This is a genomic window from Amaricoccus tamworthensis (assembly GCF_049800875.1).
In the GTDB taxonomy this organism is placed as follows: Bacteria; Pseudomonadota; Alphaproteobacteria; order Rhodobacterales; family Rhodobacteraceae; genus Amaricoccus; species Amaricoccus tamworthensis.
The window spans coordinates 1-56634 of record NZ_JBNAFV010000004.1 but is presented as its reverse complement, the minus strand read 5'-3'; the positions used below and the strand labels follow the sequence as shown (position 1 = coordinate 56634).

The window sequence follows — 56634 nt, the reverse complement described above, 5'->3', positions numbered from 1 at the left end:
GGATCAGCCTGATCCGGCCGGGGGCGCGGTGCTGTGATATTGTGTCGGAAATCAACAGGTTCTTTGAGGAACGGAATCTGCTGCGCTACCGAACCTTTGGTTACGGGCATTCGTTTGGGGTTCTGTCCCACTATTACGGGCGCGAGGCGGGGCTGGAACTGCGCGAGGATATCGAGACGGTTCTGGAGCCTGGGATGGTGGTGTCGATGGAGCCGATGCTGACCCTGCCCGAAGGGGTGCCGGGGGCTGGTGGCTACCGGGAACACGACATTCTGGTGATCCATGAGGACCGGGTGGAGAACATCACCGGGTTTCCATATGGGCCGGAGCATAACATCGTGGGCGCGTGAAAAAATGGGCGATCAGCAGGGCGGAACGGTGGAGACACCGCCGCCCGTAGATTCAACCTGAAGTTGATTTTCGACTTCCAGCAGCCGGATGCATTCGGCGGCCTGGGCGACATCGAGCACCGCATTGTCACGGTTGCGGACGAGGCAGGCCACGATGCCCTTGGACATGTTGATCTGAAGCCGCGCACGTTCGAGCAGACCGGGGTCGCCCATGTTGTCGGCGGCCAGGTCCATGCAGCTGCGGGCCCTTGAAAGATGGGCCTCGGACACGGCTCTCTGGGTCTCGATTTGGGCAACCTGGTTGTTTCGGATGCCGGTCACGATCAGGGATGTGACCGCACCGGCGAGCGCGATGACGAGCAGTGCAACCGCACAGATCACCCCGGCAGAGGGCAGCTGCCGGTCACTTTTTATGGTGGTCTCCGTCTGCAACCATCCCCCTCCGCGGCCTGTGGCCCGATATCATGAAATCCGCGTCAATACAATTTCTGGTTGCGGGGCGTAGCGTACTTGCCGGTATCAATCACCTGAAAAATTCAGGTGCCGGCGAGATTTGGCCAGGAACGTGACGGTTTTGCGCCGTTTTTTTGTGGGGATGGTGGTGGAGAAATTCCCTGGCGGTTTTCCTGAAGTGTCGGCACGACACGCCATGCCCGACTTTCCGCCAGGGAGGGCATCCGCGACGTCGGCACCTGCTCAATGGTATTGGGGACTGTGGCGACACGCCAGGACCGGCCGGGTTGAAGCCCACCCAAAGCCGGTCATGGCGTGTCGCGCCTCGCGTTGGGAAAAGGCCCGATCAGGCCAGGCTCTCCTCAAACTCCCGCCATTCGCGGGCGCTCATGCCGCTGTCCTGTTGGGTGACGGTCTCGCCCCTGAGGCGGCGGCGGAGGACGTCCATGGCTTTGCCGGAGAACTGGACGGAGTTCAGGCGGTAGTCCTCGAACGCGCCATAGGCAGCAGGGACCCAGTCGCGGACCATGTCGCAGATGGCCTCGGCATAGACGCGGATCTCGTACTGGGCGTGGCTGTCGGCGCGCAGGCGCAGGAAGTGGAAGAGGTTGTGCAGGTCCACCTTCCAGTACCACTGGGTATAGACATTGGCGGGCAGGTTCATGCGGGCCAGTTCACGGGCCAGACCGGCCTGGTTTTCGGTGGCGAGCATGCCCTCATAATGGTCGTAGGCGCGGTTGGCGTCGGATTTGAGGATTTCGAGCACATTGGCGGCTTCCTCGCCCTCCAGCGTCGCACCCCTGCCCTGATTGTTGATGGAGCTTTGCGCGGCCAGGTGCTCCGGCGCGGGGATGTAAAACTCGCGGTCAAGGATGGAATAGCGGGCGGAGTATTCGTTCACGTTCGCGGTGCGGTGGCGGATCCACTGGCGGGCGACAAACACGGGCAGTTTCACGTGCAGTTTGATCTCGCACATCTCGAACGGCGTGGAGTGCCAGTGGCGCATGAGGTAGCGGATCAGGCCCTCGTCGTTCTGCACGGATTTGGTGCCGCGCCCGTAGGAGACACGGGCGGCCTGGGTGATGGCGGCGTCGTCGCCCATGTAGTCCACGACCCGGACAAAACCGTGATCGAGCACGGGAACGGCCCTGTAGAGGTGCTTTTCCATGCCCGGGGCCGTGGTGCGCAGGGTTTGGCTCGTCGTGCCGCGCTGTTCCTCGATTTCGGCCTTTTGTTCTGCGGTCAGCGACATATGTTACCTCTTGTACGGGCTGGTTCCGGGGGAATCGGTTTCTACCATATGTTGAAAGATACGGCGAGGAATACGCAATATGAAGGTAAAATATCTCCATACGATGGTGCGGGTTAAGGACCTTGAGGAAAACATCAAATTCTATGAGCTGCTGGGCCTGAAAGAGACCCGGCGGATCGAGAATGAGGGCGGCCGTTTCACTCTTATTTTCATGGCTCCGGAGGATCAGCCGGATTGTCCCGTGGAGCTGACATACAACTGGGACGGCGATGAGGGTCTGCCTTCGGACAGCCGTCATTTTGGTCATCTGGCCTACAGTGTTGGCAACATCTACGAGATGTGCGCGAAGCTTCAGGAGGCCGGTGTGGTCATCAACCGCCCGCCCCGCGACGGCCACATGGCGTTTGTGCGCAGCCCCGACAACGTGTCGATCGAACTGTTGCAGGAGGGTGACGCGCTGGAACCGGCTGAGCCATGGAAGAGCATGGAAAACACCGGACACTGGTAAAATTTCAGGCGGTTTTCGGGCCGAACCCCTTCCGTTTTTGGCCCGGATGCCCTATATCTGATCCGTTCCTTCGGGAACTATGGTGATAAACGCGCCCGTAATAAGCGGATCGGACCCGGGGGCGGTACCCGGCGGCTCCACCAAAATCCTTTGTTTGGGGATCATGGGGCCGAAACAGGATCGACGGACGTCTAAAGGGGTTTGCTTTCACCCGGTGAGATACCACCGTTATCGGTTCAAAAAGTATAGTTGCAAACAACAACTACGCTCCGGTACGCGTTGCTGCGTAAGCAGTAATTCTACCGAAATCTTAAGCCCTGGCGCCTTGCAGCGTCAGGCGGGGTTCGCAGGCACCTGGCAACAGAAGCCTGCACTTTCCCAATTTGTTATGACTGACGCACCGCGGACCGGTATTCGCCGGCCAAACGGGCTTGCCGTCCGGCTCAAAATCTGAAAACTCCCCGCATCTGAAAGCTGCCTCTTTCCATGACCGCGAAATGGGGTATGGTCGAACAAACGGGCCTAGGGACGGTAGAAAATGGCTGATGCAATCAATTACGGGCATCTGATGCAGCGCGCCCTGCGCCAGCTGATCATCGATGTGCTCCAGCAGGTCTCCGAGGAGGGACTGCCTGGGAACCACCATTTCTTCATAACCTTCGACACGACCCATCCGGATGTGGAGATCGCCCCGGCCCTGTTTGAGCGATATCCCGAGGACATGACGATTGTTCTGCAGGAATGGTTCGAGAACCTGGAGGTCACGCCCGAGAAGTTCACCGTGACGCTGAATTTCGGGGATCAGCCGGAGCCTCTGGTGATTCCGTTCGCCGCCGTGAAAACCTTTGTCGACCCGTCCGTGGAATTCGGTCTGCGCTTCGACGGCCATGAGAAGGCCGCCGAGGAGGAGGAACTGGAGGCCGAGGAGGAAGAGGTCGAAGAGGAAGAGCACGATGCCGAGATCGTCAGCCTCGACAAGTTCCGCAAACACTAAAGGCGCGCGCGTGGGCGCCGTCTAATCCGGCGCTAATGCGATCGCGGTCCGTTCAGGGTGTTCAGTATTCTCCGGTTTCCACGGTTTCGGTGCCATCGAAGAGGCGGTCGAGCGCATTGTCCCAGTGTTCCGCGATATGCGGGTGACTGAGCAGGTAATCGGCGGTTGAGCCGGCCTGACGTTCCACGGCGAGATTGATCGCCTCCTGCCATTCCTCGGGTTCCATGTCGCCGCGGCCAATCCAGAACAGGGCCACCAGTTCGGCCTGCTGATCCGGCTCAAGGTCCTCGATCAGGGAGATGACCTCCTCGGACGACATGTCGTGATCGTAGCCAATGGAGCGTTTCGGCCCCTCGTCATCGGCCAGATTGCCCTCGTCATCCGAGGTGTGGCCCGCATTCGCCATGATGGCCCGGGTTTTCAGGATCAGGCCACGCATGAAATCGGGGCTCAAAGAGAACTCTTCCATAAACACCTCCCTACGGTTGCCGTTGTCCTGTCCGGACTAGAGAGGTTTATCGACGGAAGGTCAATCGTTTCAGGTTTAACAGGCCTGAGATTGGCGTTTGCGGTCGGGAGCGGCGGCGGTCAGGCCGTCCGGCATGTTTGCATCGACAAGTGTGGCAAAAACCCGCCATTTGCCATTGGAGTTTGTCGCGGAGCGCCGGTATATGGGGGTAAATTTATTACAGGAGAGCCGGATGACCGCCACACGCACCGAAACCGACAGCTTTGGACCGCTGGACGTCCCTGCGGACCGTTACTGGGGCGCGCAGACCCAGAGGTCGATCCGGAATTTCCCGATTGGCTGGGAAAAGCAGCCGGTGGCCATTGTCCGGGCGCTTGGTGTGATCAAGAAGGCCTGTGCGGAGGTCAACGCCGCTGAGGGCAAGCTGGATGGCAAGCTGGCCGAGGCGATTTCACAGGCGGCTGGTGAGGTGATCCAGGGCAAGTGGGACGATCATTTCCCGCTGGTGGTCTGGCAGACCGGTTCGGGTACGCAGTCCAACATGAATGCCAATGAGGTGATCTCGAACCGCGCGATTGAGATCCTGGGTGGCGAGATCGGGTCGAAGGATCCGGTGCACCCGAACGATCACTGCAACATGAGCCAGTCGTCGAACGACACTTTCCCCACGGCGATGCATATCGCGGTGGCCATGACGGCGCGGGACGTGACCCTGCCGGGTCTTCAGAAGCTGCACGCGGCGCTGGTCGAGAAATCCGCGGAGTTCAACGACATCATCAAGATCGGTCGTACGCATACCCAGGACGCGACGCCCCTGACCCTGGGCCAGGAATTTGGCGGCTATGCCTATCAGGTGGAACAGGGCATCAAGCGGGTGACGGCGGCTCTGCACAACATCTATCCGCTGGCCCAGGGTGGCACGGCGGTTGGCACCGGGCTCAACACGAAAGTGGGCTTTGCGGAAGCCGTGGCGGCGAAGGTGGCCGACATTACCTCCCTGCCCTTCGTGACGGCGCCGAACAAGTTTGAGGCGCTGGCGGGGCATGACGCGCTGGTGGAAATGTCCGGGGCGCTGAAGACCGTGGCGGCGAGCCTTTTCAAAATCGCCAATGACATTCGTCTGCTGGGGTCCGGACCGCGCTGTGGTCTGGGTGAGCTGATGCTGCCGGAGAATGAGCCGGGATCGTCCATCATGCCGGGCAAGGTCAACCCGACCCAGGCCGAGGCGCTGACCATGGTCTGCGCCCATGTGATGGGAAATGACGCGGCCGTGGGATTTGCGGGCAGCCAGGGGCATTTTGAGCTGAACGTCTACAAGCCGATGATGTCCTACAACGTGCTGCAGTCGATGCAGTTGCTGGGCGATGCGGCGGTGGCGTTTACCGACAACTGCGTGGCGGGCATCCAGGCGGATGAGGAGCGGATTTCCAAACTGATGTGGGAAAGCCTGATGCTGGTGACGGCGCTGGCACCGGAAATTGGCTATGACAATGCGACGAAGGTTGCCAAGACCGCGCACAAGAACCGCACCACGCTCAAGGAAGAGGCCATCCGTCTGGGCTTCGTCGATGAGGCAACGTTTGACCGGGTGGTGCAGCCTAAGGACATGATCGGGCCGAAGGCCTGACCGGCACGTCGCTACCGATAATTTAAATTTATCGCCCCGGAACGTTCAGGCGGTCCGGGGCGTTTTTCGTTTTTGGGGATACCATTTTCAGGCGGAGACGTCAGAATATGCCTCAGCGGAACAACTCCAGCGGGAGAACGGCATGAAGTGGCGTGGGAAACGCACGAGTGGAAATATTCAGGACCGCAGGCGCGGCGGCGGTATGGGACGGGCCGGAGGCATTGGCGGGCTTGGCATGATCGTCGTGATCCTGGTGGGCCTGTTCTTCGGGGTGGACCTGACGCCGTTTCTTGGCGGCGGCGGTGTGGGTGGCAATCAGGTGACCACCTCACAATCGGCGGATTCCGGTCAGATCGACGACGAGGCGGAGGAGTTTGTGAGCGTGGTCCTGCGCCAGACGGAAGAGGTTTGGACGGATATTTTTGCGGCCTCCGGCTATCAGTATGAGGAACCGACGCTGGTTCTGTTTACCGGCGCGACCAGTTCGGCCTGCGGCGCGGCGCAGTCGGCCATGGGGCCGTTTTACTGCCCCGGCGACCGGCAGGTATATCTCGACATGGATTTCTTCCGGGTGATGGAGCAGGAACTGGGCTCGCAGGGGGATTTCGCCAAAGCCTATGTTGTGGCCCATGAGGTGGGACATCACGTGCAGAACCTCACTGGGCTTCTGGGCGAGGTGAATCAGATGCGCCGATCGGTCAGCCAGGCTGAATCGAATGCTCTGTCGGTGCGGGTCGAGTTGCAGGCGGACTGCTATTCCGGGGTCTGGGCCCGGCATGTGGTCGATGATTTTCAGCTGACGGAGGAGGATATCCGCAGCGCGCTCGATACGGCCGCACGGATTGGCGACGATGCACTGCAGCGCTCGATGAATGGCGTGGTGGTGCCTGACAGCTTCACCCACGGCACGAGCGAACAGCGTCAGCGCTGGTTCGACACGGGCTTTCGCACCGGCGACGAGGACCAGTGCGACACGTTCAGCACCAATCAGCTCTGAGCGGGAGCGGGTCCATGTCAAAAGTCGTCAACCTGCGCACGGTTCGCAAGCAGAAGGCCCGGGACAAAGCCCGGCGCGAGGGTGACGCCAACGCGGCCCTGTCGGGCGAAACCCTGGCGGAGCGGCGGGCGCGGCGCGATGCGGAGGAACGGCGCGGTCGGCATGTGGACGGACACAAACGGGAGACGGACCGCGACGACGGGCCGGACGGGGAATGACCGGCGGCCGCCCGGAGAAACACTCCCTGACGCTCAATGGCCACCGCACGTCGGTCTCGCTGGAGCCGGAGTTCTGGCGGCATTTCCGGCGAATCGCCCGCGAACGGGATCTGGGCATCAATGAGCTTGCGAGCCGAATAGACGTGGACCGCGGCCCGGACCGGGGCTTGGCCTCGGCCATACGGGTTTTTGTGCTGCGGGCGCTTGAAGAGCGGGCGGAAGAGAAACAGTGAATTCGAAGCCATAATTCAGGCCGGGAGAGACAATTAGAGCAAGCCATTTTTTTAAGCGGGAGATTTGATGTGACGTTTACCGGAAAGGATCTGATTGAGGCCGGGATTAAACCAGGCTCCTGGTTCCGGGCCATGCTGGAGGAAGCGAACGCTGTCGGGGCCATCGACCCCGAAGCACTGAAACGGTTTATTCCGCCACCAAAACTCGGGCTGACAAGCGGGCTGCCTTTTGCCCTGCTCGCGGAAGCGGAGACTGAGGACGAGGAGATCAACCTCGTCAACGTGCGGGAGACCATGGAGGTTCTGATGCGGACGCCGGTGTTGAAAGCCGGCGCGGCGCTGCCGGATTCCTGTCCTGCCGGGTCCGTGGGAACCATTCCGGTTGGCGGCGTGGCGGTGTCGGAGGCGATCCATCCGGGGATGCATTCCGATGACATCTGCTGTTCGGTTGCGCTGTCGACCTATCCGGACCGGTCGCCGGCGGATGTGCTTGACGCGGTCCACCAGGCGACCCATTTCGGTCCAGGTGGACGCGACGACATGCCGATGCCACGTGATATTGCGGCAAAATTCCCGGACAACCCGTTTACCGCCGACCTCGCTGAAATCGCCGACCATCACTTTGGCACGCAGGGTGACGGCAATCATTTTGCCTTTGTTGGCACGCTCGCCAGCAGTGGGGAAACGGCACTGGTGACCCATCACGGATCACGCGGTTTTGGCTCGAAGCTCTACAGGGCGGGTATGAAAACCGCTGACACCTGGCGGAAAAAACTCAGTCCCGAGACACTGAAATGCAACGCCTGGATCCCGGCGGACAGCCCGGATGGCGAGGCCTATTGGCGGGCATTGCAGATCCTGCGGGAATGGACACGGGCCAACCATTTCGCGATCCACGATGCTGCGGGCAAAGCCCAGGACCGGTTCTGGAATGAGCACAACTTCGTCTTTCGCAGGAGTGACGGGCTGTTTTATCACGGCAAGGGTGCAACGCCCGCATTCGACGGATGGGCCGAAGACGCCACCGATCTGACCCTGATCCCGCTGAACATGGCGGAGCCGGTATTGATCGCGCGGGGCAGGAACAACCCGAATGCGCTGGGCTTTTCGCCTCATGGTGCCGGGCGCAACCTGAGCCGCACGGAACACCGCCGCCGGGGACTTGGGGATCTTGAGGCTGAGACGCGTGGTCTGGACACGCGGTTTTACTGTGGCATTCCGGATTCGACCGAGTTGCCATCAGCCTATAAAAATGCGGCGGAGGTGCGGCGCCAGATCGCGAAGTTCGACCTTGCCGAGGTGGTGGACGAGGTGATCCCTTACGGCTGTATCATGGCTGGCGACTGGGACAGGGACATGCCGTGGCGCAAAAACCGTGCGTAGCGGGACAGGCACCTGTGGCTGGCGGGATCTCCGGCGGGTAAATTCGGGAAGCATGGCGGAAGTTGCTAAACCGCTCATGAAATCAGCTTGACGCCGCCCGCAACTCGACCTAATCAGACGCCGCAGTTGGCGAGTTGGCGGAGTGGTGACGCAGCGGATTGCAAATCCGTGTACACCGGTTCGATTCCGGTACTCGCCTCCATTTAAAAACAATCACTTACATCACTCCTTGCCGTGTTTGAGGCCCCGCGTTTACAGGGGCGTTTACATTTTTGTGTCTTGAGACAGTGATTTCGCTCGATTGAGCTTGCGCAGAACCGCATCGCTTTCGTCCGGGCTAACCTGCGCATAATGCTCGATAACTTGCGCCGCGTAGCGAACCGACCACCCCATCAGCACCGCAATCTGGCGCAAAGACAGATCGGCATTTAGCAATCTTGTCGCCGCCGTCCCGCGCGTATCAGACAGAGTCTTCTCCCTGCCGTCGATCCAAGGGGGGATCTGAGCTTCGCGCCGCCACTTGGTGATCTGGTTCGATGCCCAACGGGCCGTCAAAGGCCTGCCAAGTTCTGACACCAGCAACACCTCTTGGCCTTCCGGCGTCTCTGCGATCAATTTCTCAAGTGCCGATGTGGCAGGGATATATGCGATCTGGCCGCGCTTACTGGTCCTGAAACGAAGGCGCTTGCCGTGCGGCGTGTCTTCGAATTGGTCCATCTTGACCTGAACCAGATCAGCAGCTCGCAAACCGGTTTCGCATCCTGCGGTCAGGATCCTCTGCACCCATTTCGGCGCAAATTTGTTGAACTGGGCGATGTCGCCACTCGTCCAGATGATTTCTGTGCGGTTCGATTGGTAGAGCTTCTTGAGCTTGTGGCAGTGATGCTCTTTCAGCTTCCCCTCTTCCACGGCCCAATTGAGGACGCGCGTCGCATGGGTGCCCGCCATATCGTGCTGCTTGGGCGAATGAAGCCACTTCTTGCGCCAATTATTGACCTCGCCCCTTGAGGCGCGCTCTTCGAACATCGCGACAGGATCGGCACCGAACTCCTCGCGGAACAACTCCAGCCATTTACGGATATCCGCCTTTGAACGCTCAGCCTTGGGCAAGGACGCACTGGAAAGAAAATCATCGACCAAGTGAGTCGTTAGATATTCGGCCGGGCTCACGGGCGTACCGCACTGCGAAAACGCATGGAAGAATTCGGGTTCTTTGGGGTTTGGGTCCGTCCCTTCCCAAAATTTTGGGCCGCCCCGCCAAGCATAGAAATGGTAGCGAACACCGGACACAACCTTGCGCCGGACACGGTGGACACCCTTGGGAAGGTTACTTCTGGGCACGGCGCGCTCTCCGCTGTGCAACGAGGCTCGGTTGCGAAGTGGCGTCGCGTTCTGCCGCGCTGATGCCCTGAACAGCATCCAATCGCGCGCGAATGAGTTTCGGGTCATACCACCCGCGCCGCCCGGGCACCGGAGCGATACCCGTCCTGCGGCAGAAGTCATAGAAGGACGCGCTCGGCTCACTGTAGCCGAAGAGAAGCGCAAGCTCTGGGGTCGGAATCAGCTGAATATGGCTTGGGCTCATTTTTCAGCCCTCTCACCCACGGCTTCTTGCCGCGACATGGCTGCCCGCAAACATGACACCACCTGAGCGCCCTGTGAGCGTAAGTTCCGCACAGCCTCCTCTTCAAGCCAGGCTTTCACGTCCGCTGGAAGGTTAAGTTTGAACTGGGTTGTCTTCATATTTACACCTCAACAAAAGGACATAAAATGTCCATATCATTGAGGACAAATATTGTCCAACATGGAATCATGAAAGAAGAAGCCTTGGTCCAATTCAAACTCTTGCTTCCTGCCGCGCTCAAGAAGCGTCTGGAAACAAATGCCACACTAAACCGGCGCAGCCTGTCTCAGGAAATCGTCGTCGCCCTTGAGGAGAAGTATCCGGCAGCAGAACCGGATGCGACGTCGGATCCAGCGGCCCGGATGCTCTTCTGGCTTGCCAAACGCATCCGACGAAGGAACCCGAAGCCCGGAACTCCCAGAGACAAGCAAGCCGCCCTGTATGAGCGCATTGCGGGTGACATTGCTGAACGCATGAAAGACATCGGCGAATAGCTCTAGTAAGCCACCCACTCATATCCGTGGTTGCCTTCGTGATCCTCCCATTCGACACCGACCCCGCGCCTCCAATTTGTTGACGAACAGCGTCGCGTCGGCAAAACCCATTGTGGGGCGGCCGCAGGTGTCGTGCGTTGCCAGCCAAATTCGCCTTGTGTGCCGTAGGTCCCGAGGCGCATGATGTAGCTCTCAGAGCAATCATCGTCACGGCCACGTTCGCGATGACTGTAGAACCGAACATCCCAAACACGGATCGAGCGCACAAAATCGAATTCCAGACCACTGATGTCGATATCGGCACCACCTTCGACCACTTGTGCCAGAATAACCTGACCAAGTGTCCGACCTGATTGGTCGCTGGCCTCCCAGATTTTAGGGGCCGCGCTTTGCAACGGCGCGCGCTCAGAAATACCCATCGGGCAGCGCCAGATTTGCAACGGCGGCTCAATCGGCCAGGGCGTAATCCTGCGGACAAACACGGCGCGGGCATGGGTACATTCTGCTGACGCGGGCCACCCACCAGCCAGGCAAAGTAGAATGGCGCAGTCAACCTGATAGGCTTTAGCCGCTTGTGGAGCCACGGTTGAAAGCAAAGCCAAAGCAACTCCGGCAGTCCAATTCCTGATAAGTTTGCACCGCATTTCAATCAATACCTTTTGATTACATTACTGCATTATTGATACACTAGCTCCAACCTCAACCTTCACACCATATGCGAGCATAGGGTTTATGATGTTCGCGCGCGTTTTGTGGAATATATTCCGTAGAGCGGTTCTTGTGATCTGGCCGAATACAGGCCATGAAATTACGGGAACAAGTAGGGTTAAATATCCGGAATCTAAGAAATTCCAGAGGGTTGAGCCAAGAACAATTAGCATTAGCTGCCGACCTGGATCGTAGCTACATCAGCGAGATCGAACTCGCGAAATTCTCAGCATCGATCGATGTTCTGGAGCGGATTGCCCATGCTTTCGACATCGCTCCCAAGGAACTATTTAACGAGAGGGGCTAGTTTTGCCCGAACTTGAGAGTGTTCGCACGACGGCCGAAGCCATCGGTCGCATTACGTGTATCAAGACTGGCGAAGAAATCGGTCTGCTTTATCTGTGGGATAACGGCGAGACGCAGGCAGCGCTTTATGAGCCGTATAAGAAAAACCCAACTGGTACGCCAAACATGCCTGAGCAAGACACAAACCTTGATCCTGACTGCAGCTAACGTCAAGAACGGGACTGTCAGCTGTTTCGTCAGGCACGAATAGCCAGGAGCTGCAGAAGAGCTGCCGTTGGTCGAGATGTGGATACCCAGAAGAGGAAATTCAGGGTGGCAACGGCGTTGGAACTTAGGTGGAGGGGACGGGAACCACGTCTAACCTTCTCTGGGCCTACGAAGAACATCGGCCAAAGACAAGTGCAACTGGCACGCAGTTATTTCCTTTCAAAACCGTATCTTATTCCTTCACCACGAAGCTCAAGAACACGTGCGCCTTCGTCGGTCATAGGATTGGGAAGCATTTCTATTTTTGTCTGGGCTGGTTCTGCAACATGACTGACATATGCGATCTTGTATTGAACGCCACTACGCACACGAGCCGCCAATCGCGCTGCTCTTACTTCAGTTTCCCCTATTTCAAAAGATTGAGGGTCATCCACACTAGCTTTGACCTCAATCTGCCAGATCTGGTTCCTGTAAGAGACCTCAAAATCATAACCGAGCCCATCGTTCCCATCTCGATCAGTTATTAATGCTCCGTTCTCCGAAACCCATGCCGAGTCGATATCCTGTTTGTTGAGGATACGCTTCAGCCAATGGTAAACGACCATCTCGCCCAGACGACCGATCAGTTCAGCCTTCTCCTCAGGGACACGAGGTCGCCGCCCCTTCTTTTTTTCGCTGTTCCGGTCGCGTCCAGGCTTGGGCGTATGGTTACCGTGCTGAACCTTTTCCAAGTCAGCAGACGAGCTTAAGGCGCTGCCCAGAACCTCAGCTGAAAGCGACTGCTGCAGTTCATCGGACAGAGAAAAAAGATCGACCTCTATCGGATCAATCAGTTTCCCGTTGAATTCAACTAGGCGCGCCTCGCGCTTGCGCTCTTCTTTCGCTTCCCGAGCCTTCACGCTCTCGTCCTTAACGTCATCGTCGGAAAGCTCAAGCTCTTTGAGGTCAAGTGAATGGTGCATACCGACAGGCCAAAGATCCAGAATCTGAAGCCATTTCGCAGCCGAAGTGTCATCAAGCATGCGAAAATCCAACACACCAATACTATCCAGCCGTTTACGGAGATCCTCGACCCCGTCTTTCTCGATCAAAGTGTCAAGGCGCCTCTCTGGTTGGAATTTTGCGCACCAAGCGCGAAGAATTGGCAGTGCTCTCCGAATGAAGTCAGAAAGGAATTTCCGATTATGGTCACGGACCTGTACTAGGGTTGAAGGCTTCGTCACCTGATCGCCTAGCGGCGGCGCACCTTGAAGATCGAGCCACGCGTTCACCAATGCTTCCATCTCCGAGTTAGGAGGCTCCTTGAACCGAAGAAGCCAAGTCGGATCTGGTTTCAGTGTGCGAATAGCGTCTCGGGTCACTGCGTAGTCATCCACGGGCTGCATCAAATTCAGCTTTTCTGCGTAAGCCGAAAGCAGGCACTCAGTGATTTCGATCTCACGCTGCCGTAAGAAATTCTCAAGACACCAGCTATGTTGTTCGGGATATGTCTCGGGTTCCAAGCCAACAGCATTTAAGCTCTTATTGAATTCAGCGAAATCAAGACCAAGGCCTTCTCGGAAATCTCCCGGACCCAACGCAGTGCGACAGACCAGCAACAGTTCGCCGACATCGATGGAGGTCCGAAGAAGCAATTTCGTCAGTGTGGCCCGCAGCAGCCCTTCATCCTTAATCGTTTGGTCAAGTTCCTTATCGAACGCTTCGATCGTAGAATGGCCCGCAACATGGTAGAGAACGGCACGTATCCAAGGCGCTTGGCGTTCAAGGCCTGCATTCAGCGTAGTAGTTGCAGCCGTCGTCGATGAGGCGGAAAGTTGCAGAAGTTCGGCCATGCGTCCGACATCTATTCCGGGATATGCTTGCGTATCGTCAAGCGGAACGTCGCGGCTGATGTGAGCTAGGAGTAACCTGAGATGTGGAGCGAGAGCACGCTGTCCCAAAGCCTCACAGATCGCAGGGATACACCGATCGACGAGCTCCCAGTTCCACTCCTCACCACTCCCCACGAGAATAACGGACTGCCCATTTTCAGCAGTCAGACTAAAGGCTTGAGAGGCTATTTGCTCCGGCGAGATGCCAATTCCGTCGACAACGAAGCCTAACGTAGATGCTTTCGCGAGACTTATTCGTTCAAGTTTCGCCAGTAGTTCAGAACGGTCGGATGGAAGGCGTTGCGCATCAGTACCGATGAGGGCTTCTATCGCGACTGCCAGCATAGGCCGAAAGATTGGGCAAACCTCGAGGATTGGGGTCTTCTTCGCGTCATCGATAGAATTTCCATCAGCACGAAGCGTGTAATCGACACGGGACATGCGTCTGATACGCGCACCATAGAACGCCTCGAAGAGCTCTCCAGTTCGTTCCGGCTCGCTCTCCTTCAATTGAAAGAACGCTTGCCCACTGGCAGCTAGGAGACCCGCATCGCTTTCCCTTTCGGTGTCGCAGATATATACGATTTCGCCCTGACTTTCGTCCTCGTCAAACATGTTCACAGATACTCTACTGTTCTGTTTTTGAACTAAGATCTCCACAGGAACTACGGTTTCGTGCGGATCTTCAGTGCTGTCTTCTACGCGCGCGAGGAACTGCCTCCATGTTCGAAAATAAAGGTTAAGCAATCGTGGTCTGAAATGATCGTCAAGTCCCTCACTACTGAAATGCTCTGCGAGGAAAGCAAGCTGATCAGCCAAAGTGTCAGGGTCGCCGAGAATGCGAAGGCCCGCTCGTTCCTGTAATTTCTGGAAGAGGTCACTCCCTGATCGCTCGAGTATTCGCCTGACTTCTCGAACTGGTCTCGGAAGGTATGACAGAAATCGTTCGCCGTCGGCATCGTTCAACCAGACATCAGATGGCGCAGCAGCTACTTGGCCAAGGTCAGAGTGCCCAAAATCCTCTACTGGCAACCAGTTTGACGAGCGTAGGAACGCCGCAAGCGGTGTAGGCCAGTTTCGGCGATCCGCCCAACGCGAAAAGTGATGGTGAACTTCAAGCTCCCACGCTAGCTCCGATGGTTTCGCCAACCAATCAAGGATCAGTTGGGCGTACAGAGTCTTGCACGCGGGCGAAAAGGAATCCACGTCAGCTTGGCCAGGCAGCCAGTGAATTTCGCCATCGATCACGTATTCTGTGGTAGATGGAAGATTGAGGAGCGACGGATCCGAAGACCTGATGCTCTCCTGCCAAACTTCGCCGAATGCTTGCGGCATCCCATAGTCTTCAACAAATGAAAAGCTTCTGATCTCGTTTGCTCGGAACCGGTTTTTCTTCGATGATTTTCGCTCGAGCCTAATGCCACTTTCAACCCCAAGCTCGGATAAAAACTCCACCCAATCTTCGATCTGCTTGTTCCGAAAAGCTAGATGATCAGGCGCTGCCAGTCGGCGAGAGGACAAAGCAACCAGGTCAGGAATATTCGGCGGAGCGGCATCAAGGAAATTCTGGAGCAGCCTCCCCGAGGTTCGGCTGGGCCATCCTTCCGAGAACACAGCTTCTCTTGCCTCGATGTATCGACCGTCAAGTGTCGGCACCCGAAACCGGTGTTGAGGTTGCAATCGAAAAGATCGATTGGCTGCGCGGGGCTGGCGCCACAAATGAAACGCCCAACGCAAGCCGCCCTTGAGAACTTCTTTGTTGCGCTCATTTCGCAGTGTTCGAGAAAGATGCGCGAGTATTGCTTCGCGATCAAACTCCTCCACGAGTTTGTGCTTTTCGAGATAAGCACGTGTCCCGGTCAGTTCCCGATGCCAAGGATAAGTGCTCGACAAGAAACCGAAACGCTCAGAAAGTTTCTTTGGCGGATCGATTTCTAGGTCTTCATCCGTATCTGACCTGCGCGGGTCGGGAGGAGAAAATATTGCCGTCTCAAGTTTGCGACGCCTGCGTGACGGCCGCGAACTCCGTTCTACTTCAGGTGGTGGCAACATGGCAGCGTGAAGTTGGCCGTCGTCTCCAATCAGCACAGAAAGCCCCGCTAAGAGATTTCCGTCACTCCCCATGAAATCTGGAATCTGTAAGAAATACTCCTGCCAACTGGCCTTGGCAGTTCGGCTATTTTTGTAGAGACTTTTGGCCACGGTTTCAACAAAACGCGCACGTTCTTCTCCACCGGGCTCTCCAGCGTAGCCTTCAGCAGTGTTTGAGAGATAGCGGTCCAAGCGATCTTGCCGGGATGCTATCGAGTGCCAGATCGGCCAAACACCAAGAGCCGCCGCGAAGTACGCCGCCTCATTGGCAGAGAACGTACCGCTATTGTCCGGCCATAAACGCGAGAATTTCGGCGGCTTCCATGTCAAGACAAGGCCATGGGGCCCCGTTTCCGAACACGGGACAATTGGAGCGTCATCAAATTCCTCACATCCAAAGACTTCTGCCAACTTGAGCGCAACAACTTCCGCCAGATTTTCGTCGGCCTCCAGACTTCCAACCTTCTCCCAGCACATGAAGTCTGCAACAGCTGCGGAGCGTTCATCATCTGTAAGCCAGTTCGAGATCATACCAGCCGGGTCCATGACGATCTGATACACCGCCTCGGATACTAGGCCTGTCGCTTCCTCCAATAAAACCGCGTTCAAGCGATTTCGTGCGTTCAGGTGTTTTCGGTTCGACGAAGGGAAGAAACTGCCGTGCAGATATCCTTGAAAAGGAGCTTCAGCCTGCTCGCCCATCGGCAGATATGTGTAAAGCCGCGATGTTTCGACCGGCGCATCGAGCCGGACCGCGATCGCAACATCACCTGCTCCAGTCCACCTTTCCCAATGCTCGCTTAATTCCTTTTGCGAAATTGCCTCTGCGATGGCTTCCTTCATGACACGCTCTGCAACGGCACGGCGCGCGACGAGTAACGTCCCCGCGGCTCCAAGATTCACTCGAGAAAGGGCAATGTCCCCAATCTCTTTTGTCTCTTCTGAGCGTTTGAACTTGAACTCTGTTTCAGTTTCTCCGTCCACGCCCAAAATCCGAAACTTCAATGATTGGACACGATCCAGAAAAAGGAGCATCGGAACCTGCTGAGCACGAAGTTCCTCGATTTCTCGCCTAACTGTATCCTGAGCAGCCGCATTGCGGAGCGGTAGCTCGATGAGAGTTGAGAAATTGTCGCCAGCATAAGCGCGAACTGCGTCGTTTTGCTTATCCTGCCATACTGGAATATGAAAGATTGGCAGGTCTCGTGTCGCTAGTTCACGATGCCGCAGATCATCGATAAGTGTCCGGTAATCCGCCGCGCCGGCAAAGCCAAAACAAAAACCAGAAAAACTGTCTTGTCTCGGAGCGTCAGTTTGCTGGGAATAGATTCTCGGCGTGTCTGTGATCTGTACGACACTCCGAAAGCCAAGGCCCTTGTTTCCGATCGACTCGCCCAATGGCTTCCGAGAGAGGCCGATGTTGCAAAGATCCTTCACATTCTCTGAGGCGAAAGCCCGGCCAGTGTTAGCAACGAAGAGCGTCCCTTCAGCCTCATAACGCAAATCAAGCGTTATCTCGATTCGACCGTCCCGCGTCTGTATCGGATGAGCATCGTAGGCGTTTTGAATTAGTTCGATCAAAAAGCGGTCGCGATAGTCCGAAGCAACGTTAGCCGTCAGGCTCGCATTGCTTTTGTAGACCTCGTCCAAGTACTCGCCATTATCGCCGATAGTTCCCCGAAAGCCACGGATTTTGTCGGCCGCTAGCATCTCGATCATGGATCGATGCGGAGCAAGCGCTGTGCCTTCCATTTGGCCTTCGGGCTGCTCGACGGCAGGCGAGTGGTGGGGCATAATCTTAGACCTCTGTCGAAGTCTTGACACAATCGTTTGGCACAGCGGCCTGACGGTCAAGAGTTAAAATCCACGGCTCTCCTGAAGGCCGGGGAAAATTTCCTTCATCTGCACCGAGCATCATCAAAGCGGTTCCGAATGGTAGCTTCGTACTCAGCTGCTTTCTCCTTCCTGGATGCCAGCTTTCCAGGCATCGGAACCCGCTTGGCGCGCCATCGCCACCTCGGCGAAGCGTCCCGCCAACTCACGGTCCCCAATTCGGACGGCGTAAACTTTCTTGCGCATCGCGGTGTGGGTATCGATTTTGAAAATCGCTGCCACGGGCACGACATACTCGGCCGTTTCATAGGCAAAAAACTCGGGTATGTCAGGATCGTGAGACTCCCACCACAACGGCCCCACCTCTTTCCGACTGGCCAACTTACGCTTTGTCAGCTCGGCTTGGACAGCTGAATGCAATCGGGACGCATCCGCATGTTCTGGGTCGCGCGCCAAAACCCGATTTGCATTTGCCATCCGATCCTTGAGCGTCTTCAACGAGTCGTGGTGCAATTCGGACAATATTTTCTCAATATTCATCTGCTCTCATTTCTCGTAGGGCACACAGCGTATTCACCAGCTGCATTTGCTGAACAGTGTTACACTTCGCCTCGCGCAAGCGCGGTGAGCCGAAGACCAAGGCCAGGCCCTTGGCACGCGACACCGCCACATTGATACGGTTGAGCGAAAACAGAAACTCCACGCCTCGCGATGTCTCTTCGGCAGAAGATGCCGTCATTGAGACAAGGCATACTGGTGCTTCCTGCCCCTGAAACTTGTCGACCGTCCCGACCCGAATGCCATCGGGAAGTGCATCTTGGAGGGCATTCACCTGAGCGTTGTATGGGGCGACGACGATGATATCCGTCTCCTGCATTGGACGGCGCGAGCCGTCCTTCTCCGTCCAGCTTCCGCCAAGTAACTCAGTGACGGTTTCTCCAATTTCGGCGACTTCTTCCTGTGCGATCTGTGCATTACCCTCATGAGAGACCGGAACCCAGAAAGCTCCGGCGTTCGGGAACGCCGTGCCTGTCACGCACTGGTGAGCCGTATCAGGATGACTGGTCAGTCGGCCTTCATACACCTGTTCCGAAATGAACTGACAGACATCAGGGTGCATGCGTCGCGATACGGGGAGGAAGATGCCCTGGTCGGCTGGAACCGTCGCATGCTCACCGAGCATCCAATCCAGGCACGACAGGTTCGCAGGCTCGGGATGTGCTCCTTGAATGACCTGCGGCAACTGGCGTGGGTCGCCCACAAGCACGATGTTTCGCGCGGCACGCCCCATGGCGGCCATGTTGGCAAGTCCGACCTGGCCTGCCTCGTCCACGAACAGCCAATCAAAGGCCTGAACATTTTCGTCGCGCGAGAAGAACCACGCGGTGCCGCCCACGACATGCCCGCCGTTGGCGGCCTCTGCGTTGTCGGTCGTACGATGAACATCGCAATCTTCGGGATAACCATCCTCGCTGCCAGAAATCTTGTGCACGAGTTCGAGATTGATCGGCAGGTCTTCGTCTTCCAACGCTGAAAGACAGCCCATCAGCACATTCCTGATAGCCTCGTGGCTGTTGGATGCGACGCCGACGCGATGGCCCTTGCGCACCAAAGACAGGATCGCGCGTGCACTCACATAGGTCTTGCCGGTACCAGGTGGCCCCTGAATCGGCAGGACCGTTCCATCCATGTCATTCACCACGGCAATAGTGCCCGCTACAGGTTCTGCCCCGCCCAAAAGATCGCCTCGTGGGCCAGAGCCCAGACGCGGTGAAGCGCGAGACAGCAGGTCGTCCACCGCCGTGTACCGGCGCGCGCCGCACTGATCGGCGATCACATCGCGCAAAGCACCGGCAATGACACCCGTCTGGATCGGCCAATCTGGATGCAGCGTCAGTTGATCCGCCAAGAGGTCGGCCTTGCCTGGACCTGCTTTGACCGTGATCTGGCGGGCGCGGCGATCCATGGTCTCGATTCCGACCGTTGTCGGGGGACTGTCGAACACCGGAACCGTCGCCTTCTTACCGCTCCGCAGTTTCGTTTCCTGTTCGGGATAGGTGTATCGGCGCGCAAAGGATCGCTTGACGGGTTCGACAGGGCCCGCTGCCACAAGCCCGCCAAGCGCATCGAGATCGTCGAGCAGATCATCTTCGTCCTTCGCAGCGCTATCGAATACGGCCCATTGCGCGGGCTTCACCTCGCGGCTGTGAAAAACGCCGAGGTTGAACAACATATCCTGCCGCGCCTCCGGCAAACCTGATGCTGCCAGCAGGTTGCGCAGAGCTTGCGTATCGGCGTCCTCTTCGACCTCTTTATCACCTGCATCCGGGGCAAGTGTCGGCCAAGGGCCAGCAGGCCGGATTCCGACCAGCCAGTCGCGCAATTCCTCGGTCGAGATACAGTCAACGCGGTTGTAATCCTCGATCTCGTCCAGAATCTGCTGGTCCTGCGTTTCGCGCCAGCGCTCATATGCCACGACCGAGCCACCCGCCGTCTTGACCTCACCGTCGCGCTTGCGGTCGTAAAATGCCTCCATCGATTTGATGGAATAGTTCGGTTCCGATCCGATCAACCCGCCGCGTACTACGGCGAACAAATCGACAAAGCGGCGTTCCCTTAGCAGCCGGTCGAGGAAAGCCTCACCGATCCCATATTTCGTGGTCAGGCGTTTGAGCGCTGTGATCTCGTATGGCGCGTAGTGATAGATGCGCGCAGTCGGATACTGCGTGATCCTCGCGCGAAAGAACGCCAGCAAGTCGGACAATGCCCGCGCCTCGGCATCGTGGTCATGGGCCCAGAAAGCCTGGAACTGCCCGTCGAACCAGATGCCGTGCAGATATTCGAGGCCGCCCTCGTAATGCGGATCGCCTTCGATGTCATAGAACAGGTCGCCGGGCTGGGGTTCAGGCAGGAGGTCGAAGCCTTTGCCTGGCTCCAGTGCCCGCAGTTCGAAATCTGGCTCCCCGGTTTTGCGGGCCTGCTGCAGACGGGCTTGAGTGACCAAACGGGCCTGGGTGTTTTCGGCCATTCCGCGCACTGGGTGATCCAACGTCGAGAGAGCCTCCAATGTGTGAACACCCGCTGTTTCTAGCTTTTTCACCTGACCACGACTGATGTTGGCGACATTGAACAAGCTGTCTTCGGCGTGCCAGACGCTGTTGCAATGTTCGGCCCAGCGGCACAGGCCGCAATCAGCACATGGCACCGGGCGGGTCGGCTGTGGGTCAGCGACGAAGGCTTCCAGCCGCGCGCGCGCCATCCGCGCATAAGCAGAGTAGTCCGCCAGGCGCAGCGTCGCGCGCGTGCCGTCTCCCAATTCGACATGCGCAAACTCGGGCACCACCCCCTGAATTTCCGCCAGCAGATCGGAATACAGCACCAGTTGAAGCACATGTTTGGGATCGGCCCGACGTTTCAGCTTGGTGTCGGCCACCTCGTAGCTTAACGGTCCGAGCGCTGAGGGGGTCTCAACACGCTCCAGGAAGTCGGACCAGCCGCCCCAATTCCCCGACAGAAACGCGCCCTGAAACACCACACCCGGACCAGCGGCGAGCGCCGCGCGTGTGGCTTCGGCATTTTCGCCAAGTTTGCCGCGCTCGATTTCCATGACCGTGCGCCCGGCCTCCTTGAGGCGAGCAAGATGCGCCGCCTCATGCGCATCGCCCTGCTTTTGCAAAAGCGCTGCGTCTTCGGTGTCTTCGCTCGGCTCCGGGCCGGTTCCGCGCATATGCGCCAAATCAAGGATGGTCGCATGTGCGCAGCCTGTGAAGCGCATAAGATCCGTGGCGGAGAACAGGGTATTTGCGCCTATAGATTTCACATTTGCATTCCAAATTACTGAGCGAAAAAGAGCGGGCTAGGCGCGGATGATGCGCAAACCCTTCGGCGATACCAATGATGCCCGTTTGCCTTTCCCGGTCATTCGCAGCGAAAACCCCTCAGAAACAAGCTCCGCCGCTTCGTCCAAGCTTTTTACAAATACTGCATTTTCGGCATGATGCTTTGTCGCTCCGAATTTCGGGTCGCCAAGACAGTAGCCTTTCGTTCCGAGTTCAGGTTCTTCAGCTATACCACCGCGCGGAGCAGTACGTTCAATACGAATTACCTTTCCCGTCATTCCATTTTCCTTTCAGGTTGAAATCTATCTTTGAGAATCACCTCGACAGACCGCAAGGTCATCAATACCGTTTGAGGGTGTCAATTTCTGACATGGAGATCAAATGTCTTTTGCAAAAGCGCAGGATTTGCTTCGCTTTGCCCAGATGGCGGCGTCCCGCCGGGGAGGTGTCAGCCTTGAGGACATCTGCGCCGAGTTTGATGTTTCGCATCGCACTGCTCAACGGATGACTGAGGCTCTCGAAGCAACTTTCGTGAACGTTTCGACCGCAGACGATGCGGAAAGACGGCGTTACTGGCGGATGGACGCCCCCTTGCCAGACCGACTGCAGCCCCGGCAGGAAACGGCGATCGAAGCGCTGGAAATCGCGACACGTACCGCGCGCGATGAAGGGCGAATACGGCACTCACGCGCTCTGGAGGATCTCCGCGACGGGCTGTTGGCGCGATTGAATCCAAGGGACGCGCTTCGGTCGGAAGCCGATGCAGAGGCAGTGCTGGCTGGATTGGGACAAGTCACGCGCCCAGGCCCTACCGTCACACTGAAGCCTTCTGTGACGGATGCTGTCATCGAAGCGCTGCGCGGGCCGTTCCGGCTGCGCGTCTGCTATGGCCTTCAGGGGGCTGCGCCGCGTGTGATCGAACCGCATGGCATGCTGCTGGGGCACCGCAGCTATCTCGTCGCGCGCCAACCCTCGCGTGGAGAAGACATCCTGAACTTCCGCATGGATCGGATTCATGAGGCGGAGGTACTGAACGAAAGCTTCCAACTGGCCTCGGGTTTCTCCCTAGAGACCTACGCCTCTCAGGCGTTTGGTGTCTATCAAGACCCTGAACAATATGGCGAAGTCGTGTGGCGCTTCTCACCGGAAGCCGCTGAGCGTGCCGCCGAATTCCTTTTCCACCCGACGCAAGTTGTCGAACCTCAGGACGATGGCAGCCTGGTTGTCAGGTTTAAGGCAGCGGGCTGGCTGGAAATGGCATGGCACCTTTATCAATGGGGCGACAAGGTAGACGTATTGGCGCCAGCAGGATTGCGCGAATTGATTGCGGGCCACCAGAGGTCGGATTTCGACGCTCTGCCATGACGATATCGAACAGGAATTCGCTATGAAGAACGGTCTCGACCATGCAGCCTTGAAGGCAAAACAACGCGCCATTCGCGAAGGCTTTCCCGAAACCATGGGACTGCGCGCTCATCGTGCCATCAGTTGGGTTGGCCGTGCAGAAGCCTGCGGAGAGGATGATGATGCACGCTTTATTTTCCTCTGGATCGCATTCAACGCCGCATATGCCGACGAGCAGGAGTTTAAAGCGATCGCCCCGGGAGAACGCGCTGCTTTCGTCGAATACTTCGGTCGGCTCGTCGCTCTTGATCAAGACCAACGAATCTACAAGGCACTGTGGCAACAGTTTTCAGGCCCGGTTCGGATGCTCATGGAAAACCGGTATGTCTTCAATCCTTTCTGGCAATACCACAATGGGATTGATGAGTTCGAGGATTGGGAGGATCGCTTTGTCACCTCGTCCCGCTCCTTTGCATCGTCATTCCAAACGGGCGACAGTGCACGCGTCCTGAGCTTTGTCTTCGACCGATTGTATGTCCTGCGTAATCAGCTCGTTCATGGAGGATCAACCTGGAACAGCGATGTGAACCGGGCGCAGGTTCGGGACGGTGCTGAAATCCTTGGGTTTCTGATGCCTTTATTCATCGACATCATGATGGACAATCCAAATGAAAACTGGGGTATCCCATTTTATCCGGTGGTAGCCTAGTCGCCTTCGCGCATGTACATTGACGCGAGCGTTTAGAGGCCGCTTCGTCGCCAGCAATGCGCGTCGTTGGGCGCTTTTGTGCGCGCTCTAAACGAGCCCACCCTTGGAACACCCTCACAATGATCTGATTTTCCGACCAACGCTACATACACCGTCCAGCACGCACGCGATCTTTGACATGTTATTTTTCTTGAAAGAACGCCGATCGCCGCCCCTGCTTTTCAAAATACTTCAGCTTAAAATTAGACGCTTCATGTACAACTTGGCGCCAACTGTTGCAGCCGTATTTCGATGGAGTTTGCTCGGGATTCCGTGCAGCTATCCATCTACCGGCCTCGTCGACACATGCCCACCCGTCGACCGACAGAACCGAAAATGCCTCCCTTAGCGCTATGACAACGCCACTATGCTCCGATTCCAGCGCCTGGTCTTCGGAAACACTGTTGAATACCTTATCTCTAAATGCCTCAGATTGGACCACTTCAGACAACATCCTGCGCATTCGAATCATATCCTTTGCCCACTCCGACAGCTGCTGGAAATGATCTTCGATACGGTTGAGCGACACGCTCAAGGACTCTTTAGCCACAACGCAACCATCCACACTTTGCATGTCAAAGTGGTCGAAAAAGTGATGAACCAAATCGTTGCGCAAGGCTACAAGCTCTTTGAGTTCCTGATTTATTCGCGCAAATTCCGAAGCTGGAAGGCTCAATTGCGTCCCTAGGGCAATCCAAGCGTCATCTTCAGCCAAGCTTGAGGATGTATCTTGGGGTGCCCTTTCGTCACTGGGAACGACATAAGAACCGATAAGTTCACCAACCAGCGAACCAAGTGTCTTACGTGCGGTTTCCTCCGCTCTCGCCGCTCGAACTTGCTCTATGCTGTGGGCTGGCCCTGATACTTTGTGATCTGCCACGATAGCTTTAATGAGCCGCTCGTATTGTTGAAGCCGCAGTATGCACTTTCCCAGAAAAAGCTGGACCTCTTTCTGGTGCGCGTCCAGCTCGCGTTCTAGCGATACATCCATTTAAAGCACCTAGTCAAAATAACCTGCCCAGCCAACATAACATCGACATTACAGATGATCCCACTTTTGTTTTCGGCCAGATGGTTGTCACTAGACATTTGCAAACCCCACCCGGACAAGCCTGAGAGGTTTGATAGTGATACCTACTCAGCTTCTAATTCTAACAATCGCGCATATGCTTCGCTAAATTCTCGCGCCTGCACAAACACCTCCGTTCGCTCCTGATCCTGGCAACGGAAGTACCGCTCGACATCGGTAAAATACGTCTCCGCATCGCGCCTCAACAGGTCAGCATATGCCCACACGTCGTCAGCATTGGTCGGCATCCAAGGCGGCGCAGGCGGCAGGCAAGTGCCCGCAATCGCGGCAGAACCCCAGCCAAGAACGATCATTACCACCCATGTTTGTTTCAAAAGCGCCATATTAACTTGGCTCAGCCACTCCGTTGCAGTAAATTTGTTTCAACGCATGAAGGGCGCGCTAACACAAATTGCAGCCATTGATTGCAAGATTATAATATTGTATCGGTTCGGTAGTCCATGAGGGACTGCCGGGCTAATGCACAATTCTGCAAGGCTCGATCCTATGAATTTGATGCAAGACGCCCCTAATGTTGTCAGTGAAGACGGGCTGCGCACACTACTTGCCGAGGGTCATTCGGCGGATGTTGTGTGCCGAGTTACGCCCAAACGTACAGGTGCTCAGTGGTCCGGAGTTTGGACCGTGCATTGCGTCTCGCCTGATGGCGAGACGCGCCGCCTGCTCGTCACTGCACGCAACAACATGGCTGCCCGAGAGTTCAAGACAATCAACGGCTTGTCCAGCTTCCTTGCGGGGCTGGGCGTCTCGATCGTTTCGATCCCCATGCTCGAAGGCAAGGTTGCCTCGCACAAATTGGACGACGCGGGCTAAGCCACTTGCCGTCCTCGCAGCATTCCTTGCTGCACCCGCCTATTCTGAAGGCTTCGTACTTTCCATGCGGGCCGATGGCCAGCTGGAGACCAAAGCTCCCCAATCAGGTTTTGCACAGAGCTATGTCGACGGGATTGGCGCAACCCCACCAGAGTTGATCGTTTTCACAGCGCCTGAACCTGAACCGACTTCATCTGCGCCCGCCCGCGCTGTTCCCCGCCCCGAAATTCTCGCCGCACTTGAAAGCACCGCGCATCGTTATGGCGGGCACCCTGCACTGCGCCGCGCCGGCCTCTCGGTGACGGAGTGGCGGGCGCTCTTCCAAGCCAATATCGAGATCGAAAGCGCCTATCGCCCGAATGCACGCAGTTCTGCAGGTGCGATTGGCCTCGGACAGTTGATGCCAGCGACGGCCGCAGAACTCGGCGTGGATCCGCATGACTGGCAGGCAAACCTCGATGGCTCTGCCCGTTACCTTCTGATGATGTTGGCGCAGTTCGGCACACCCGAACTCGCGCTCGCTGCCTATAACGCCGGACCAGACGCGGTCGCGCGCTATGGCGGCATTCCTCCCTACCGAGAAACCCAAAATCACGTGCGCCGGGTCACGGCCGTGCGTGACCGACTGACTGGAGCCTCCTGATGCACATTCATTTCCGCACGATCCTGTCGCTGGCTCTGGTCAGCTTGATGATTGCCAACCCCGCGCTCGCGCAAAGTATCGACCTCTCACCGGTGCAGAACCTTCTCCAAGGCATCGTCGACACGATCACCGGTCCCTTAGGTATTGTCATCGGCACCCTGGCCCTGATCGGTGTGTTCCTCTCTTGGCTCTTCGGCATTCTGGATTTCCGCCAAGCCCTTTGGGTGCTGGTTGCCATTGCAGGCATCGCAGCTGCGCCGACCATCGTGACAGCCATCTGGGGCGCGTAACTCCGACATGGCAACGCAAACCCGCCTCTTCCTGGGCCTGATCCGGCCGCCAAAGCTCATCGGCTTGCCGATCATGTATGCCATGGTTTGGCTCTTCGGGTTTGTGTTGCTGTTTCTTTGGGTTCAAAGCTGGCCGGTGATCATCATCGCCGCTCTGGCCTATCCCGCGCTTTGGAAAGCGGCAGATTGGGATCCGGCCTTTCTTGAGGTGATGGTCACCGCTCTGCAGGAAACGCCCCCGACGTCAAATCGAAAGATCCATTCGGGGGACAGCTATGCTCCATAACCCCTCGGATGATCTTGCGATCCTGCCGGACTGGGCGCGCAAAGAGCGCCCGATGGCCAGCATGCTGCCCTATGTCAGCCTCGTGAATGACGTGACGATCCGCACGCGCGGCAATGCCCTGTTCCAGTGCATTCGCCTTGATGGCGTCAACAGCATGACCAGCGATGACGCGCATCTGGAGAAGATCCGCGCGCTCTTCGCGGCGATCATTGCGCAGATTGGGCCAGAGTACAGTTTCTACGTCCACAAGGTTTCAAAAGCGATCGAGACCACCTTGCCACCAGTGCCCAAAGAGGGGTTTGCCCAGGCCCTGCACAGCCGTTGGCAAATGGCAATGGCGCGGGCAGGCCTGCGGGACAAGACTCTCACGCTCACGGTACTGAAACGTCCGCCCCTCGGCGCGCGGCTGCGCTTCAAACGTTCAGACTCCATCGCACAGATGAAGGACCAAACAGCCAAACAACTGCGCAAGCTCGAGGAGGTCGTCGGGTTTTTGCTGTCGTCTTTTGCGGAAATGAACCCACATCTGCTTGGGGCCGAAAGCGGCGAGCTACTCGGGTTCCTTGGGGCGCTCAACATCGGCCAAGAGCGGCCGCTCTTCGCAAAATCGCGCTTTGGCGTCATTGCCGAAGATGTAGCCAACACGCGCGTCACGTTTCAGGGGCGTGGCTTTACGCTCGACGATGGGATGGCGGGCAAGCGTTTTGGCACCAGCTTTGCAATCAAGACCTATCCCGCCAAAACCAACTGCACCATGTTCGATGAGCTGAACCTGCCCGTCGACATGGTTGTCACTCATTCCTTCACGCCGATCAACAGCAACATCATGGCCAGCCGGATCAAACGGCAACAGCGCTTGATGAAAGCAAGCGATGATGGCGCGATATCCCTTGCGGAAGAACTGGTCGACGCGCTGGACGATCTGGAATCCAAGCGGCTGAGCTTTGGCGATCATCACATGACGGTCACAATCTTTGCAGAGACCGAAGAAAAGCTGGAGGCCATTGCAGCCGAGGTGCGCAACATCGCGGCCAGTGAAGGCGTAAATCTGGTGAATGAGAGCTTCGCGGCTCGGACCCATTATTTCGCTCAGCATCCTGGCAACGGGCAAATGCGTAGCCGTAAGGCCGCCATCACGAATACGAACTTTGCCGACCTCGCAGCGCTGCATCGCGGTCAACTGGGCAAACCCGGACACAAAGTGCCTTGGGGCAAGCCGATCACCCTGTTTCCAACGCCTGAACGCTCGGGTTTCCTGTTCAATTACCACGAGACAGGTCAGCCGGACAAAGAGCCGACCGGTGGACACACATTGATCCTCGGCCGTCCTGGCTCCGGAAAATCGGTGTTGTCAGCCTTCCTCATGACCCAAGCCCGGCGCTGCGACGCACGCGTATTCGTGTTCGACTATCGCGCGGGCATGGAAATGGCCGTACGCGCCAATGGCGGCCGCTACAGCGCTATCAAAGCGGGCGAGGCAACCGGTCTCAACCCGCTCCGCACAGAAATCGACGGGCGCGGGCAAGCCTGGCTTTCTGATTGGTTGGCCACCCTTTTGCATCGCTCCGACAAGCCCCTGAGCCCGGTCCAGATCAACCGCATTCAGGAAGTGGTGCGCCAGAACGCAGGAGCCAGCGATGCCGCCCTTCGCAATTGGCAGGATTTGGCCTCCCTCTTTGTGGCGGGGGCAGATGAAGGGGATCTGTTCGAACGGATACAGGAATGGACCGCTGATGGCCGCTACGGTTGGATTTTCGGGCAAAGCTCTGAGGATACCTTTTCGCTCGATGGTGATGTCGTGGGATTCGACCTGACCGGCATTCTCGACAGCGAGAGCGAGAAGGAACGCATGGCGGTCCTGTCCTACCTGTTTCGGCGGGTGGAGCGTGTTATCGAGGATCGCAAGCCGACGTTGATCATCATCGATGAGGCCTGGAAAGCACTCGACAATCCCTATTTCGCAGACCGGCTGAGCAACTGGCTGGTCACGGCACGCAAACAGAACGCGGTTGTCGTGATGATGACCCAATACGCAAGCCAGCTTGAGAAAACCCGCACCGGCAAAACGATTGTCGAGGCTGTGCCAACGCAGCTCCTGCTTCCCAACATACGCGCCTCGGCCAGTGATTACGCCATGTTGGGCCTTTCTGAAAAAGAGCTCAGCGTTCTGTTCAGCACGGGCAGCAACTCCCGTTTGGCGCTGGTGCGCGACGACCAAGGTTCGGTGGTGATCGACGCTGATCTAAGCGCGCTTGGCCCTTACCTCACGATCCTTGGCGGCATGGAAAAAGGCGAGGCGCTGGTCGGCGCAGATTATCGCCCAAACCCCGATTTTTGGAGACAGATTGATGCGTAGACTTTGCGTGCTGACCCTCGCCCTTTTGACCCTGACAGCCTGCGCGGAATACCGGCCGTCCGAAGCTGAATGCTTCAACTCCTTTGCAGAGGTCAGCCGCAGCAACTGCAATTTCGAGCTACTCGGGCCGATTGGTGGCCTGGGTGAGTAAGCACCGCCTGCATATCTTTGCGGGCTTGGTCTGTTTCGCCGCGCCATTGGCCCATGCCCAAGGCGTGCCCACATTTGATGCGGGCATGTTCTTTCAGCGCGAGCGCGTGTTGCAGCAGGGCGAACAAGATCTGGCGCTGCAGCGGGATCGTTTGACCAAAGAGGAAGAGCTTGAAGAGCTCGAGCAAGCACAACTCAAGGCACTGGAAGACATCCTCGATGCCACGACGTTGGCCAGCGGGAATTCCGGCCCACTTGTCGCGAGTTTGGAAGCTGGTTCATCACCTGAAAGCGCTGCAGAGACGCTCTATGGTCCGATCGACCCAAACCCCGGCGCGGGCCAGATGTTCGGCGATGCCTCGGGCTCCATCGAACAGCTGATCATTCGCGCCGCGCAAGAAACGCACCACATATCTGGCGTGCGCGCAGCGGGCCTGTCGCCCAAGCAATGGCGCTGCCTGTTGCAAGCGCTGATCTGGCAGGAAAGCCGCTTCACCATCGGCGCGCGCTCCCCCGTGGGCGCGTTCGGCCTCACCCAGATTATGCCCGGCACGGCGCAGGATCTCGGGATTTACCCGGCCTATTACGAAAACCCTTACATCCAGGTCACCGGTGGCGCGCGCTATCTGGCGCAGATGCTGACCATGTTTGACGGCAACATCATTCACGGGCTCGCGGCCTACAATGCCGGTCCCGGCAACGTGCAGCGCTACGGCGGCGTGCCGCCATTTGCCGAGACCCAACACTACGTTCAGGTCATCCCCGAACGCTACAATCTCTACCTTGCCCGCGTGGGTGGCGTCGACGCGCTTGGCACCATTGATCCGGTTTTGCTCGCCAACTCCACGATGAGCCTGACCTCTTTCGGCGCAGGCGTCTATGGCGACTACTCACTGGTCTCGGTGCAAGCGGCCGCCCTGCGCGTGCAGGACATCATCACCCGCATTGGCGAAACCGACGACATTCACGCGGCCATGTCGCTCAACACCTATGCGCGGGCCGAACTCGCCCGCCTGATCGCCATCCGCACGCGCCTCAAGGCCGCCCATACCCGCCCGCTCAGCGCGGCAGAGCTGGCCATGGCGGCCGCGCAGGCCCGCGAACAAGACTTCATGCAATTCGATCTGGAGGCACTCCGATGATCCGTTTTCTATCCACCGTTGCCACTTGCGCGTTGCTGGTTGCCTCGCCCTTGTCTGCCCAAGGTGTCCCCACAGTCGATACACGCAACATCGCGCAGGAAATTCGCCAGCTGCAGCAGATGCTGGAGGACTTCGGGATCCAGACCGATCAGCTCGACACACTTCTCGAACAACTCGACCTGGTGCAACAGCAACTCGACACGCTCAATGAGACCTATGCCGCGCTGACCGGCGCGACAGACATCATCGAGATGGCCATGGGCGAAGACCTAGACGGCCTCCTCGATCAGGAATTCGGCGATCTTCTTGGCACCATCCGGCAAATCCAGAACGGCGATTTCAGCGGCCTGATTGGCAATGCAGGCCCTCAGATGGAAGGACGCATGACGCAAGCCTTGGAGGACGCAGGTTTTGACCAAGACAGCCTGTCCGACATGGCCAGCAGTGGCAATCCAGGGGCGGAGCGCATTGCCAGTCAGGCAGGCACCGGGGCCGTCATGTCTGCAGCCGCTGAAAACAGCTATGAAGAGGCCGCGCAATCCTTCGAACGGGTCGAACAGCTAGTCTCATTGATCCCGGACATGGAAACGCTCAAGGAGGCTGTCGATCACAACACACGCGTTACAGCCGAACTGGCGATTGCCATGACGCGCATGTGGGAACTCGAAGCCATACAGACCGTCGGCGCGGGCCAATCCGGCGTGGTGGATGCCGCCACGCTGGCCGAAGAACGCCGCTACATGGACTTTACCCTTCCAGACCTGCGTGCGGACTGACCCCATGAACAGCGAGGCAGAAATCATCGAAGAAGAGCTCGTCTACGGCGCACGACGACGCGAGCTCATGTGGCAGAAACTGGGGCTAACAGGCATGGGCTTTGGCATGGCAGGTTGCCTCGCCGCTGCCCTTGTTGCCCTGTTCGACGTGGACCCGCCGCCCATGATCGTGCCCTTTGATAGCGAAACCGGCATGGCCCTCCCCAATGCCGTGGTTGAAGCGGTCTCACTCACGGAACGCCCCGCTATCATCGAGGCACAGGTCTACCGCTATGTCATTGATCGAGAGACATACAATCAGCTCGACAATGACGTGCGCGTGCGGCGGGTCCTGGAACAGTCGGACGGCGCGGCCGCCGCAGGGTTGCGGGCGCTTTGGACAAGCGGCCATGAGGCCTATCCGCCGGACAGCTACGGCACAGATGCCCGTCTTGATGTCGAGGTTCTATCGATCACCCATATCAGCGCCAACCGTGCCCAGGTGCGTCTTCGCAAGCGGCTCAACTCACCGCGCGGCACTCAAAACGGGCTCTTCACCGCAACGCTGATGTTTGAGTTTCGGCCCGAGAACAGCCGGTCGATCGATGATGTCTGGCAGAATCCTTTCGGCTTCACTGTCACCGAATATGCGATCCGCTCGGATCGTTTGGAGTAACCCATGCGCCGCCTGTTCTTGATCCTCGCCCTCGTTGCACCTCTTGCTGGCACCGCCAATGCCGAAACCCAGCCCCGACAAGGCCCCTATGATGCCCGGGTCAGGCTCGCCACGTATCAGGATGGGCAGGTCTACCGCATCCGCACCAGCCTGACCCACGTGACCAGCATTGAATTCAGCCAGGGCGAGACCATCCGCTCGATCATTGCGGGCGACACCGAGGGCTTCCTTCTGGACGGCGTGCCTGGTGGCCAGGCCTTTGCAATCAAGCCCGTCACACGCGGCGCGCATACAAACATCACCGTCTACACCAACCGGCGAAGCTATTATTTCAACGTCACCGAGGCGAGCTCGCCGACTTTCTATGTCATCCGCTTCACCTATCCGGAGTCCGCTCCCCAGCAATCGCGTGTGGCGGCAAGCCAACCTGCCAACCACGCCTATGGCGTCAGCGCACGGTCCGAGATCACTCCGCGTGAAATCTGGGACGACGGCACCTTCACCTACTTCCGCTTTGCCGCAAACGCGCCGCTGCCTGCGATCTTTCGCTGGTCGGCTGGCAATGAGCGCAGCGTGAATGCGCTCGCGCGACCGGATGGAGTGATCCGCGTGTCAGGTGTCAGCGATCGATGGGTTCTCAGGCTCGGCGAGGACGAGATTTGCATCCAAGAGATGAGCGAGGCAAATCCCGATGAGTGAAACAGCTGAGCTTAAGAAGCGCCTCGAAGCGCTTGAAGGAAAACCACAAAACCAAAAATCGCGACCTTCTGCTGGCACGATTGCCCTAGGCATTGCGGCAATCGCCGCACTTGGCGGCCTCTTGCTGTTGTTCTCTGGCGGCTCTGAACCCGATAGCCTGGAAACAGCCTCACCGGATGAGTTCCAAGCAGCGGGACCGGGTTTTGGCGCGATAGAGTCACCCCCTGCACCGATAGACACTTCGCCACCGCCAGAGCTGGAACCAGACAGCGAGACGGAAGAGCTGCGCGCGCAAATGGACGCCATGCGGTCTGAACTTGAAGCACTGCGCAACGCGCCAGCACCCGAGACCCCTGCCGTTGACACGGAGGCGCTTGATACTTTGGGTGCAGAGATCGATGCCCTGCGCAGTGAGGCCGCTGCAACTCAGGCCGCTTTGCGCGAAGAACTGGAAGAACGTGCCCGACAAATCCAGCGACTGCAGAACGATCTGGAACTTGCACGCCTGGAAACCGCGCGCACTCCCGCACCAACCGGCCCCACGGCCGAAGAACTGCGCCTTCAAGAGCTCGAGCGGCGGCGGCAAGCAGAACTTGAGGAACTCCAAGCCCGCATCGCCAGTCCTATCATCGCCTTTGGCGGCACCGGAGGCGGCAACAATGAAACCGCTGCGCAGCAGCGGCGACTTGATGGCGACACAGACTTTGTCCGCAATGGCGCTGAACCCGCCGAGGTGACGCAAGCCCAGTTGATCGTGAATCCGGCAAACACAGTAGTTCAGGGCACGATGATCCAGGCGGTGCTGGAGACCGCAATCGACAGCTCGCTCACCGGTCAGGTCCGCGCCATGGTATCGGAAGATGTCCACGCCTATGACGGCTCGCGGATCCTGATCCCTCGAGGCGCACGTCTGATCGGGCGGTATCAATCTGGCCTCGACATCGCGCAACAACGCGTGACGATCGCCTGGGACCGGATCATTCTGCCCAGCAACCAGACCGTTGAAATCAGTGCTTTTGGTGGCGACGAACTGGGGCGGTCTGGCACGACCGGCTTTGTCGACAGCCGCTTTGGCACTCGGTTCGGGTCAGCCGCCCTGATTTCGCTGATCGGAGCCTTGCCCGCCGTGGCAGCCCAGAATACCGAAGATGAGATAGCCTCTGATGTCTTGGAAGGCATTGGCGAAGACCTGCAAGACAGCGCGCAAAGCGTGATTGGCGAATATCTCTCCGTCTCGCCCGTGATCTATGTCGATCAAGGTGCCCGTGTCACCGTGATGGTCGATCGTGATCTGGAGATTTTTTGATCATGGCGGCCAGCTATCTGCAAAGCTCGATGGACAAGATCCCCGAGGCGCGTGATCCGAAGCTGATCGAGCTTTGCATCAATCCCGACGGCAAGTTGTGGGCCGAGTTTCAGGGGGATCACTTTATGCGGCCCGTCAATCGGCGGCTCACGCAGAACGAGATCAAGGACCTTGGCAATCAGGTTGCTTCCGCCGCGAACACCACGCTCAGCCGAACGAAACCCATCGTCTCGGTCAGCATTACCTACCGTGACCGCCCAATCCGGGCGCAGGTCATCCAGCCCCCCGCCGTTGATGGCGGTTACGCGATTTCCCTGCGGTTCTTTGCGGACCTACCATTGGACCAGATCAAACTGTCTTATCTCTTCGGCAAAGAACGCAACAATGAAGGTGCAAGACGCAAGCGTAACGCCGAGCTGCGCGATGTCGTGGTCACGGGTGACATCGACGCCGCAATCAAGTTTTGCGTCACTCACAAGCTCAATATGATAGTGTCCGGCGGAACCTCGACCGGCAAGACCGTCACGGCGCGCAAGATCCTCTCCTTCGTGCCCGCCGACGAGCGGGTCATCACGATTGAAGAGGCCGCGGAGCTGCGACCGACGCAGCCCAATGTCGTGACGCTGATGTCTGATCGCGATGAAGCCACGCGCAGCGCTGATGTCCTACTGACTTCCACCCTTCGCATGCGGCCAGACCGCATCGTCCTGGGCGAAGTGCGCGGCAAGGAGGCCATGACCTTCCTTGAGGCCATAAACACCGGCCATGGTGGCTCACTCACCACGCTGCACGCTGAAACACCGCAACTTGCTGTTCAGCGCCTCGCCATCGCCGCCCTGAAAACCGACGTGCCCATGACCTACCAGGACATGAACGATTACATCACCCGCTCGATCGATGTGATCATCCAGGCCGGTCGCCACGAAGGCGCGCGCGGCATTACAGAATTTTACCTGCCGATTGATCCGGCCCATTCAAAGGAAACTGCCCATGTTTGAATACAAGATCGAACTGATCAACACCGCCAAGACAAAGGCACTAAAGATCGAAGCGCAGCTGACTGCTCTTGGTCAGGACGGCTGGGAACTAGTCTCGGTCGTGCCGGATTTTGACGGCGAACACATCCTGAAGGCCTTCCTGAAGCGGCGTACGGGCGCGAGCGCCTAAAGCCAACCTAAGGAGGACACGATGGGCGTCGTCACCTGGATGGTTGAGACAACCGACAACTTTCTGGACGACGCGGCCCAAACCACCTTTGGCAACGTCGCCGGGCAGCTTGGCGGCGTCATTGCCGTGGCATCGACGCTCGCGGTGATCGGCGTCTTCCTCAACATGGTGTTTCAGTACAAGTCGATGGATGGGCGGACCGCCTTCTGGTTCGCCCTCAAGCTCATGCTCATCTCTCTATTTGCGATGAACTGGGTCCAATTCAACGCAGTAGCCAGCGCGCTGATCGATGGGCTCGACCAACTCGCGGGCGGCATGGTGGCAGGGCTTGGAGGCGGCGGTGCCGGTGCATCCTACTTTGCCGAGGCCTTCGACGAACTCATCGAGGAATTTGGCGACTACCTAAACGTGGCCGGTGACAACATGCATTGGATGGCCGGAGCCCTGATCGGCGCGATCGGGGCATTCCTATTGGGCGTCATCGGCGCGCTATGCGGGCTTGTTCTGATTTTCGCGAAAATCATGCTGGCGTTCATGATCGGCATCGCCCCAATCATGATCGCGCTTTCGTTGTTCGATGTCAGCAAGGACTATTTCCACCGTTGGCTGTCCAGCACAGTATCCTACGCGCTCTACCCCCTCGTGATCGCGGGCGTGTTTTCCACTGTCGTCGGCATGTCGCGCTCGCTGATGACCGAACTCGGTGACCCCTCAGGCGCGAGCAACATCGGCGCACTGGTGCCCTTCTTCATGATGATGTTTCTCGCAGGCGGCATGATCATCGCCACTCCGCTGATCGTACGCTCTATCTCAGGCAACTTCATGATGGCCGGACCGCCGAGCATTCCCGGTCCTGCCGGGTTCGCCAAGGGCTTGATCGGCACCAAGGGCTCGCGGGCTCGTGCTCGGTTTGGGACCAGATCAAACGCCGAGATCGCGGGAGCCGGAATACGGCAGGCGGGCGGAGCTACTGTTTCAATGGTTCAGAAGGTTGCTGAACGGGCGAAGCGGTTGGAGTAAAACTGGCCCAAAGCCACTTTGCGTCGAGAAAGTCGGAGACCTCAACACGGCCTTTCGAAGCAGACAATCTTTGCAACTGCAGCCCATGAGAGCAGCCTCGAAATCCGTGGAGGTGGCACCTGGTCTTAGCTTCAACTCGGGGTTGCTTGAAAAGTTGGTCTATCCGCAAAAGACAGGTTAGGATATTCGAGATTTAAGAAAGAACTATGAGGCCAGATAATTTCATGGCGGACGCCCATTTCAGAGTGCAGGTCGAAAAGGACCACCTTAAAAAGCTAGCAAGCGCAGACGCCATCAAGGCTTTGTCGGAATTGATATGGAACTCAGTCGATGCTGATGCCACTCGCGTGGACATCGAAATTGAGAATGATGATATCAGCATGCGCTCAATCACTGTCCGGGACAACGGCCACGGCATTCCACACGAGGAAATCAAGCAACTCTTCGGTAGCATCGGCGGGTCTTGGAAGCGCCACGGAAGCCGCTCTAGGGGCAAGAAGCGAATCCTGCACGGCAAGGAAGGTAAAGGTCGCTTGAAGGCTTTGGCGCTCGGGCGATCGGCTGAGTGGATTGTGCGCTACAGGGACGAAGACGGCAAAGGCAAACTGCTCGGATACAAGGTTTCCCTTCTACGGGATGATCTTGTCGATGTTCGTGTGACTGAACCAGAAGAGGCCGATCCTGCTCTTGGCACCGGCGTGGAAGTCAAAGTGGCCGAGCTCGATAAGAACTATCGGTCCCTCGAACCGGAAAGATCGGTACAGTCGCTGTCCGAGGTCTTTGCGCTTTATTTGACGGACTATAAGGAGGTGTCGATTTTTGTCGAGACCGACAAGTTGGACCCGAACAAAGCCATCAAAGAGAAGGTCAGCATCGACCTAGACCCTATCATCGAAGGTGAAGGCGACAACGCCAAGGCCTACCCAGTTTCCCTTGATCTTATTGAGTGGAAGACATCAACCGAACGCTGGTTCTTCCTATGTGGGCAGCACGGTTTTCCGTTCCAACGTGTCAAGCCACGTTTCCACGCGCCCGGACACCAGTTTTCAGCTTACTTAAAATCCAGCTTCATCGATGAGCTTCAGGAACGCGGTGAACTGGAACTAGCCGAGATGATCGCACCGGCACTATCAGAAGCACAGGATGCTGCCGCCGAAGTCATTAAACGGCACTTTGAAAACAAGGACGCGGAGGCGGCGCAAACAGAGATTCAGCAGTGGAAAGAAGAAGAGGTCTACCCCTATAGGATCGAGCCGCAATCCCCCGTCGAAGAGGCTGAACGCAAGGTCTTCGATATTGTCGCGCTTAACGTCAACAAGCACCTTCCGGATTTCAAGATTCAAAGTTCCAAGAGTAGGGCGTTCCAGATGCGTATGCTCAGACAGGCCATCGAGAAAGGCCCCGACGAGCTACAACATATTTTAACTGAAGTTCTGGAGCTTCCGCCAAAAACCCAGAAGGAAATGTCCAAGCTGCTTGAAGAAGCCGATCTAGCCAACGTTATCAGCGCCGCGAGGTTGGTATCTGATCGGCTCAGGTTCGCTACCGGGTTAGAAGCGCTGATATTTCACCCTGATACGAAAAAGCACCTCAAAGAGCGCAGCCAACTGCACCGCTTAATCGCCGAAAACAACACATGGATATTCGGAGAAGAGTTCAACCTGACCGTCGATGACCAGTCGCTGACCGAGGTGCTACGGAAGCACCAAAAGATAATCGGAAAGGATACCGTCATCGATCGCCCCGTTACTCGGGTGGATGGAAAGGTGGGCATCGTCGACTTGATGTTGTCCAGGGCGCTTCCACAGCGTCGGGAAGGCGAATGTGAGCATCTCATTGTGGAACTAAAAAGACCTAGTTGCAAAATAGGTTCAGCAGAGATCAATCAGATCGAAGACTATGCATTCGCTGTGATCGAGGATGAGCGTTTTCGACATTTGAATACGCGATGGAGCTTCTGGGTAGTTTCCAATGAACTGGACGCCAGCGCCAAGAGGAAGACCCGTCAGCTAAACTGTCCACCTGGTCGTATCTATGCGTCTGATGATGGCATGGTGGAGGTGTGGGTGAAAAGCTGGGCGGAGGTTCTGGATGCATGCAAGTCGCGAATGAAGTTTGTGCAGGATAAACTAAATGCCAACGTCGATACGGACAGTGCCTTAAAATACCTCAAGAAGACTTACGAGAAGCATCTTGTTGGAGTAGCAGAAGAGCACGCTGAAGAGCTAGAGCCGGAAGTGGCTGAAAATTGAAGGGCGGCCTATCGAATTGAAGCCGTTTTTCCCGGTTTCCTTTCTCATGCCCTTCTTTTTTCGTGCGGCCGCGGTGAGTGTCTGCTCTCCCATCTCATCCCCGAGCTGCCTCCTCCAAAAATCTCTCCATTCGATCTGTCCCAGCCTGATACTCGCCCCGGCTAGGCGTGTCGTCCGACGTTACTTCCCGCTGTTCGCTGACAAGGTCTTCGACCTCTTCTCGCAGTTTCCCACCGCCTGCGGAACCACCAACTGGCACCACCTTCGGCAACTCAAGCTCTCCGATCTTTGCCTCCAGTGCCTTGATCTGCCCTTGCAGCCCGCGCATCTGGTCTCCTGCCGAGGGATAAGGTAGATCGCCGGTCTGCTTGTCGAAAATCTGCTTAAAGAACCTGTCGTCATAGTATTTGATCCGCTTGGCGCGGACGGGCATTTGCGCGTCGACGACCAGAACAATGTCATCAAGATCCATGCGCCGTGCCTCATCCTCGGGTAGGAGCGCGGTTTCTTCAGTCCGTTCAGACATGCTGCGACCAGCGAAAGGGTTTCGGCCGACAGAACGCGAGCGGGTCACAACGCGCTTGGTTGTTTTGCCAACGGCCTTGCTGAGCTCTTCGATGGTCTTTTCGTCTGAGGGGGTCAGATAGAGCTTGATACCCGCGTTGCCCTGCAAGGCGCGGCGGGCGTTTTCACCGTAGATTTCGTCCAGCGCCGGGATCGTCTGTGTGACGATCGCGAGGTTCGCCCGGTAAGATCGCAGGGTTTCGATGCTGTCCAGAACGATGGGCATTTTGCCCAAGCGGTTGAACTCATCGAGCATGATCATCACAGGCCAAGGCTCGTCCTTGCCGGGTTCATGATCTTGCAGCGATGCCAACAAGTCCGAGAAGAACAGACGGATAAGCGGCGCGAGCGGTTTCACCATCAGCGGTTCGACCACGAGATAGACCGAAAACGGCGTTTTTCGGATGTCGCGGAAGTCGAAGTCTGAGGTTGCGGTTGCACGGTCGATGGCGGGGTTGGACCATTGTTTGAGGCCAGATGTCATCAAGAGCGACAGGTAGGACGTTAACGTGTCGTTGTTGGTTGAGGCCATGCGCATGAAGATCAGCTTGGCGGCTGGGTTGACCACTTCATCGGCGCGGCGGCGGTATTCCTTCTGCTTGTCCCCGCCCGACGCGGTGATGCGGTAAATCTCACCCAGGGTCGGCCGCTTGCGCTCGAACGCCAAAAGTCCTGCCGCCACGAATAGATCGATACCGCCATCGAGGAGTCCTTGGACGCGGTCGTTATCTGCTTGCAGGAACAGCGAAGCCAGAAGTTGCAGCTCCATCTGCTGACGGTCGACGTTTTCCAGCGCCGATATGCGCAGCAAAGGATTGTACCGGTGAGAGCGACCATCCTTCCAATCTGTTGGCGCGAACCGGAACACCTTGTCGCCCTGTGCGGCCCTGTGGCGCGCCGTCGCCTCGAAGTTCTCACCCTTCACGTCCAACACCACCGCGCTGCCCTGATAGGTAAGCAGGTTCGGGATGACGAAACCCGTCGTTTTGCCGCGTCCGGTCGGGGCGACGATCAGGGCATGGGGGAACACCTTGGACATCACGAAGGGTTTGCGACTCTTAGGCTTACCCATTTTGCCGAGGACAAAGCCGTGGCCAGGCTTGCCGAAAAAGCCGTTCCGCTTCATCTCTGACATGTGCTGCCAGTGGGTTTCACCAAATTCGGTCAGCGCGTCATTCATCAATACAGCGCTGAGCAAAACACCCGCGCAAGTGCTGATCCCCACGATCAAGTGAACAATCTGCATGTCGGCCTGATGGGTCGTTCGGAGAACCCCATAGCTGCGTGCCAGCATCAGGAAATCGATATCCGCCCCAACCCCGAACCAGCGGAACGTCAGAAAGGCCGACGCCAGAACATACCCTAGCACCGCGCCCAGAAGAGCAAAGCACATGACGCCAAGTGCGATCCGCGCCTTACCCATGCGTCACGCCCTTTTCGCCATCGCTATCGACATGCCGCTCGCGTTGAACATCAATTTCTTCATTGGCGATCTCATCGAGGACGTGCTCGATCGCCACGCTGTTCGCCAGAGCGGCATCGCTCTGCAGATAAGCCTTAGCCGCATAGAGCCGGTCCAGGCGGTCTTCGATATGTTCCTCCAGAGCGGTCTCATCGCCAATCGCCAAGTCCGGGGTGCCCTCTTCACTGACCAGTTCCTCCATCTCAGCACGCAAGGTCTCGCGTTCCTGATCGTTTCGGAATGGATCTACGGTTGGATCGTCCCTCATACGAATCAGGATTTCTGCAGTGGTCGGCGGCAGCCGGTCGATGATGGCTTCCTGCCGGTCGGTCTCCACCGTCCCACTGTCTTTAAGAACCTCGGCATCTGCCAACACACGGCCCAGATCACTGTGCACCTGGTCAAGGCGGTCGATCGCCTTCTCCAACTCATCGGCGCGTGACAGGTCAAAGCCTTCCTTTTCGGCAATCGCATTCAAATCCTGTCCAAGCCATTGCCGCTCGAGCGCGGCATTGCCCGCGCCGATTTCAACCCGGCGCGTCACCTCTTGCGCGTCAATTCCGGTGCCGTTCAAAGCCTGCTGAAGACGTTCTGCCAGAGCTGGATTCTGCAAAGCGCCTTGGGCCTCAGCCCGTATATTCGCAGCTGAATAGATCCCACTTTTGGACGCGTCTTCGAGCAACGTGTGGGACTGCGTTCCCATAGGACTCAGATGTGACAAAGAGCGATAGATGTCGTTCAGCTCATGCTCCAGCGCCGCACGCCGCTCCACCGGGGCGTCCGCCACAATGCGCTCGGCTTGGTTGATCTTGTCGTGAAAGGCATCCACGACCTCATCAAACGAATGCTGTTCTTCGGCCATGCCATATACCTTTCCATCTGCTTCAATCGGTTTGCCCTGCTCCAATAGCGTCGCGGCCTTGTCCAAGGCTGCTGCAATGTCATGCTGGTTCTCGCGCGAGGCCTCGGCCGCTAAGCCGCGATAAAGCCGCGCGTTCTGCGCCACCTCAGCCAAGGCACGGTCAAGCTCCGGCCCCACGCGCTCACGCTCGGTCAGCTTCTGCCCCGTGGCTTCTGCGCGGCGCTGGTCTGCATCGCTTGGCCTCTTCGTCGTGATCCCTCGCTCCAGCTTTCGCGTCGCCTCAAGCCGCAGCCCATAGCGGTCCGACACCTCCACCATCGCTTCGCGAAAACTGTCGTAGTTGAAATGGTGCCCTTCTTTCAGAAAGAAGAATTCACCGTCCTTGCTGCGCCGGTTCAGGACGATATGCGCGTGCGGGTGATCCCGGTCCTCATGCACGGCTGCGATGTAGTCGAAGTGGCTGCCTTCGCCCTGAAAGAAACGCTCGCAAATCTCGCGCGTGATCTCGGCGACATCCTCGCCATGCGTGCCAATCGGGAAGGCCATCAACAGATGCGAAGTGTGCCCCAGCTTGGGATGAAACCCCTCACTCCACTGCGCTGAAAACCGGTGCGTGACCTGTTCGATCTCTTTGGCTGACAGAACGCTCTGGCCGTCATAGGTGCCACGGCTGTCGATGATGAAGCTCGACTTTGTGGTCAGGTATTCCAGCTGGTTGCGCAGCTGCGCTTTGTTGTGCGTGCCGCCATCGCGAATGGCTTTGAAGATGGCGGGTGAATGACCCATGGCCGCGCGTGCCATCTGCTTGGCGCGGGCTCGCGGCACACTTCCGCGAATGCGGCTCCAGTCGCGATCGAAGAAGGCCTCCTGCGCGGCGGCAATGGCACTATTCCGAGCCATCGGCAAAGCCTCCCAGAACGCGGGCAACCTCACCCGAAAGTGCGCTACGTCGGCGCTGCGCCATGTCTTGAACCTGGTCAGCGATGTCGAAGATCAGCTCGGCCAAAGCGCGGACCTGAGCATGGGCGGAATTGCCATAGGGCGGCGTCTTGCCCTGGCGCTTGGCCTCGTTCAGGCGCTGCGCAATTTGGTTGATATTGTTGCCGGTGCGATTGAGTGAGGCAGAGAGCCCCTGCATCTGGTTCACTAGTTCATCATCGGGAACAAACAGATCGTTCGACGCATGGATCAGCCGCCGCAGCCCCTCGGCACGGCTGGCAATATCATGCCGCGTCAGCACGGCATCGAAGCCCGCAAGCTCCTTTGGCGTGAGCCGGACATTCACCAGCTCAGAGCGCACGCGGGCATCCAACTTGCGACTTTGATCGGCCTTCAACGTGTAGAAGATGCTGCGGGTCGTGACGCCGAATTCGCGGGCCAGATCCTCGATCGGCACCCCTTCGGTACGCTTGCGCACGATGGCAAAACGCTGGTTCTGCGTCAGTCGCTTGTGCCGTGGTGCGCGTGGTCGGCCCATGTGAAGTAATCACCCCTATTTCTTGCCAGCATCATACAGGCAGCCCTGTTATGGCATTTCGCCATAATTGATTCAATATTATAATATTGCATCAACTACCTGTATTCCGTTTGGAGCAGCCATAGGCTGCGACCGCCGGGCAGAGCCCGGCCACTGGCGCAAGGCATGGCACCACTAATCGTGGTTCCATGCCTCAGCATCACCAAGCAATTGCAGTGCTATTGCGCGGGCCGCGCCTTCGGCGCTGGTATAGGTTTGATGATCGGGCAGCTCGTGCAGATCAAAGGGTTGCTGAGGATCGTTCGGTGTCTCAACTCGGACATAGATCGCCCAGCCATCAATCAGTGCTGGATCATCACAATACTCCTGACCGCCGTCGGGCAGATTGCAAAACCCATGTAGGTGCACACTGGCGCGACCCTCTCGGGCCGCCTGCCTGATGTCAGAGTATTTCATGGCAAACCTTTGCACTTTCCCCGATGAAAAATTCGTCAGGCTCGCCGTTCAGACGGGTGCCATTCCGATTGGTCAAACCGATAGCCGACCCGTTCCGCGTGAATGTGATGAGGAATTGCCCAAGGCGATCACGCGTCACCACATACCCGCTGTTGACCCAATGAACGCGGTTGCCCGCGTCCATTGCTGCTTTGATGTCTTCCAAGGTCATCGCAACGCCTCCTCAAGGATTGCGAGAGCCCCAAGACAATCGTCGATATAGGGCTGCTCCTCACCGTCCAGATCGTTCAGTTCCAGCCGGTTCAACACCGCGTAAAGCGTGGCGCGGGCCTCACGGGCGGCGCTGCGCAAGCTGACGGTATCTTCCAGACGCGCAGTCGCAAAATCATCGCTGTGATAGTCGGGGATCATCGGATTTCTCCCGCCTTGTGTTTCCAACGCGGCGTGATGTCTTTGAACGACACAGTGAAGGACGGTAGCGCGTCAAAGCCGTTCGAGCTTTTGACCACCTTCACCTTGGCGCAATCATCCTCGACGCTGAGGATCTCGACGCAGAACACGCCGCCCAAACCCGACGGAACAACGATTTCCTTCAGCTCGTGCCGATGCTTCCCGCAATAGACGCAGGTGCTATAAAGCCCGTCGATGATGTGACCGCCGGTCGCGCGATCACAGTCGCAGGTCCAGAATTTCGGGGGCTGATATTTGTGAGCCATTTGTGGCCTCCTCTTGGGTGCTGCGGTTGGGGCTTGCGCCCCCTTCCGCCGATGGGCTGCACACCGGCCAATCTGATCTGACCGAATACGCATGTATTCGGCGGAACAGAGTGGGTGGGGGCACAGCCCGACCCACGGCCCAGGAGCGGCCAGTCAATGGGTCAAAGCCAGCAATTGGCGCGGCCCGCAGCGCGCCCCGCGCGAGGACACGGGTTGCAGACTTTGACGACGCGCCCGCGCGGCGCTTGCCCATTGACGGGACACGACAGGGATGTTGGGCGGACCAATCAAATTTAAAGAAGCCTGAAGGAGGTGAGCGGGCTGAAAGCCGGTCGATCCTCCGCACAGTCCGTTTCTCAGGGCGGCCCGTGCGCAGCAGCACCGGCCACAATTTCTCATTTCATCCCCCGAGGCCTGCGCCCCGCCACGTGAGGCGGGGCGCAGGTGCTCAAAGCTCAACACCGGCTTTCAAGTTGCCGTCCGGATCCAGCCATTTGCGCGCCTCTGCGCAGTCCAAGCAAATACAAGTGCCACTGCCTTTCACGATGACCGGCGCAAGAAAGATCACCGGATTTGACGCGCCGCATTTGCGGCACGTCATCGGGGGTAGGATTGCGGGGCCGCTCATGCTGCGGCCGCTTTCGATTGACCTGCTGCTGCTAAAACAAAATCGGCTGCCTTCTGCGCCTCGGACGCCGCGCGGAAAATCGCCCGCTTGTCCTCTTTGAGAGCTTTCAACCACCCTTCAACATAAGCGGCGCTTTGGTCGAATTCCGGCGCGACGCCAATCTGAGCACCAAGGAAACAAGCACCGATTTCCGCCACCAGCTCTTCAAAGGCATAGGCCTCACGGTTCGCAAATTTCTTGATCCGCTCAAGCCGCTTTTCGCTGCCGGTCCAATGGATCACCTCATGGGCCAATGTCCCATAATAGCCTACCGCATTGTGAAACGTGGCAATCGGTGGCATGTGGATGTGATCTTTGGCAGGGCTGTAATAGGCGCGCGGGTCATCACTGGTGAGGATCTCCGCCCCCGTCCTGCTGAAAAACGCCTCAAGCTCGGGATCTTCCGCCGTGCCAAGTTCGCGCGGGGCCTCGGGACGGATGTAGTAATCCTCCGGCAAACCCTCGATCTGATCCGCGTTAAACACGCGATAGGCGCGCGCATAGGGCAGCTCCTCCTCGATGCCCAATTCGTTTTCTCGGGTAAACGTCCCGTATTTGACCACGGTCGACGACGTTTCGCCTTTGCGGACCTGTCCACCCAGTTCCTGCGCCTGTTTGTAGGTCATCCAGCGGCTGGACACATAGCCATGCTTGGCCGCCATGACCCAGAGCATCAGGATATTAATCCCGCGATACTCCTCGCCATTGTGTCGGGTCGGAAGGGCAATGCCGGACGCGCTCCCTGTCCACGGCTTGCGCCATGGCGGCGTGCCCGCCTCGATCTCTGCGATAATGGTGTCGGTGACATGGGCATAAACATCAAACTTCGGTGCCATTTGTGGCCTCCTCGATCAAAGTGACGCGGGTGAGGCTTCGCGCCCCCTTCCGCCGATGGGCTGCGCCTCGGCCACCTGATCTGACCGAATACGCATGTATTCGGCGGAACAGAGTGGGAGAGGGCAAAGCCCGACCCACGGCCCTGAACGGGGCTGTCAATCGGCCACATTTGCGAAGAAAATGTCTGCGCCAAAATCAGACGCCAATTTGCCCCGCGAGGAATGGCTCGCCCGCGAGACAGGGGAAATTGGTGGCTTATTTTGGGGATGACCCAAGGTTGACCGCCACGGTCAGGGATGTTGGGCGGACCAAACAAAAAGAATGATGTCTGGATCGGGGCGAGCGGGCCATCGGCCCGTTGAGTCTCGGTTCAGTCCGTTTGCAAAAGCCGTCCTCACGGGACGACAATCATGTAATTTCGTGGTTAGACTGAGATGTGCAAGAAATCTTTAGAATCATGTTTTCAAGGAACAAATCGTGCAATCAGAGGGCTCATTCGGTCGAACAATCCAGCTTTTTCTCGTAGACGGGAAGCCAACTGGGCTGCGAAAAGCGACAATCCATGGCTGGACAGGTTTCCTTTTTGTAAGCGGCGCTTCAGCTTTCGGCGACCTGACCGCTCGTGAAGAAGTTGATCGGACCGGCATCTACATCCTATCAGGTCCTGATCCCGAAAAAGCCGGTGTAACCCGCACCTATATTGGCTCCGGAAATTCCGTGGCCGAGAGGATCAAGCAAAGCGCGATCAAAAGAGATTTCTGGGAAACGGCCATCACCATCACGACAAGTGACGATGACCTTTCCAAAGGGCACGCGGAATATCTGGAGGCGCGGCTCATAGAACAAGCCGCCCAAGCAGGCCGCGTCACGTTGGATAACGGCACGCAGCCGGACACCAGCAGGCGACGATTGCCCGAGGCTGACGTTGCAAACATGGAGCAGTTTCTATCAAATCTGCGGATCATCCTGCCCGTAATCGGACTGGATATGCTCAAGCCACAACCGCGCGCGGTGACACAGACAGCGAAGCCAGTCGACGAACGAACCGCAGGTGAAGTGCAATTCGAGATCCGCCACAAGAGCGGCGTCAGAGCGACCGCTGTCGAGGAAGATGGTGAATTCGTTGTACTGGAAGGGTCTGAGGCGCTGACCGAAACTGGCTATGTCCAACAAAGCTACGGCAGCTTGAAGGAAAAGCTCATATCCGACGGCACTCTGGTCGCCGACGGCAATCAAAAACTCCGCTTCACAAAACCCTGGTCGTTCAATAGCCCTTCAGCCGCCGCTGCTGTCGTCCTGGACCGAAACAGCAACGGACGCCTGGAGTGGAAGGTCAAGGGATCAAAACAGACGTATCACGACTGGCAACAAACAGAAGCAAAACAGCCATCGTAGGGCACCCGAACGTCTTGGCTAGACCTGCCCGCCAACACCTTTGAATTTTTCGACAAAAGCTGCAATCTTTTCGAATACGGTCGTCTTCTTGGTCCGAAACTGAGGATTTAGTGGGCTCATCTTGGGGAGTATGGCATTGAGGTCAGCACCGTTTTCACTTGCAAATTCGCGTTTTATGGAAGCAGAAATATAGCGCCTTGCCGCGTCGGAATTTAGATCTTCCGACTTGATAAGCTCGTCTACCTCTTTGCGTTGCTCCTCCCGAGCAAAAGAGAAAAATGCATCGATCACACCTGCCTTATCATCAATCTGATCAAGATCAGTCTGGTTGATAAAGTCCACAATCAGGCTCTCTTTGGCACGATTTCCAAGGCTGCCGCGAATGACGCGGCGAGCATCCTCGATCAGATCCCCTTTGCTCTTCACCTTTTTGTTTTTCTCAAAGATAAGCTCAAGGATGTAGTCGAGGTTAATCTCCTGCGATTTCAGAAGATCCACTTCGAAAACGACATCGTCCCACTCAATATTACTTTGTTCTTGCTCAGCCGAAGACTTTTCCCGCCGCAGCCAATCGCGAATGTCGTTGTATGTTGATCTATAGTCTTGAACTGCTCGGTCTGAAGGCAATTCTATCGCCTCTAGGTCACGTAGATCCTCGTCGCTCAAATAGTGCTTATTCTTGAACTCCTCAACGGCAGCTGGATCTGTTAAATCCAGCGTCTGATAGGCTTTCAATGCTGAAAATTCGTCGTAGTTCCTGAGCACATTCTCAACTCTCAGATACTCACCAAAGAGCTTCGCGAACTCTTTTTTATCTACTTCTTTGACAATCTCGTCTGGCTTTGGAAAGCGCTCGGTCAGCTCCTTTACAACATCAATGAACCCGCGTCGCGCCGCGCCGGTTTCCTGATCAACGAAACCATTCATATACTCGTCGTAGCTCTTCTCAAGCACGACGTTCTTTGTGTTCTTGTCACCGAACAGCGTGATCGCATCAACGGTCGCTTGCTCAAGGTCCCTGAACGCCACGATATTGCCGAACGTCTTGGTCGCATCGTAAATCCGGTTGGTTCTGGAAAACGCTTGCATCAAGCCATGGAAGCGAAGGTTTTTGTCGACAAACAAGGTGTTTAGCGTTGGCGCGTCAAAGCCTGTAAGGAACATGCCGACGACAATAAGTAAGTCGATTTCTTTCGAGCGAACCCGGCTGGCAAGATCGCGGTAGTAGTTTTGAAAGCCACCGCTATCGACACCAAAGTTCGTTTTGAAAAAGGAATTGTAATCTTTGACTGCGGCACTCAGGAACTCCTTGGCGCTGCTATTCATCGCTGACACATCGAAGCTCTCGTCCTGAATGTCACCGATCGCATCTTGCTGTTCGTTGGCAGCAAACGAGAAGATCGTGGCGATCTTCAGCGGCTTTTCACTGCCCGCCTGCAGAGCGTTCAAGGTTTCGTAGTAGAGCTTCGCGGCATCCACACTGCTGACAGCAAACATGGCATTGAACCCACTGCTGCCCGCTTGCATCCGGTGGGTTTTTTGGCGGAAGTTGTTCAGAATATACTGAGAGACTTCCCGAATACGTTCTGGATGAAGTAGCGCTTGCTTGTTTTCAGCCGCGCTGAGCTTCTTTTCGTCTTGCTCTGTCTCGATGGCTTTGAACCGGGGACGCACATCGTTGTAGTCGACCTTGAACTTCAGGACTTTTTCGTCGCGAATGGCATCGGTGATCACATAAGAATGCAGCTCACGCCCAAACACCCCCGCGGTCGTTTCAGCCCCTAGCGCATTCTCAGGAAAGATCGGCGTTCCGGTAAAGCCAAACTGGTAAAATCGTTTGAACTTCTTCTTCAGATTCTTCTGAGCCTCGCCAAACTGGCTGCGATGACATTCATCGAAAATGAAGACCACCTGCTGGTCATATACCGGCAGGTCACCCTCCGACTTCATCAGGTTGTTCAGCTTTTGGATCGTTGTGACGATGATTCTGTTATCGTCCTTGCCTAAGTTGCGCTTCAACCCAGCCGTGCTGTCGGAACCGTTTACACTGTCAGGGGAGAACCTCTGGTATTCCTTCATGGTCTGGTAATCGAGGTCCTTGCGGTCCACGACGAAGAAGACTTTATCGATGAAATCCAGCTCGGTTGCCAACCGTGCCGCCTTGAAACTCGTCAACGTTTTGCCGGACCCTGTGGTGTGCCAGATGAAACCACCGCCCTCAGGCTTCCTCCAGTTTTTGGCTTCATATGAGCTCTTGATCTTCCAAAGGATGCGTTCAGTCGCTGCAATCTGGTAAGGCCGCATGATCAGCAACGTGTCGCTGACGTCGAAAACGGAATACTGCAACAGAACGTTCAGCAGCGTACGCTTCTGAAGGAAAGTTGCGGTGAAATCCTTGAGATCTTTGATCAGCTCATTGTCGGACTTCGCCCAGTTCATGGTAAAGTCGAAGCTGTTCTTGTCACGCTTGGTCGTGTTGGCGAAATACCGGGTGTCGGTGCCGTTTGAAATCACGAAGAGCTGCAGAAACTTGAATAGGGAATGCTCGCTGTTGAAGCTTTCCTTGCTGTAGCGGTGAATCTGATTGAAGGCCTCCCGGATCGCCACGCCGCGCTTTTTTAGCTCGATCTGAACCAATGGCAAACCGTTGACCAAGATCGTCACGTCATAGCGATTGGCGTGCGTACCGACCTGCTCGAACTGCTTAATAACCTGCAGCTTATTGCGAGCCATGTTCTTCTTGTCGAAGAGGTAAATGTTCTGGATGCGCCCGTCATCAAAGACGAAATCGTGGATGTCGTCGTCGTGGATTTTGCGGGTTTTGTCGACGATGTTGTCGCTTGGCTTGTCGAGGTAGGTCTCGACAAAACGCTTCCATTCATCATCTGAAAACGTGACGTTGTTCAACTGCTCCAGCTGCACGCGGACATTGGCAAGCATGGCATCTGGGGTCGTCAGAGCAGGTAGGAACTCATAGCCCTGATTGACCAGATCCTGCACCAATTCGCGTTCCAGATCGTCTTCGCTCTGGTAGCGATCGGCGGCATCCCACTCCTTGGTGTACTTGTCGAGGACGATGAAGTTCTTCGTTTCCGCGATGGTTTTCGTCTTCTCAACCATTTTGTTCATCCTGTTGCCAATAGCCGTAATTGTTAATCAAATTGTCCAGTAATACCGCCACGTCTTCCTTTTGCTTCTCCGTCGGGTCTGCGACCTCTTCGAAGGCAAGTTCGCGGTGGCTATAGTGGTTTGTCAGTTTCTTAAGATAATCAGCTCGACCTTCTGGCGCAGTTGAAAGGAGCTTCGTCCAATGCTCGTAGCCCAGAAAATTCGCGGTCTTCTCATAGAGATTTCGTAGCAGATTGAAGTGGTACTTCTGGACACCGTCCTGATCGATGGCATCTCGAAGAATACTGATCAGATGATGATGGTAAGAAAAACTCTTATTGGCCGCGCCATTCTTCGGCTCGAGAAGGAATTGACCCGCCACGTTGCGCTTCAGGAGGTAGCGCGCTGCTCCGCTCAGTTCCTTGCACAACACGTTAAAGAATAGCGGGTTGTGGGTGGTGACGACATATCGAACCCCATCGCCGTTCTCAAAACGGCTGGACGAGATCAAGCCCGCCAAGTCAATCGCCAGTTCGATCAAGTGATTTTCGTCAAGCGAACTGACCGGGTCATCAATAAACACGTACTCTAGATCATCATATTCGTTGTCATCACGTTGAGACGGATCAGGCTCTTTTCTGAGCGCAATGACCTCCTGCAACAATGTATAGAAAACGCTCCAGATAAGGTTGTTTTCCTCCCCCTTGGAGATTTTGACGTTGTTCTCGATATTGTCTCCACCAGTGTACGCAAACCGAATTTCGGGGAAGGTTAAAACGTTGGTTCGTCTTCCCTCAAATTCTCTGACAACCGTTTCAGGGGGGAAGGATGGTGTGATACTGCGGCTAGTGTAATGCTGGAAGTTATTGATGATGTTTAATTCTTGCCCTCTATCCCTCAAGATCCAATCGATGAACGTATTTGGCTGAATGCGGATTTTTCGGTCTTCGTCGCCTTCGGTATCATTGTCCCAGACGAACAAATCCTCAGTGAAAGCACTGTAGTATAGAAACTTCCGCCTTGCCGGGACAGGTTCATCATCCTCAGGATTCTTCGGGGCGATCTCGTTCTTCATTACGCGAGACAGGCGGGTCTTCCCGGTCCCATTGAAGGCATAGATCAACTGAACCTTCTTGTTGGCTGCGTGCAGCTGCTGGGCGATCTCCTCGAGGGTCTGGCCCATTTATGCGGCCTCCTCGGGTTTGGGGAAGCTCAAGAGCAGGTCGCGGTAGTATTCATACTGCTGCTGACGCAACTTGATTTCACGCGGCAGGCCTTCACTGAGCGAGGTGGTCAACGTGTCGAATTTGTCCAGGATAGCAACGATGCGCGCTTGCTCCTCAAGGGACTTTTCGGGGTCGTCTGGATAAGGCACAGCGATCAAGGTCTTCTTGATGTTGTCATTGTATAACCGCTTGATCACACCGCCGTCGGACACGTGCCATTTTGCAATCTGGTAGAAGTAAAACAGGTACTTGTTCAGAACCTTGCTTTCATCATTTTCGAGCCAAACGATATTGCTATCTTGGAAATAGGCTTCTTCCCCATCGAAGACCACGGACCGGCCGATCGTCCCACTGGCGGAAATCAGAACTTCGCCCACCTTTGGGTAACTGTATTTTCTTTTGAACTCCTCGAACAGCTCTCTGGAGATGAAGGCATTGGGCTCTCTGCCAAAGGTTCCGATTTTGAAGAACGGGATATCTCCGTCGGCCGATGTTTGGTTCTTCATCACCCGCTTACACATGCGCACTTCACCAACCCATCCCAGCGGCTTCCAGGCCATGTTTCCCGAAGGGTGGCTTAGAAGTTCGTCTCGGTAGTAGTTGTATTGTTGTTTGCGGGCCTTAAGCTCGGCTGTCAGCTCGGCTGTCAGCTCGGTGAAACTGTCCAGAATCCGAACAATCTCCGCTTGGATCGCAAGTGATTTCTCTGGTTCTTCAGGGCAAGGGATTGGAAAGTTAAGACCTGCAACAACTGACTTTGACAAACGCGGAATACTTGCCCTGCGTACTTGTGCGCGGATCTTCGGCTGTTGAGTTAGCAGCCAATGATAGAGATACTTGCTCAATACTGTGTCGGGGGGCTCAAAAAAATGAACATCATCAGCCGCCCAGAACGCCGACTCACTGTAACCTATTTCGCCGGCCGCCCCTGCACAAACAATGAACGCGGAATCCGGTTGAACGTTGGGCTCATGGTAATAACCCAAGGGCGTCATGCTGTTCTGGTAGACAGCGAAAGCGCCGCTTTCTTCTAGCTGGCTTTTTACGAGCCGCTTTCCGCGTTGAATATGGACCGTGTCTTCAAGCGGTCTCGACACCACTGAAGCACCATCCAGCAGCTTTTCCAGAAAGCTCCGATCGTTCATGCCTCGATCTCCGCAACGATCGCGTCGATGTCCGCACGCAGCTGGTCGATCCTGGCGACAGTGGTTTTAATATCGGCATTCAGCTTGGCAATTTCGACGACTTCGCGGGTGTCTTTGGGCTCGACATAGGCGCTGACGGAAAGGTTGTAGTCTTTCTCTACAATCCTGTCGTAAGGTACAGTTTCGGCGACATGGGACACGTTTTTCTTGTTGTCAAACAACTCCATGATCCGCCCAATATGCCGATCTTCCATGAAGTTGTTGTTCGTGCCTTTTCGGAAAAATTCCTCGCCCGTCGCATCGATGAACTGGACGCCTGTATCGGTCTTATTCTTGGCCAGAACCAGTATGTACACCGCGATGGAAGTGCCGAAAAACAGGTTCGGCGCCAGGGCGATCACCGTTTCAACGAAGTTGTTGTCGACCAGATACTTGCGGATCTTCTGCTCTGCCCCACCACGGTAAAAGATACCAGGGAAGCAAACAATCGCGGCCCGTCCCTTGGCTGACAGGTAGTGCAGCGCATGAAGGACAAAGGCAAAATCGGCCTTCGACTTCGGGGCCAGCACGCCTGCCGGGGCAAAGCGGTCATCGTTGATCAGCGTCGGGTCATCCGCACCCTTCCACTTCACCGAATAGGGCGGGTTCGACACGATGGCGTCAAAGGGTTTGTCATCCTGGAAGTGCGGATCCTCGAGCGTGTTGCCGTACTGGATGTTGAACTTGTCGTAGTTGATGTTGTGCAGGAACATGTTCATGCGGGCGAGGTTGTAAGTGGTGTAGTTGATTTCCTGCCCGAAGAAGCCGTCTTCGATGATGTGCTTCTCAAACTCGTCCTTGGCCTGCAAAAGCAGCGAACCTGACCCGGCCGCCGGATCATAGATCTTGTTGACGCTGGTCTGCTTGTGCATGGCCAGTTTGGCGATGAGCTTGGACACATGGGTCGGCGTGAAGAACTCGCCACCTGATTTGCCCGCGTTGGCGGCGTAGTTCGAGATCAAGAACTCATAGGCGTCGCCGAACAAGTCGCCTTCGTTATCATCGAACTTCAACGGCAGGCCAGCCACGCCTTTGAGGACCTCAGCCAGTCTTTCGTTCTTCTGTTTAACAGTGCTGCCCAGGCGGTTGCTGGTGGTGTCGAAATCAGCAAAGAGGCCATTGATGTCCTGCTCGGACGGGTAGCCACTGGCCGAAGCCTCGATCGCCGAAAAGATCTCGGCAAGGTCCGTGTTCAGACTGTCGTTCTTGCTCGCGGTTTTCACCACGTTTTGAAAGAGTTGGCTGGGGTATATGAAGTAGCCCTTGGTCTTCACTGCGTCGACTTTGGCTTCATCGGGGATGTCTGCGTCGGCCATGCCCGCATAGTTGATGCTGTCGTCGCCACCTTCGATGTAGTTGGTGAAGTTCTCGCTGATGAAACGATAGAACAACGCGCCCAGGACGAACTGCTTGAAGTCCCAGCCGTCGACAGCACCACGAACACGGTTTGCGATGCTCCAGATTTCTCGGCGCAATGCCTCAGCCTGTTGTTGCCCGGTCATTTTTGCTCCCCTTCTTGTTTTTGTTCCTGCTCGGCAATCCAGCGGTCGATCTCGCTTTTGCGAAATCGCCATGCACTTCCCACCTTGAACCCGGGAACCTTGCCCTCAGATGCGAACCGATATGCCGTTTTCTCAGCGATCTTGAGATACTCAGCGAGCTCTTTCACGGTCAAAATGTCTTCGTTGGGCATTTCGAAAATGTCCTCTCTGAGGGATTTGGGTTGAAAATAGTTGAAAGGAGGAGAAGCGGCAAGCTTGGCTTGCTTGAGGTCGTCGAGTTCAGCGCGAAGCAGCTCCAGGGCTGCGTCCCAGGGCGGTGACTCCGCCCTGGCGCTAAGGTCACTCGGTAACCGGATCTTCATCCCGGCGCGGGAAGGCGACCATTTCGACGTCGGGAAACATGCTGTGTTTGACGTTGATCGACGTGATGTTGCCGCTGTCGTCAGTGTTGACGAAGAGGACGCCGCAGCGGTCCCAGAAGTTCTTGCCGTCTTTTTCGCCGGATTTGACGTTCAGTTTCAGAGTTTGAGTAGCCATTTTTTGATCCTCACTTTGAGTGTTTCGATGAACATGACCAAAGCTGGCACCAAGGGGCTGTCAGCGAGAAACTTGCCTCGCGAGGAATGCGCTGGCGCAAGGGAAGTTTCTTGTTGAAGCGGGGCTTGCCCCGCGTCTGCTCCGGCTGCCCGCTTATGTTCAGCAATCAGAAACACGGCGTTGACGATCTGAGTTTGGCACTCACAAACTGAACGGTCTCGTCATGCTGCGTCGCAAGAGCCGAGGAACTTAAAGTAACCGCTGCGGCTTAACGGCTGTCACTCCGGCACTGCAGAATTTCATTCGAATATGTTGTCAAAATCAGATGCAGAGCCCTTGCTGCGTGTTCTTACAAAAAGCTCTAGTTCGAGGGCTGCCAGCAGCGCCAGGATCGTGTCGAGCCGTGTACCGCCCCGCCCGGCCTCAACTTTTGATATCGTTTCCTGCCAAACACCGCTGCGCGTGGCGAGATCGGCCTGCGTCAAGTTTTTCTCTCGACGAGCCTGACGGATCGCATGTCCAAGATCTCGGGGAATTCGAACGAAGTTCTGCAAGCCTACCTCCGGCGCCACCTATGATGCCTAGATCATAATTCCTCTCTATGACCTAACGATCATAAACGCAGCAGTCTAGCCCAGGACAATTTACGCTGCAGCGTAATTTTCCCATTTTTGCGCTGTAGCGTAAATTTCGCACCAGTTCTCCTTTTTGCCCTATGCCAGTTGCACCTACCGAGGGGTTGTTCCATGGTCCGTTGACTTTCAGAAAAACATACCATTTTTTCTGACAAGGAGTTCGAATATGACTACGTCAAACATCAAGCAACGCATCATCGGAAAAGGTCGCGGCGCAATCTTTGCCCCGACCGATTTTCTCGACATCGGATCCCGCGCAAGCGTAGATCAGGCCCTGTCACGCCTTGCTGATCAGGGTGTGATCCGGCGACTGGCGCGGGGGCTGTATGACTACCCGAAGAAGAGCCCGCGCTTCGGGTTTTTGTCGCCTTCCGCCGATGACATAGCAAAGGCTGTTGCTCGAAAGGACGGACAGATCTTGCAACCTTCTCTTGTGGATGCCGCCCTCATTTGCAAGGAATTTCTGAACATTAGACATGTGATCGAGTGCGGACTCTTGTCAGGCCTGTTAGTGCGGCCCGATAGATGCCGCTGGCCGGGATGGTGATGCGCGGACCGGGGCCAAATCTCCAACAGCGAGCTCGAAGCTCTGAGAAGGTTCCTGGTTTGCCCAACCCGGATCATGTCGATCATTTGCCCATTCGGATCATGCCTTCCTCACAACTCTGCGTTCCGTTCCTGCCGACGCGCCCGATCAGGCGGTGGCCATCACCGGATCGCGATAGTCCTCGCCGCGCGTCAGCATCGCCCAAATGCCGCGCGCCATCTTGTTGGCCAGCGCGAAGGCTGCGACCATCGGTGGCTTGCGTTCCAGCATGCGCTCAAGCCAGGGATTTTGCGGTGCGCCACGGCGCAGCGCCCAGCGGACCACCGCCATCGCGCCGGTGACAAGCAGTCGCCGGATGTCCCGCTGCCCCATCTTCGATGTTTTCCCCAGCCTCTGTTTTCCGCCAGAAGAATGTTGCCGCGGCACCAACCCGAGCCAAGCTGCAAAATCGCGGCCACGCCGGAACTGGTCCATCGGCGGCGCGAAGGTTTCGACTGCGAGCGCAGTGATCGGTCCGACACCCGGCATGGTCTGTAACTGCCGGGGCATGGCGGCCGCCCTGGACGCGGCGGCGAGCTTTGCCGAGACTGCGGTAAGGCGGGACGTCAACAGTTCGATCTGCTCCAGAACCATGCGGCAGATGTCTCGCGCCAGGTCAGGCAGGCCCGAACCAGGATCCTCGACCACCTTCGCCAGCCGCGGGATATATCCGACCCCTTCCGGCGCCACATGCCCGAATTCATAGAGGTGCGCGCGAAGGGCGTTGATCGCTTCGGTCCGCTGCTTCACGATCTGCTCGCGGGCGCGAAACGCCACCGCCCGGGCCTGTTGGGCTTCGGTCTTGGGTTCGACGAACCGCATGGTCGGACGCATCGCTGCCTCAACGATTGCTTCCGCGTCGGCGGCGTCGTTTTTCTGGCGCTTGATGAACGGTTTGACGTAATGCGGCGCAATGAGCCGGACGCTGTGCCCGTAGGCGGACAATTCCCGCGCCCAATGGTGCGCGCTGGGACACGCCTCCATCGCCACGTCGCATGCGGGATGGTCCGTCATGAATCGCGCAAACTGCAGTCGCGACAGCTTCTTGCGGAAAACAACCACCCCATCCGCTGCCGCCCCGTGCAGCTGGAACACGTTCTTTGCCAGATCGACCCCGATAATGCTAACTTCTTCCATGGATGCCCTCTCCTTCAGCTTGTGCTTCGACACCACGAGTATGGCACATCGCGATGCCGTCAGGGTGAGAGCGGCATCCACCCCATCTC

56 protein-coding genes, 1 tRNA gene, 1 other RNA gene and 1 pseudogene (1 of these 59 only partly in view) are annotated in these 56634 nt (G+C 56.8%); 32 read left to right on the top strand and 27 right to left on the bottom strand.

The annotated features are described in order from the left end of the window. Window positions 1–350, top strand: the final stretch of a protein-coding gene (locus ACP15P_RS09270; RefSeq protein WP_424928170.1) for an aminopeptidase P family protein. Its footprint begins 865 nt before the window's first position; the window shows 350 of its 1215 coding nt (coding positions 866–1215); the start codon falls outside the window, past its left edge; the stop codon is at window positions 348–350. Window positions 351–362: 12 nt separating this feature from the next. Here the strand turns inward: ACP15P_RS09270 and ACP15P_RS09265 are convergent, their stop codons facing one another. Together ACP15P_RS09265 and thyX are read right to left on the bottom strand one after the other, a co-directional pair. Next, complete coding sequence (locus ACP15P_RS09265) at window positions 363–782, bottom strand: hypothetical protein (protein ID WP_424928169.1); 420 nt, start codon at window positions 780–782, stop codon at window positions 363–365. Between the two features lie 367 nt (window positions 783–1149). Next, window positions 1150–2055, bottom strand: a complete 906-nt coding sequence (gene thyX, locus ACP15P_RS09260; RefSeq protein WP_424928168.1) for an FAD-dependent thymidylate synthase — start codon at window positions 2053–2055, stop codon at window positions 1150–1152. A gap of 79 nt (window positions 2056–2134) precedes the next feature. Here thyX and ACP15P_RS09255 point away from each other — a divergent pair, with 79 nt between their 5' ends. The 3 genes from ACP15P_RS09255 to ACP15P_RS09245 all read left to right on the top strand — a co-directional run bounded on the left by ACP15P_RS09255 (window position 2135) and on the right by ACP15P_RS09245 (window position 3557). Further along, window positions 2135–2563, top strand: coding sequence for a VOC family protein (locus ACP15P_RS09255; protein ID WP_424928167.1), 429 nt, complete (start codon window positions 2135–2137; stop codon window positions 2561–2563). 25 nt (window positions 2564–2588) lie between these two features. Further along, window positions 2589–2938: a transfer-messenger RNA gene (gene ssrA, locus ACP15P_RS09250) on the top strand. 163 nt (window positions 2939–3101) lie between these two features. Next, window positions 3102–3557, top strand: coding sequence for an SspB family protein (locus ACP15P_RS09245; protein WP_424928166.1), 456 nt, complete (start codon window positions 3102–3104; stop codon window positions 3555–3557). A 61-nt stretch (window positions 3558–3618) separates the two neighbouring features. On the opposite strand, the gene ACP15P_RS09240 is transcribed toward ACP15P_RS09245, so the two are convergent. Next, window positions 3619–4026, bottom strand: a complete 408-nt coding sequence (locus ACP15P_RS09240) for a DUF3775 domain-containing protein (protein WP_424928165.1) — start codon at window positions 4024–4026, stop codon at window positions 3619–3621. Between the two features lie 232 nt (window positions 4027–4258). Between ACP15P_RS09240 and fumC the strand changes: the two genes are divergently transcribed. The 6 genes from fumC (at window position 4259) to ACP15P_RS09210 (ending at window position 8686) form a co-directional block, all read left to right on the top strand. Further along, window positions 4259–5653, top strand: coding sequence for a class II fumarate hydratase (fumC, locus tag ACP15P_RS09235; protein ID WP_424928164.1), 1395 nt, complete (start codon window positions 4259–4261; stop codon window positions 5651–5653). Window positions 5654–5795: 142 nt separating this feature from the next. Beyond that, entirely contained in the window at window positions 5796–6650 is an 855-nt protein-coding gene (ypfJ, locus tag ACP15P_RS09230; protein WP_424928163.1) for a KPN_02809 family neutral zinc metallopeptidase, read from the top strand. Window positions 6651–6664: 14 nt separating this feature from the next. Then, a complete protein-coding gene (locus ACP15P_RS09225) occupies window positions 6665–6868 on the top strand; it encodes a DUF4169 family protein (RefSeq protein WP_424928162.1) in 204 nt (67 codons plus the stop codon). Next, the gene (locus ACP15P_RS09220; protein WP_424928161.1) at window positions 6865–7101 is read left to right on the top strand and encodes a ribbon-helix-helix domain-containing protein; all 237 of its coding nucleotides are present in this window, start codon (window positions 6865–6867) and stop codon (window positions 7099–7101) included. Before ACP15P_RS09225 ends, ACP15P_RS09220 begins: the two co-directional genes overlap by 4 nt. Before the next feature lie 69 nt (window positions 7102–7170). Further along, complete coding sequence (locus ACP15P_RS09215; protein ID WP_424928160.1) at window positions 7171–8484, top strand: RtcB family protein; 1314 nt, start codon at window positions 7171–7173, stop codon at window positions 8482–8484. Between the two features lie 128 nt (window positions 8485–8612). Further along, a tRNA-Cys gene (locus tag ACP15P_RS09210) sits at window positions 8613–8686 on the top strand. A gap of 62 nt (window positions 8687–8748) precedes the next feature. Here ACP15P_RS09210 and ACP15P_RS09205 read toward each other — a convergent pair. Next, window positions 8749–9933: a tyrosine-type recombinase/integrase gene (locus ACP15P_RS09205; protein WP_424928159.1), complete on the bottom strand. Its 1185-nt coding sequence runs from the start codon at window positions 9931–9933 to the stop codon at window positions 8749–8751. 363 nt (window positions 9934–10296) lie between these two features. On the opposite strand from ACP15P_RS09205, the gene ACP15P_RS09200 reads away from it, so the two are divergent. Continuing rightward, a complete protein-coding gene (locus ACP15P_RS09200; RefSeq protein ID WP_424928158.1) occupies window positions 10297–10602 on the top strand; it encodes a hypothetical protein in 306 nt (101 codons plus the stop codon). A gap of 2 nt (window positions 10603–10604) precedes the next feature. Here the strand turns inward: ACP15P_RS09200 and ACP15P_RS09195 are convergent, their stop codons facing one another. Beyond that, window positions 10605–11246 (bottom strand): hypothetical protein, encoded by a 642-nt coding sequence (locus ACP15P_RS09195; RefSeq protein WP_424928389.1) that lies wholly within the window; start codon window positions 11244–11246, stop codon window positions 10605–10607. Window positions 11247–11404: 158 nt separating this feature from the next. Here ACP15P_RS09195 and ACP15P_RS09190 point away from each other — a divergent pair, with 158 nt between their 5' ends. Next, the gene (locus ACP15P_RS09190; RefSeq protein ID WP_424928157.1) at window positions 11405–11617 is read left to right on the top strand and encodes a helix-turn-helix domain-containing protein; all 213 of its coding nucleotides are present in this window, start codon (window positions 11405–11407) and stop codon (window positions 11615–11617) included. A gap of 2 nt (window positions 11618–11619) precedes the next feature. Then, window positions 11620–11823, top strand: coding sequence for a hypothetical protein (locus ACP15P_RS09185; protein WP_424928156.1), 204 nt, complete (start codon window positions 11620–11622; stop codon window positions 11821–11823). Window positions 11824–12032: 209 nt separating this feature from the next. Here ACP15P_RS09185 and ACP15P_RS09180 read toward each other — a convergent pair whose 3' ends face one another. From ACP15P_RS09180 to ACP15P_RS09165, 4 genes are all read right to left on the bottom strand, one after another. Beyond that, a complete protein-coding gene (locus tag ACP15P_RS09180; protein ID WP_424928155.1) occupies window positions 12033–17537 on the bottom strand; it encodes a sacsin N-terminal ATP-binding-like domain-containing protein in 5505 nt (1834 codons plus the stop codon). 195 nt (window positions 17538–17732) lie between these two features. Next, a complete protein-coding gene (locus ACP15P_RS09175) occupies window positions 17733–18158 on the bottom strand; it encodes a hypothetical protein (RefSeq protein WP_424928154.1) in 426 nt (141 codons plus the stop codon). Then, window positions 18148–21438, bottom strand: coding sequence for a TM0106 family RecB-like putative nuclease (locus tag ACP15P_RS09170; protein WP_424928153.1), 3291 nt, complete (start codon window positions 21436–21438; stop codon window positions 18148–18150). The genes ACP15P_RS09175 and ACP15P_RS09170 overlap by 11 nt, the downstream gene beginning before the upstream one ends. 36 nt (window positions 21439–21474) lie before the next feature. After that, on the bottom strand, window positions 21475–21735 hold the full coding sequence (locus ACP15P_RS09165) for a hypothetical protein (protein WP_424928152.1): 261 nt from the start codon (window positions 21733–21735) through the stop codon (window positions 21475–21477). A 103-nt stretch (window positions 21736–21838) separates the two neighbouring features. On the opposite strand from ACP15P_RS09165, the gene ACP15P_RS09160 reads away from it, so the two are divergent. Beyond that, on the top strand, window positions 21839–22822 hold the full coding sequence (locus ACP15P_RS09160) for a helix-turn-helix transcriptional regulator (RefSeq protein WP_424928151.1): 984 nt from the start codon (window positions 21839–21841) through the stop codon (window positions 22820–22822). Window positions 22823–22844: 22 nt separating this feature from the next. Beyond that, entirely contained in the window at window positions 22845–23510 is a 666-nt protein-coding gene (locus ACP15P_RS09155) for a hypothetical protein (RefSeq protein WP_424928150.1), read from the top strand. Window positions 23511–23691: 181 nt separating this feature from the next. Here ACP15P_RS09155 and ACP15P_RS09150 read toward each other — a convergent pair whose 3' ends face one another. Next, window positions 23692–24540 (bottom strand): OST-HTH/LOTUS domain-containing protein, encoded by an 849-nt coding sequence (locus tag ACP15P_RS09150; protein ID WP_424928149.1) that lies wholly within the window; start codon window positions 24538–24540, stop codon window positions 23692–23694. A gap of 143 nt (window positions 24541–24683) precedes the next feature. Beyond that, window positions 24684–24962, bottom strand: coding sequence for a hypothetical protein (locus ACP15P_RS09145; RefSeq protein ID WP_424928148.1), 279 nt, complete (start codon window positions 24960–24962; stop codon window positions 24684–24686). A 136-nt stretch (window positions 24963–25098) separates the two neighbouring features. On the opposite strand from ACP15P_RS09145, the gene ACP15P_RS09140 reads away from it, so the two are divergent. The 15 genes from ACP15P_RS09140 to ACP15P_RS09070 all read left to right on the top strand — a co-directional run bounded on the left by ACP15P_RS09140 (window position 25099) and on the right by ACP15P_RS09070 (window position 38194). Beyond that, window positions 25099–25452, top strand: a complete 354-nt coding sequence (locus ACP15P_RS09140) for a hypothetical protein (RefSeq protein WP_283379843.1) — start codon at window positions 25099–25101, stop codon at window positions 25450–25452. A 64-nt stretch (window positions 25453–25516) separates the two neighbouring features. Beyond that, a complete protein-coding gene (locus tag ACP15P_RS09135) occupies window positions 25517–26095 on the top strand; it encodes a lytic transglycosylase domain-containing protein (protein WP_424928388.1) in 579 nt (192 codons plus the stop codon). Then, the gene (locus ACP15P_RS09130) at window positions 26095–26385 is read left to right on the top strand and encodes a TrbC/VirB2 family type IV secretion system protein (RefSeq protein WP_424928147.1); all 291 of its coding nucleotides are present in this window, start codon (window positions 26095–26097) and stop codon (window positions 26383–26385) included. The genes ACP15P_RS09135 and ACP15P_RS09130 overlap by 1 nt, the downstream gene beginning before the upstream one ends. Before the next feature lie 7 nt (window positions 26386–26392). Beyond that, window positions 26393–26671, top strand: coding sequence for a VirB3 family type IV secretion system protein (locus ACP15P_RS09125; RefSeq protein ID WP_348487738.1), 279 nt, complete (start codon window positions 26393–26395; stop codon window positions 26669–26671). After that, window positions 26661–29027 (top strand): VirB4 family type IV secretion/conjugal transfer ATPase, encoded by a 2367-nt coding sequence (locus ACP15P_RS09120; protein WP_424928146.1) that lies wholly within the window; start codon window positions 26661–26663, stop codon window positions 29025–29027. The genes ACP15P_RS09125 and ACP15P_RS09120 overlap by 11 nt, the downstream gene beginning before the upstream one ends. Then, complete coding sequence (locus ACP15P_RS09115; RefSeq protein ID WP_424928145.1) at window positions 29020–29178, top strand: hypothetical protein; 159 nt, start codon at window positions 29020–29022, stop codon at window positions 29176–29178. Before ACP15P_RS09120 ends, ACP15P_RS09115 begins: the two co-directional genes overlap by 8 nt. Continuing rightward, a complete protein-coding gene (locus ACP15P_RS09110) occupies window positions 29171–30319 on the top strand; it encodes a lytic transglycosylase domain-containing protein (protein ID WP_424928144.1) in 1149 nt (382 codons plus the stop codon). The genes ACP15P_RS09115 and ACP15P_RS09110 overlap by 8 nt, the downstream gene beginning before the upstream one ends. Further along, window positions 30316–31095, top strand: a complete 780-nt coding sequence (locus tag ACP15P_RS09105) for a type IV secretion system protein (RefSeq protein WP_424928143.1) — start codon at window positions 30316–30318, stop codon at window positions 31093–31095. The genes ACP15P_RS09110 and ACP15P_RS09105 overlap by 4 nt, the downstream gene beginning before the upstream one ends. Window positions 31096–31099: 4 nt before the next feature. Beyond that, window positions 31100–31750 carry a VirB8 family type IV secretion system protein gene (locus tag ACP15P_RS09100; protein ID WP_424928142.1) on the top strand — a complete coding sequence of 217 codons (651 nt, stop codon included), beginning with the start codon at window positions 31100–31102 and terminating at the stop codon, window positions 31748–31750. A gap of 3 nt (window positions 31751–31753) precedes the next feature. After that, window positions 31754–32449 (top strand): TrbG/VirB9 family P-type conjugative transfer protein, encoded by a 696-nt coding sequence (locus ACP15P_RS09095; protein WP_424928141.1) that lies wholly within the window; start codon window positions 31754–31756, stop codon window positions 32447–32449. Beyond that, entirely contained in the window at window positions 32442–33755 is a 1314-nt protein-coding gene (locus ACP15P_RS09090) for a TraB/TrbI/VirB10 family type IV secretion system protein (protein WP_054462367.1), read from the top strand. Before ACP15P_RS09095 ends, ACP15P_RS09090 begins: the two co-directional genes overlap by 8 nt. 2 nt (window positions 33756–33757) lie before the next feature. Next, window positions 33758–34753 (top strand): ATPase, T2SS/T4P/T4SS family, encoded by a 996-nt coding sequence (locus ACP15P_RS09085; protein WP_424928140.1) that lies wholly within the window; start codon window positions 33758–33760, stop codon window positions 34751–34753. Next, on the top strand, window positions 34746–34922 hold the full coding sequence (locus ACP15P_RS09080) for a DUF4177 domain-containing protein (RefSeq protein ID WP_424928139.1): 177 nt from the start codon (window positions 34746–34748) through the stop codon (window positions 34920–34922). Before ACP15P_RS09085 ends, ACP15P_RS09080 begins: the two co-directional genes overlap by 8 nt. 21 nt (window positions 34923–34943) lie before the next feature. Next, the gene (locus ACP15P_RS09075) at window positions 34944–35942 is read left to right on the top strand and encodes a TrbL/VirB6 family protein (RefSeq protein WP_424928138.1); all 999 of its coding nucleotides are present in this window, start codon (window positions 34944–34946) and stop codon (window positions 35940–35942) included. A gap of 224 nt (window positions 35943–36166) precedes the next feature. Further along, a complete protein-coding gene (locus ACP15P_RS09070; RefSeq protein WP_424928137.1) occupies window positions 36167–38194 on the top strand; it encodes an ATP-binding protein in 2028 nt (675 codons plus the stop codon). A gap of 94 nt (window positions 38195–38288) precedes the next feature. Here the strand turns inward: ACP15P_RS09070 and ACP15P_RS09065 are convergent, their stop codons facing one another. The 8 genes and pseudogenes from ACP15P_RS09065 to ACP15P_RS09030 all read right to left on the bottom strand — a co-directional run bounded on the left by ACP15P_RS09065 (window position 38289) and on the right by ACP15P_RS09030 (window position 45234). Further along, a complete protein-coding gene (locus ACP15P_RS09065) occupies window positions 38289–40181 on the bottom strand; it encodes a type IV secretory system conjugative DNA transfer family protein (protein ID WP_424928136.1) in 1893 nt (630 codons plus the stop codon). Continuing rightward, window positions 40174–41982, bottom strand: a complete 1809-nt coding sequence (locus ACP15P_RS09060) for a relaxase/mobilization nuclease domain-containing protein (protein ID WP_424928135.1) — start codon at window positions 41980–41982, stop codon at window positions 40174–40176. The genes ACP15P_RS09065 and ACP15P_RS09060 overlap by 8 nt, the downstream gene beginning before the upstream one ends. Then, a complete protein-coding gene (locus ACP15P_RS09055; RefSeq protein WP_424928134.1) occupies window positions 41969–42559 on the bottom strand; it encodes a hypothetical protein in 591 nt (196 codons plus the stop codon). Before ACP15P_RS09055 ends, ACP15P_RS09060 begins: the two co-directional genes overlap by 14 nt. A gap of 174 nt (window positions 42560–42733) precedes the next feature. Beyond that, window positions 42734–43015, bottom strand: a complete 282-nt coding sequence (locus tag ACP15P_RS09050) for a hypothetical protein (protein ID WP_234170501.1) — start codon at window positions 43013–43015, stop codon at window positions 42734–42736. A gap of 13 nt (window positions 43016–43028) precedes the next feature. Then, window positions 43029–43226, bottom strand: a pseudogene (locus tag ACP15P_RS09045) (hypothetical protein); the annotation flags it as partial. Beyond that, the gene (locus ACP15P_RS09040) at window positions 43223–43426 is read right to left on the bottom strand and encodes a hypothetical protein (RefSeq protein WP_025060004.1); all 204 of its coding nucleotides are present in this window, start codon (window positions 43424–43426) and stop codon (window positions 43223–43225) included. The pseudogene ACP15P_RS09045 and the gene ACP15P_RS09040, both read right to left, overlap by 4 nt. Beyond that, on the bottom strand, window positions 43423–43731 hold the full coding sequence (locus ACP15P_RS09035; protein WP_234170500.1) for a hypothetical protein: 309 nt from the start codon (window positions 43729–43731) through the stop codon (window positions 43423–43425). The genes ACP15P_RS09040 and ACP15P_RS09035 overlap by 4 nt, the downstream gene beginning before the upstream one ends. 624 nt (window positions 43732–44355) lie before the next feature. Beyond that, window positions 44356–45234, bottom strand: coding sequence for an ArdC family protein (locus ACP15P_RS09030; protein WP_234170499.1), 879 nt, complete (start codon window positions 45232–45234; stop codon window positions 44356–44358). Window positions 45235–45712: 478 nt separating this feature from the next. Here ACP15P_RS09030 and ACP15P_RS09025 point away from each other — a divergent pair, with 478 nt between their 5' ends. Continuing rightward, window positions 45713–46630 (top strand): GIY-YIG nuclease family protein, encoded by a 918-nt coding sequence (locus ACP15P_RS09025; protein ID WP_424928133.1) that lies wholly within the window; start codon window positions 45713–45715, stop codon window positions 46628–46630. Between the two features lie 18 nt (window positions 46631–46648). Here ACP15P_RS09025 and ACP15P_RS09020 read toward each other — a convergent pair whose 3' ends face one another. From ACP15P_RS09020 to ACP15P_RS08990, 7 genes are all read right to left on the bottom strand, one after another. After that, the gene (locus tag ACP15P_RS09020; RefSeq protein ID WP_424928132.1) at window positions 46649–49750 is read right to left on the bottom strand and encodes a type I restriction endonuclease subunit R; all 3102 of its coding nucleotides are present in this window, start codon (window positions 49748–49750) and stop codon (window positions 46649–46651) included. Further along, the gene (locus ACP15P_RS09015; RefSeq protein WP_234170496.1) at window positions 49743–50921 is read right to left on the bottom strand and encodes an ATP-binding protein; all 1179 of its coding nucleotides are present in this window, start codon (window positions 50919–50921) and stop codon (window positions 49743–49745) included. Before ACP15P_RS09015 ends, ACP15P_RS09020 begins: the two co-directional genes overlap by 8 nt. After that, window positions 50922–52109: a restriction endonuclease subunit S gene (locus tag ACP15P_RS09010; protein WP_234170495.1), complete on the bottom strand. Its 1188-nt coding sequence runs from the start codon at window positions 52107–52109 to the stop codon at window positions 50922–50924. It lies immediately after the preceding gene. Further along, the gene (locus tag ACP15P_RS09005; protein ID WP_234170494.1) at window positions 52106–53650 is read right to left on the bottom strand and encodes a type I restriction-modification system subunit M; all 1545 of its coding nucleotides are present in this window, start codon (window positions 53648–53650) and stop codon (window positions 52106–52108) included. The genes ACP15P_RS09010 and ACP15P_RS09005 overlap by 4 nt, the downstream gene beginning before the upstream one ends. Then, window positions 53647–53841: a methylation-associated defense system helix-turn-helix domain-containing protein MAD1 gene (gene mads1, locus ACP15P_RS09000; protein WP_058239057.1), complete on the bottom strand. Its 195-nt coding sequence runs from the start codon at window positions 53839–53841 to the stop codon at window positions 53647–53649. Before mads1 ends, ACP15P_RS09005 begins: the two co-directional genes overlap by 4 nt. Window positions 53842–53989: 148 nt before the next feature. Next, entirely contained in the window at window positions 53990–54187 is a 198-nt protein-coding gene (locus ACP15P_RS08995) for a hypothetical protein (protein ID WP_035262952.1), read from the bottom strand. 299 nt (window positions 54188–54486) lie between these two features. Further along, window positions 54487–54741: a helix-turn-helix domain-containing protein gene (locus tag ACP15P_RS08990; RefSeq protein WP_234170493.1), complete on the bottom strand. Its 255-nt coding sequence runs from the start codon at window positions 54739–54741 to the stop codon at window positions 54487–54489. 247 nt (window positions 54742–54988) lie between these two features. Between ACP15P_RS08990 and ACP15P_RS08985 the strand changes: the two genes are divergently transcribed. After that, entirely contained in the window at window positions 54989–55369 is a 381-nt protein-coding gene (locus tag ACP15P_RS08985) for a DUF6088 family protein (RefSeq protein ID WP_424928131.1), read from the top strand. Window positions 55370–55516: 147 nt separating this feature from the next. Here ACP15P_RS08985 and ACP15P_RS08980 read toward each other — a convergent pair whose 3' ends face one another. Next, window positions 55517–56545 carry an IS110 family RNA-guided transposase gene (locus ACP15P_RS08980; protein WP_028720250.1) on the bottom strand — a complete coding sequence of 343 codons (1029 nt, stop codon included), beginning with the start codon at window positions 56543–56545 and terminating at the stop codon, window positions 55517–55519. Between the last annotated feature and the right edge of the window lie 89 nt (window positions 56546–56634).

Bases quoted from the DNA above. Each gene is read 5' to 3' on its own strand.
- thyX (WP_424928168.1), bottom strand. From the start codon at position 2,055: ATGTCGCTGACCGCAGAACAAAAGGCCGAAATCGAGGAACAGCGCGGC.
- ACP15P_RS09255 (WP_424928167.1), top strand. From the start codon at position 2,135: ATGAAGGTAAAATATCTCCATACGATGGTGCGGGTTAAGGACCTTGAG.
- ACP15P_RS09245 (WP_424928166.1), top strand. From the start codon at position 3,102: ATGGCTGATGCAATCAATTACGGGCATCTGATGCAGCGCGCCCTGCGC.
- ACP15P_RS09240 (WP_424928165.1), bottom strand. From the start codon at position 4,026: ATGGAAGAGTTCTCTTTGAGCCCCGATTTCATGCGTGGCCTGATCCTG.
- fumC (WP_424928164.1), top strand. From the start codon at position 4,259: ATGACCGCCACACGCACCGAAACCGACAGCTTTGGACCGCTGGACGTC.
- ypfJ (WP_424928163.1), top strand. From the start codon at position 5,796: ATGAAGTGGCGTGGGAAACGCACGAGTGGAAATATTCAGGACCGCAGG.
- ACP15P_RS09225 (WP_424928162.1), top strand. From the start codon at position 6,665: ATGTCAAAAGTCGTCAACCTGCGCACGGTTCGCAAGCAGAAGGCCCGG.
- ACP15P_RS09220 (WP_424928161.1), top strand. From the start codon at position 6,865: ATGACCGGCGGCCGCCCGGAGAAACACTCCCTGACGCTCAATGGCCAC.
- ACP15P_RS09205 (WP_424928159.1), bottom strand. From the start codon at position 9,933: ATGACCCGAAACTCATTCGCGCGCGATTGGATGCTGTTCAGGGCATCA.
- ACP15P_RS09200 (WP_424928158.1), top strand. From the start codon at position 10,297: ATGAAAGAAGAAGCCTTGGTCCAATTCAAACTCTTGCTTCCTGCCGCG.
- ACP15P_RS09195 (WP_424928389.1), bottom strand. From the start codon at position 11,246: ATGCGGTGCAAACTTATCAGGAATTGGACTGCCGGAGTTGCTTTGGCT.
- ACP15P_RS09190 (WP_424928157.1), top strand. From the start codon at position 11,405: ATGAAATTACGGGAACAAGTAGGGTTAAATATCCGGAATCTAAGAAAT.
- ACP15P_RS09180 (WP_424928155.1), bottom strand. From the start codon at position 17,537: ATGGAAGGCACAGCGCTTGCTCCGCATCGATCCATGATCGAGATGCTA.
- ACP15P_RS09175 (WP_424928154.1), bottom strand. From the start codon at position 18,158: ATGAATATTGAGAAAATATTGTCCGAATTGCACCACGACTCGTTGAAG.
- ACP15P_RS09165 (WP_424928152.1), bottom strand. From the start codon at position 21,735: ATGACGGGAAAGGTAATTCGTATTGAACGTACTGCTCCGCGCGGTGGT.
- ACP15P_RS09160 (WP_424928151.1), top strand. From the start codon at position 21,839: ATGTCTTTTGCAAAAGCGCAGGATTTGCTTCGCTTTGCCCAGATGGCG.
- ACP15P_RS09155 (WP_424928150.1), top strand. From the start codon at position 22,845: ATGAAGAACGGTCTCGACCATGCAGCCTTGAAGGCAAAACAACGCGCC.
- ACP15P_RS09150 (WP_424928149.1), bottom strand. From the start codon at position 24,540: ATGGATGTATCGCTAGAACGCGAGCTGGACGCGCACCAGAAAGAGGTC.
- ACP15P_RS09145 (WP_424928148.1), bottom strand. From the start codon at position 24,962: ATGGCGCTTTTGAAACAAACATGGGTGGTAATGATCGTTCTTGGCTGG.
- ACP15P_RS09140 (WP_283379843.1), top strand. From the start codon at position 25,099: ATGCACAATTCTGCAAGGCTCGATCCTATGAATTTGATGCAAGACGCC.
- ACP15P_RS09135 (WP_424928388.1), top strand. From the start codon at position 25,517: ATGCGGGCCGATGGCCAGCTGGAGACCAAAGCTCCCCAATCAGGTTTT.
- ACP15P_RS09130 (WP_424928147.1), top strand. From the start codon at position 26,095: ATGCACATTCATTTCCGCACGATCCTGTCGCTGGCTCTGGTCAGCTTG.
- ACP15P_RS09125 (WP_348487738.1), top strand. From the start codon at position 26,393: ATGGCAACGCAAACCCGCCTCTTCCTGGGCCTGATCCGGCCGCCAAAG.
- ACP15P_RS09120 (WP_424928146.1), top strand. From the start codon at position 26,661: ATGCTCCATAACCCCTCGGATGATCTTGCGATCCTGCCGGACTGGGCG.
- ACP15P_RS09115 (WP_424928145.1), top strand. From the start codon at position 29,020: ATGCGTAGACTTTGCGTGCTGACCCTCGCCCTTTTGACCCTGACAGCC.
- ACP15P_RS09105 (WP_424928143.1), top strand. From the start codon at position 30,316: ATGATCCGTTTTCTATCCACCGTTGCCACTTGCGCGTTGCTGGTTGCC.
- ACP15P_RS09100 (WP_424928142.1), top strand. From the start codon at position 31,100: ATGAACAGCGAGGCAGAAATCATCGAAGAAGAGCTCGTCTACGGCGCA.
- ACP15P_RS09095 (WP_424928141.1), top strand. From the start codon at position 31,754: ATGCGCCGCCTGTTCTTGATCCTCGCCCTCGTTGCACCTCTTGCTGGC.
- ACP15P_RS09090 (WP_054462367.1), top strand. From the start codon at position 32,442: ATGAGTGAAACAGCTGAGCTTAAGAAGCGCCTCGAAGCGCTTGAAGGA.
- ACP15P_RS09085 (WP_424928140.1), top strand. From the start codon at position 33,758: ATGGCGGCCAGCTATCTGCAAAGCTCGATGGACAAGATCCCCGAGGCG.
- ACP15P_RS09080 (WP_424928139.1), top strand. From the start codon at position 34,746: ATGTTTGAATACAAGATCGAACTGATCAACACCGCCAAGACAAAGGCA.
- ACP15P_RS09075 (WP_424928138.1), top strand. From the start codon at position 34,944: ATGGGCGTCGTCACCTGGATGGTTGAGACAACCGACAACTTTCTGGAC.
- ACP15P_RS09070 (WP_424928137.1), top strand. From the start codon at position 36,167: ATGGCGGACGCCCATTTCAGAGTGCAGGTCGAAAAGGACCACCTTAAA.
- ACP15P_RS09065 (WP_424928136.1), bottom strand. From the start codon at position 40,181: ATGGGTAAGGCGCGGATCGCACTTGGCGTCATGTGCTTTGCTCTTCTG.
- ACP15P_RS09060 (WP_424928135.1), bottom strand. From the start codon at position 41,982: ATGGCTCGGAATAGTGCCATTGCCGCCGCGCAGGAGGCCTTCTTCGAT.
- ACP15P_RS09055 (WP_424928134.1), bottom strand. From the start codon at position 42,559: ATGGGCCGACCACGCGCACCACGGCACAAGCGACTGACGCAGAACCAG.
- ACP15P_RS09050 (WP_234170501.1), bottom strand. From the start codon at position 43,015: ATGAAATACTCTGACATCAGGCAGGCGGCCCGAGAGGGTCGCGCCAGT.
- ACP15P_RS09040 (WP_025060004.1), bottom strand. From the start codon at position 43,426: ATGATCCCCGACTATCACAGCGATGATTTTGCGACTGCGCGTCTGGAA.
- ACP15P_RS09035 (WP_234170500.1), bottom strand. From the start codon at position 43,731: ATGGCTCACAAATATCAGCCCCCGAAATTCTGGACCTGCGACTGTGAT.
- ACP15P_RS09030 (WP_234170499.1), bottom strand. From the start codon at position 45,234: ATGGCACCGAAGTTTGATGTTTATGCCCATGTCACCGACACCATTATC.
- ACP15P_RS09020 (WP_424928132.1), bottom strand. From the start codon at position 49,750: ATGGTTGAGAAGACGAAAACCATCGCGGAAACGAAGAACTTCATCGTC.
- ACP15P_RS09015 (WP_234170496.1), bottom strand. From the start codon at position 50,921: ATGGGCCAGACCCTCGAGGAGATCGCCCAGCAGCTGCACGCAGCCAAC.
- ACP15P_RS09010 (WP_234170495.1), bottom strand. From the start codon at position 52,109: ATGAACGATCGGAGCTTTCTGGAAAAGCTGCTGGATGGTGCTTCAGTG.
- ACP15P_RS09005 (WP_234170494.1), bottom strand. From the start codon at position 53,650: ATGACCGGGCAACAACAGGCTGAGGCATTGCGCCGAGAAATCTGGAGC.
- mads1 (WP_058239057.1), bottom strand. From the start codon at position 53,841: ATGCCCAACGAAGACATTTTGACCGTGAAAGAGCTCGCTGAGTATCTC.
- ACP15P_RS08995 (WP_035262952.1), bottom strand. From the start codon at position 54,187: ATGGCTACTCAAACTCTGAAACTGAACGTCAAATCCGGCGAAAAAGAC.
- ACP15P_RS08985 (WP_424928131.1), top strand. From the start codon at position 54,989: ATGACTACGTCAAACATCAAGCAACGCATCATCGGAAAAGGTCGCGGC.
- ACP15P_RS08980 (WP_028720250.1), bottom strand. From the start codon at position 56,545: ATGGAAGAAGTTAGCATTATCGGGGTCGATCTGGCAAAGAACGTGTTC.